We start from the raw sequence: 55952 nt of genomic DNA, 5'->3' as shown, positions 1-55952 counted from the left end.
TCACCTTCACCCCGTCCGCCCCCCTGGACGACCACGACCTCGCCGCCCTCCCGGCCCTCGCCGCCATCGAGCGCAAGGACGGCCGGATCACGCTCTCCGGCACCGACGAGACCGTCAACGCCGTCATCACCCTGCTCGCCCGCAACCGCATCACCGCCCACCAGCTCCGGGTCGTGGACGCGACCCTCGACGACGCGTTCCTGGACCTGACGAAGGAGGAAGCAGCATGAACACCGCCGTCCTGCGCACCGAGTTCCGGCTGTTCCGCCGCGAACCGGGCGCCGTCTTCTGGGTCTTCCTGTTCCCGACCCTGCTTCTGGTGATCCTCGGCTCGATCCCCTCCTTCCGGGAGGCCGACAAGTCCCTGGGCGGGCTGCGCCCGGTCGACGCGTACGTTCCCATCGCCGTCCTGATCGCCCTGATCATGTCCGGGGTGCAGACCCTGCCCCAGGCGCTCACCGGCCACCGGGAGCGGGGCATCCTGCGCCGGATGCGGCTCACGCCCGTACGGCCCTCCGCGCTGCTGTCCGCGCAGATGGTGGTGCAGGGCACGGTCGCGCTGGGTTCGGCACTGCTCGCGCTCCTCGTCGGCCGGCTCGCCTTCGACGTACGACTGCCCAAGCAGCCGGGCGGGTACCTGCTGGCGCTGCTGCTCGCGGCCGCGGCCGCCCTCGCCCTCGGCTCCGTCGTCTCGTCGCTGTCCCGCACCACGAAGATCGCGGGCGCGATCGGCTCGGCGGTGTTCTTCCCGATGTTGTTCTGCGCGGGCGTGTGGATCCCGGTGCGGGAGATGCCGCACGCCATGGCCCGGGTCGTCCAGTTGACCCCGTTCGGCGCGGCCGCCCGCGCCCTGGACCGGGCCGCCGCCGGACAGTGGCCCGGCTGGGAGCACCTGGGCGTGCTCGCCCTCTGGACGGTCCTGCTGACGGCGGGTGCCGCCCGCTGGTTCCGCTGGGAGTAGGCGGCCGGCCGTGCAGACTGAGGACATGACCGCGGAGGACAGCCAGATCGAACGGCGCTGGGAGCAACTGCACACCTGGGGGCCGTACGGGTTCCTCGGCATCAGCATCGTCCTCGGGGTCGTCTCCGCCGACCCCCACACCGCCCAGGCCAAGTGGGCCACCGCCTGGTCCCTGGTCGGCGCCGCGGTCGTACTCCAACTGTGGTGGCACGCCACCGGGTTCCGCCGCCCCGACCGCGGCCGTACGCCCTCCCCGGCCGGGACGGCGTACTACGTGGTCCGCTGGGCCCTCGCCTTCGTGCTTGCCTGGCTCAGCCCGTTCTTCGCGTTCTACGCGGCTACCGGCTACATGGACGCCGACGAGCTGCTGCCGCGCCGGTGGCGGCGGCTCGGGCTGCTGGCGAGCGCGGTCACCGTGGCCGGTGCGCAGACGGGCGGGATGCCGTTCCGAAACGTGCTGCAGTGGCTCCTCTTCGCCGTGCTGCTGGCCGCCAACTCCGCACTCCAGGTGGGGATCGCCCATCTCAACGACCAGGAGAAACAGCGGTCCCGCGAGCGCACCGAGACCATCGCCGCCCTGCGCCAGGCCCTGGACGAGAACGCGGCCCTGCACGGCCAGCTCCTGGTCCAGGCGCGGGAGGCCGGGGTCGCCGACGAGCGCCGCCGCCTCGCCGCCGAGATCCACGACACCATCGCCCAGGGGCTGGCCGGGATCATCGCCCAGCTCCAGGTCGTCACCAACACCCCCGATCCGGCGGTGGCCGAGGAGCACGTGGGCCGCGCCCTGGCGCTGGCCCGGCACAGCCTGGGGGAGGCCCGCCGCTCCGTGCACAACCTGGCCCCGGTCGCCCTGGAGCACGACGGGCTGCCCGAGGCGTTGCAGAAGACGGTCGCCGAATGGGGCGAACGGACCGCCATACGAGCCGAGTTCACCCTCACCGGCACCGCCGAGCAACTCCACGAGGAGGTCGCGGCCACCCTGCTGCGCATCGTCCAGGAGGCACTCTCCAACGCCGCCCGGCACGCGCACGCCACCCGCGTCGGCGTCACCCTCTCCTACCTGGGCGACGAGGTCATCCTGGACATCCGCGACGACGGCACCGGCTTCGACCTGTGTGCCGTACCCGCCCGCAGCCGGGCCGGCGGCTTCGGCCTGGACGGCATGCGGGCCCGCGCCGAACGCATCGCCGGCTCCCTCACCGTGGAGTCCGAACCGGGGCTCGGCACCGCCCTGTCGGCGCGCGTACCGTTGGTCCGCCATGACAACTGAGCCCCCGATCTCGCTGCTCGTCGTCGACGACCACCCCGTCGTCCGCGACGGCCTGCGCGGCATGTTCGAGTCCGCCCCCGGCTTCACGGTCCTCGGCGAGGCGGCGAACGGCGCCGAAGCTGTCACCCTCGCCGGTCGTCTCGACCCCGACGTGATCCTCATGGACCTCCGCATGCCGGGCGGCGGCGGAGTCGACGCCATCCGCGAACTCACCCGACGCGGCGCCCGCGCCCAGGTCCTGGTCCTCACCACCTACGACACCGACTCCGACACCCTCCCCGCGATCGAGGCGGGCGCGACCGGCTACCTGCTCAAGGACGCCCCCCGCGAGGAGCTCTTCACCGCCGTCCGCGCCGCCGCCCAGGGCCGTACCGTCCTCTCCCCGGCCGTCGCCTCCCGCCTCGTCTCCGCCGTCCGCGCACCCACTGCCCCCGCCAACGAGCCTCTCTCCACCCGCGAACGCGAAGTCCTGGCCCTCGTCGCCCGGGGCACCTCCAACCGCGAGATCGCCCGCGAACTCTTCATCAGCGAGGCCACGGTGAAGACCCACCTCACCCACCTGTACACCAAGCTGGGCGTCAACGACCGTGCGGCGGCGGTGGCTACGGGGTACCAGCGGGGGATTCTGGGCTAGCGCGGTGCATCTCCGGCGGTCGTACAGGAATGAGGTCGGATGATTTCCCTTGCCCATTTGACAGATCTCGCGCGGCGATTCGAGGGTGATCTTTCCTTACCCGTCGAACCACTTCGAGTGGGGGATCGGGAAATCGATGTCGACACCACCCCCGCCATCATGGGATGCATCAACCTCTCTCAGGACTCCACCTATCGAGAGAGCGTCGCGACCTCGACCGAGTCCGCCGTCAGGAAAGGTCGCATCCTCGCGGCGCAAGGCGCCGATATCGTCGACATCGGCGCCGAGTCAAGCAATCCCCGCACTGGGCAGGTCTCCGCGCAGGAACAGGTGGCCGCCCTGGTGCCGGTCGTGAAAGGGCTCGCCTCGGAAGGTATCGCCGTATCGATCGAGACCTACGAGCCCGCCGTCGCCCGGTCGTGCCTGGACGCGGGGGCGCTCCTGATCAATTACTCCGGCGGTCTGGCATCGGACGGTGAGATGTTCCCCATGCTGGCCGACCATGAAGCGACAGTTGTCCTGTGCCATGTAGAGGGGAAGAACTCCCGGGACGTGCGCGCCAAGGGCATCGACCAAGACCCCATCCCCAGGATGCTCGACTACTTCGAGAGACGTGTGGATCACGCTCGCTCGGCCGGGGTCGATCGAATCGTCATCGACCCCGGGATCGGCTTCTCTCACGACAGACACATATCCGCTGATGCCCGTGTTCACTATCAGGGCCGTGCCCTCTTGAACACGTTCCGGCTTCGACGGCTAGGTCTTCCCATCTGCCATGCCTTGCCGCATGCCTTCAGCCTCTTCGAGGATGAGTTCCGCACCGCCGAAGGCTTCTTCACGGTTCTGGCGCATCTGGGGGGAACGGGCGTCTACCGTACTCACGAAGTTCCTCGGATAAGGGCGGTACTGGCTGCTCTCCGAGCACTCGGCCCTCAATCCTTCGCGCCCAGGGCCTGACCAGGGGAGAGGTCGGCCCCGGCGACGGCGGTGACCGCGCCGCCGCCGATGAGACCACCGAAGGTGCGACGGGATGGCTCAGCCATGGCACGGGATATCTCAACGTTGCCTCAGCTAACCACTCTCAGGAAGAGCACCGCCCGCCCCGGGACCGTGATCACCGTCCCCGCCTCGTGCACCACCCCCGGCTCCGCGTCCTGTTCCTCCAGTGAGGTGTCCACGAGCACCTCGTAGCGCTCCGCCCATGGCGGGCCCGGCAGCAGGAACTCGGCGGGGCGGGCGCCGGCGTGCAGGACGGTCAGGAAGCTGTCGTCGAGGACGGGGGCGCCGCGTTCGTCGCGGCCGGGGATGTCCCGGCCGGAGAGGTACATGCCGAGGGTGGCGGCGGGCGCGTACCAGTCGCCCGCGGTCATCTCCTCACCGCGGGCCGTGAACCAGGCCAGGTCGCGCAGGCCGTCCGCCGAGTGCGCGCGGCCGGAGAAGAAGGCGCGGCGGCGCAGCACCGGGTGGCGGTGGCGGAGCCGGATGAGGCGGGAGGTGAGGTCGAACAGCGGTCGCCAGGCGGGGTCGTCCAGCAGGCTCCAGTCCAGCCAGCTGATCTCGTTGTCCTGGCAGTAGGCGTTGTTGTTGCCGCGCTGGGTGCGGCCCAGTTCGTCGCCGGCGACCAGCATCGGGACACCCGTCGAGAGGAGAAGAGTGGTGAGGAGGTTCCGCAACTGGCGTCGACGCAGGGCCCGTACGCCCTCGTCGGCCGTCTCGCCCTCCGCGCCGCAGTTCCAGGAGCGGTTGTCGCCGGAGCCGTCCCGGTTGTTCTCGCCGTTGGCCTCGTTGTGCTTGTGCTCGTACGACACCAGGTCGCGCAGGGTGTAACCGTCGTGCGCGGTGATGAAGTTGACGGAGGCGTAGGGGCGGCGGCCGCCCCAGGCGTAGAGGTCGCTGGAGCCGGACAGGCGGTAGCCGAGGTCGCGCACGTCCGGCAGGGCGCCGCGCCAGAAGTCGCGGACGGCGTCGCGGTAGCGGTCGTTCCACTCGGTCCACAGGGGCGGGAAGGCGCCGACCTGGTAGCCGCCGGAGCCCACGTCCCACGGCTCGGCGATCAGCTTCACCCGGCGCAGCACCGGGTCCTGGGCGATCACGGCGAGGAAGGGGGAGAGCATGTCGACGTCGTGCATCGAGCGGGCCAGCGCGGCCGCCAGGTCGAAGCGGAAGCCGTCCACGCCCATTTCCGTGACCCAGTAGCGGAGGGAGTCGGTGATGAGGCGCAGCACGTGCGGGCGGACCACGTGCAGGGTGTTGCCACAGCCGGTGTAGTCGGCGAAGCGGCGGGCGTCGTGGTCCTGGAGGCGGTAGTAGCCCCGGTTGTCGATGCCCTTCAGGGAGAGCGTCGGGCCCAGCTCGCCCGCCTCCGCCGTGTGGTTGTAGACCACGTCGAGGATGACCTCGATCCCGGCCGCGTGCAGCGCCCGCACCATCCGCTTGAACTCGCCGACCTGCTGGCCCGTCGTCCCGGAGGCGGCGTAGGCCGCGTGCGGGGCGAAGTAGCCGACGGAGTTGTAGCCCCAGTAGTTCTTCAGGCCGCGCCGCAGCAGGTGGTCCTCGTGCGCGAACTGGTGGACGGGGAGCAGCTCCACGGCCGTCACGCCCAGCTTGACCAGGTGCTCGATCGCGGCCGGGTGGGCCAGTCCGGCATAGGTGCCGCGCAGCTCCTGCGGTATCCCGGGATGCAGTCTGGTGAATCCCCGCACGTGCAGCTCGTAGATGACGGAGTCCGCCCACGGCGTCTTCGGGCGGTGGTCGTCGGACCAGTCGTCGTCATCGTGGACGACCACGCCCTTCGGAACGTACGGCGCCGAGTCGCGGTCGTCGCGGACGGTGTCGGCGACCTGTTGGTCCGGCCAGTCCCGCACATGCCCGTACACCTCGGACGGCAGCGCGAACTCGCCGTCCACCGCCCGGGCGTACGGGTCCAGGAGCAGCTTCGCCGGGTTCCAGCGGGCGCCGGTCCACGGGTCCCAGCGGCCGTCGACCCGGTAGCCGTACCGCTGCCCCGGCAGCACACCGGGGACGAACCCGTGCCAGATCTCGTGCGTGAGTTCGGTCAGCGGGATACGGGTCTCCCGCCCCTGCTCGTCGAAGATGCACAGCCGGACCGCCTCCGCGCCCGCCGCCCACAGCGCGAAGTTGGTGCCCGCCACCCCGTCCGGGCCCACCCGGAACCGGGCGCCGAGCGGTGTCGACGCCCCCGGCCACGCCGACGGGACGGGGAGCGGCGTCCCGTTCACCCCGGGGCCGTCCACCGCGGGGCCGTCGACCCTCGGGGCCCGCGCCCGTGCCCCCTGCTGCTCGGCTGCGCTCGTCACCTGTCGGCCCCTTATTCGTGTCCCGCGGCTCGCCGACCACCGGGGCGCACGCACCCGCGCCCGAGCAGCCGACGGCGCCCGGACTCCCGGTCCCGGGCACGGTCGGCGGCTCGCTACGGACGTGCCCGCGACGGCTCTCGCGGGCACGGCGGCTCCCCAGCTCGTCGTCCTTCCCTCTGTTCTGCCCAGTGCCGGCGTCGCACTCACGTTTCCCAGGGGCATGCCCGCTCGTTGAGCCGCATGTGAGGCATGCAAAAGGGCGCGCACGGCGCGCGGGGGCCGCGTTGGCGGCGGTACTGACATGGGCGGCACTGCTCGCGGGAGCCGCCGGCTGCTCCTCGGACGACACGGGCGGGCTCGGCCTCGACCACGTCCTCGGAGCCAAACCCCCGGCCCCCGAGGACGTCATCCGCATCTCCCCGGACGACGGCACCAAGGCCGTACGGCCCGGCGACCGGCTGACGGTACGGGTGCCCCACGGCCACCTGGAGTCCGTCAACGTCGTCAGGTCCCAGGACGCCCAGGACTCCCCGGTCCCCGGGCACATCGGCCCGGACGGCACGACCTGGCGGCCCGACGACCCGAAACTCGCGCTCGCCGCCAAGTACACGGTCGACGCGGTCGCCCGGGACGGCGAGGGCCACCGCTCCGCCCGCCACACCACCTTCACCACGCTCGTCCCCGACGAACGCTTCATCGGATACGTCTCCCCGGAGAACCGGGCCACCGTCGGCACCGGCATGATCGTCTCCCTCGCCTTCAGCCGCGAGATCGAGGACCGCGCCGCCGTCGAACGCGCCGTCCAGGTCACCGCCAAGCCCGCGGTCGAGATCCGCCCGCACTGGTTCGGCAAGAACCGCCTCGACTTCCGCCCCGAGCACTACTGGCAGCCCGGCACGGTCGTCACCGTCGGCCTCGGGCTCCGCGACGTCGAGGGCGCCCGCGGTGTCTACGGCCTCCAGTACAAGACGTTCACCTTCACCATCGGCCGCAGCCAGGTCTCCCTCGTGGACGCGGCCGCCCACACCATGCAGGTCCGCCGGGACGGCGCACTGCTCGCCACCGTGCCGATCACCGCGGGGGCGCCCGAGCACACCACCTACAACGGGAAGATGGTGGTGATGGAGATGCACGACGTGACCCGCATGAACAGCCGCACGGTCGGCTTCGGCGGCGAGTACGACATCCCCGACGTCCCGCACGCCCTCAAACTCACCGACTCGGGCACCTTCCTGCACGGCAACTACTGGGCGCCGGACGCCCCCGGCCACGTCAACGTCAGCCACGGCTGCGTGGGTCTGCGCGACGTGAAGGGCGGCAGCTCGGACACGCCCGCGGGCTGGTTCTACGACCGCAGCCTGATCGGGGACGTGGTCGAAGTCGTCAACAGTAAGGACAAAACGGTCTCTCCCGACAACGGCCTCGGAGGGTGGAACATGGGATGGAAGGAGTGGAAGGCGGGCAGCACGCTCAAGTAGCCAGGTGGGGGGCGGGCCGGTGGGGGGCGAGAAGTTGCGACGCAACGGTGACATTCGCCCAACACCAAGCTCAAAACCCTGCGGTTACTATGCGCCAGATGCGCGCGCCTGACGCGCCGGGGTGGGCCTGACCAGGCCCTGGGAGGGGAGAACCACTTTGAACGAGCGGCCGATATCGGGGGCGTCGGTTCGGGGGACGCGGCGGAAGCAGGGGATGGCGGTCGTCGCCGGCGTCCTGCTCATGGCCGTCACCGCCTGCGGTGGCGGCTCCTCCTCCGGCAAGGGGACGGACGAGGGCAACGCCAAGGCCAAGGACTCCACCACCCAGGCGAGCAAGCAGTCCGTGGCCACCGTCAGCATCAGCCCCAAGTCCGGTGCGACCGGCGTGGACACCAGCGGCGCGCTCAAGGTCAGCGCCGCCAAGGGCAAGCTGACCGACGTCGAGGTCAAGGACGCCAAGGGCAAGGAGATAGCCGGGGCGATCGCCGCCGACGGCGCCAGCTGGACGCCCTCGACGCACCTCGCCAACTCCACGAAGTACACGGTGCACGCGGTCGCGAAGGACGCCGAGGGCCGTGAGTCGGCGGAGGACTCCAGCTTCACGACGCTGACCCCGAAGAACACGTTCATCGGCTACTTCACGCCGGAGGACGGTTCCACGGTCGGCGTCGGTATGCCGTTCTCCGTCCACTTCACCCGGGGCATCACCGACCCGGCCGCGGTCGAGAAGGCGATCACCATCAAGACCGAGCCGGCGGTCGACGTCGAAGGCCACTGGTTCGGCAACGACCGCCTCGACTTCCGCCCCGAGAACTACTGGAAGTCCGGCACGAAGGTCACCGTCTCCCTCAACCTCAACGGCGTCGAGGGCCGTGACGGGGTGTACGGCGAGCAGGCCAAGACCGTGAAGTTCACGATCGGCCGTAACCAGGTGTCGATCGTCGACGCCAAGAAGCACACGATGAAGGTCATGCAGGACGGCAAGGTCGTGAAGACCCTCGCGGTCACGACCGGCAAGCCGGGCTACGACACGTGGAACGGCCAGATGGTCATCAGCGAGAAGCTGCGCGTGACACGCATGAACGGCGAGACGGTCGGCTACGGCGGCGAGTACGACATCAAGGACGTGCCGGACGCGATGCGGCTGACCACGTCGGGGACGTTCATCCACGGCAACTATTGGGGCGGCGACGCGTTCGGCAACTACAACGCGAGCCACGGGTGCGTCGGCCTCCGGGACATCCGGGGTGGGGGTGACCGGGGGTTGCCTGCTGCCTGGTTCTTCGATCACTCGATCGTCGGGGACGTGGTGACCGTGAAGCACTCCAATGACCAGACGGTTTCGCCTGACAACGGGCTCAACGGGTGGAACATGTCTTGGAAGGCGTGGACTGCGTAGTCGGTTGTCTGCGGGTGCGTGGGGGCTGGTCGCGCCCACGCGGCGGAGCCGCATATCGATACAGCCCCGCGCCCCTATCGGGGCGCTGATGAACCGGCGTTAACCTGCTGGGCATGACTGTGACCCTCGAAGTCTCCGAAGGCGTCGGCACTCTCCGCCTCGACCGTCCGCCGATGAACGCGCTCGACGTCGCCACCCAGGATCGGATCAAGGAGCTGGCGGGAGAGGCCGCCCGTCGTGAAGACGTTCGTGCCGTCGTCATCTATGGCGGCGAGAAGGTCTTCGCGGCGGGAGCCGACATCAAGGAAATGCAGAACATGGACCATGCCGCCATGGTTCTGCGCTCCCGTGACCTCCAGGACTCCTTCACCGCCGTCGCCCGGATTCCCAAGCCGGTCGTCGCCGCCGTCACCGGCTACGCGCTCGGCGGCGGTTGCGAGCTCGCCCTCTGCGCGGACTATCGCATCGCCGCCGACAACGCCAAGCTCGGGCAGCCCGAGATCCTGCTCGGGCTGATCCCGGGGGCCGGCGGTACCCAGCGGCTGCCCCGGCTGATCGGTCCGTCCAAGGCCAAGGACCTGATCTTCACTGGCCGTATGGTCAAGGCGGACGAGGCGCTCGCCATCGGCCTCGTCGACCGGGTCGTACCCGCTGCCGACGTCTACACCGAGGCGCACGCCTGGGCGGCGAAACTGGCGCAGGGTCCGGCGATCGCGCTGCGGGCCGCCAAGGAGGCGATCGACACCGGCGTCGAGACCGACCTGGAGACGGGGCTCGCCGTCGAACGGAACTGGTTCGCCGGGCTGTTCGCCACCGAGGACCGGGAGCGCGGGATGCGGAGCTTCGTGGAAGAGGGGCCGGGCAAGGCCAAGTTCCTGTGATCTTCGCCCTGCTGTGAATGCCCCCGAACCACTTGCAATTGACGCGGTGTCTGATTCCAGGTCCCCCGATGGGGCGGATTATGAGAGCCTTAAGGCAACCCTAAGTCCGCCTTGTCGAGGGGGTCTGGCGATTGCCCGGAGATGGGGCGTCTTCGCAGGTCGGACCGACTGTTGAGGCTTCCGTAATGCCTTCGGCATATGCCATTAGCCCGGCATCGGACGGAAGTTTCCCGGGGGCTTATTCCTCGGGAACGGCCCCGGAGGGCACTCTGGGCGGCCATGATGGGGGCATGGCGGGGCTGGAGGGCATCGAACAGCCGCGGGGACACAGTCGTGCGGCCGCGGCGCGCTGGTCGCCTGCGGTCGAGGACGAGCGGGCACTCAAGGCGATCGAGCTGTTCGGCAATCCCGTGGACGCGGAGGTTCCGCTGCCGTCCCGCCCCGAGTCCGCGGCCACCGCCCGCCGGCTCGCGCAGGTCGTCGTTCTCCGCCAGTGGCGGCTCAGCCCCAAGATGACGGAGGACGCGGTTTTACTCGTCTCGGAACTGGTGGGCAACGCCGTACGGCACACGGGTGCCCGGGTGTTCGGCCTGCGGATGCGCCGCCGCCCCGGGTGGATCCGGGTGGAGGTGCGCGATCCGTCGCGGGGGCTGCCCTGTCTGATGCCGGTTCAGGAGACGGACATCAGCGGCCGCGGCCTGTTCCTGGTGGACAAACTGTCGGACCGGTGGGGCGTGGACCTGCTGCCCCGGGGCAAGACGACGTGGTTCGAGATGCGGGTCGCTGACCGATAGAGGCCAGGCGAAGCGCACCCCATAGGGGCGCGGGGCTGTATCGATGTGCGGCTGCCGCCGCGTGGGCGCGACCAGCCCCCACCGACCCGCAGCGTACAAACGCAACCCTTATCGGGTCAATAGCGCACTTTCTTACCAATCCCGCCTTAAATGGTGCAGGTGACCCCCACCCACCGACGCGACCTCCTCCGCGCAGGCGCCGCCCTCACCGCCGGAGGCACCTTTGTCACCGGTTGCGGCGCCACCGGTACGGCCACCGCAGCACCGCCCGCCACCACCCCCATGTCACCGTCACCGTCGGCCTCCCCGAACCGGCTCCCTTTCCAGGTCACCCACGGCCCCCGCGCCGTCGCCGCCGTCGCCCTCACCTTCCACGGCCAGGGCGACCCCGCCCTCGCCACCCGGCTCCTCACCACCGCCGAGCAGCACGGCGCCCACCTCACGGTCCTGGCCGTCGGCAGCTGGCTCGACGCGTACCCCGCCCTGGCCCGCCGCATCCTCGACGGCGGCCATGACCTGGGCAACCACACCCAGCGGCACATCTCCATCAACGCCATGGCGGAGGCGGACGCCCGCAAGGAGATCACCGCCTGCGCGGAGCGGCTCAAGCGGCTCACCGGATCGATCGGAAGCTGGTTCCGCCCCTCCCGGGCGCCCACCGCCTCGCCGCTCGTCGCCCGGCTCGCGGCCGAAGCCGGCTACCCGCACGTGCTGTCGTACGACGTCGACTCGCTCGACTACACCCGGCCCGGTGCGCCGGCCATCACCCGCAAGGTGCTCGCGGAGGTCACGGGCGGCTCGGTGGTGAGCATGCACTTCGGGTATCCGGACACGGTCGCCGCCCTCCCCGCCGTCCTCCAAGAACTGCACCGCCGTGGACTGCGCGCGGTCACCACCACGGAGCTGCTCAGCTGATGCGAACCACGAACGCCGCCCGTCTGCTGTCCGCCGGTGCCGTCCTCGCCGCCCTGGCGCTGCTGCCCGCGTGCAGCGGCGGATCCGAGAGCCCCGCGGCACCGGCCACCGGCACCACCGCGGCCGTGCAGCCGCCGGCGAAGAAGGCGGAGCAGGCCGTCGAAGGGCTGCAGGGCATGCCCCCGGTCCTCGACCCGAAGGACGTGTACGCCGCCGACCGCCCCGGCAACCTCTCACCCGTGGTCAAGGGGTTCCCGTCGCTGGTCTACGTCCCGAACACCAACTCCGACACGGTCTCGGTCATCGACCCCAAGACGTACAAGGTGATCGGGACCATCCGGGTCGGCCGGCAGCCGCAGCACGTCGTGCCGTCCTGGGACCTGAAGACCCTGTGGGTCAACAACGACCTGGGCAACAGCCTCACCCCCATCGACCCGAGGACCGGCCGGGCCGGCAAGCCGGTCGCCGTGCACGACCCGTACAACCTGTACTTCACGCCCAACGGCAGGTACGCCATCGTGATGGCGTCCAACGACCGTCAGCTGGTCTTCCGGGACGCGCACACCATGAAGACCGTCAAGGCAGTCCCGGTCGGCTGCTACGGCGTCAACCACGCCGACTTCTCCCTCGACGGCCGGTACTTCATCGTCTCCTGCGAGTTCAGCGGCGAACTGCTCAAGGTGGACACGGAGAAGATGGAGGTGCTTCGCCACGAGAAACTGCCGTTCCACGGCGCCATGCCGCAGGACGTCAAGGTCTCGCCGGACGGCAAGCGGTTCTACGTCGCCGACATGATGGCCGACGGGCTGTGGATCCTGAACGGCGACACCTTCGCCAAGCCGACCTTCCTGCACACCGGCAAGGGCGCCCACGGGCTCTACGTCAGCCGGGACTCGCGCTTGATGTACATCTCCAACCGGGGCGAGGGCACCATCTCCGTCTTCGACTTCGCCCGGAACCGGCTGACGGCGAAGTGGCGGCTGCCGGGCGGCGGCAGCCCCGACATGGGCGGGGTGTCGGCGGACGGCAAGGTGCTGTGGCTGTCCGGCCGGTACAACTCCGAGGTGTACGCCATCGACACGGGCACCGGCACCGAACTGGCCCGCATCCGCGTCGGCAGCGGCCCGCACGGCCTCGCCGTCTACCCGCAGCCGGGCCGGTACTCGCTCGGTCACACCGGCATCTTCCGCTGACCGCGGGCCGGTCGGACACGCCGCCGATCGAGTGACGATCCCCGGCACGCCGTCGTCGAACCGACATCGTGCTGCCCATGATCACCACTCGTCTGCGGCGGCGTGCCGCTGCCGCCGTCCTGTCCCTCGCCGCCGTCCTCGCGACCACGGCCGCCGTACCGTCGACCGCGGCGCCCGCCGTCTCCGCGAAGGCCGCCGCGCCCGCCTGTCCCCAGTTCGAGGACAAGATCAAGGCGGCCGCCGACCGCCGCGTCGACGTCGACCGCATCACCCCGACCCCCGTCTGGCGCACCACCTGCGGCACCCTCTACCGCAGCGACAGCCGGGCGCCCTCGGTCATCTTCGCGGAGGGCTTCCTGCCCAAGGACGTGGTGAACGGGCAGTACGACGTGGAGCAGTACGTCCTGGTCAACCAGCCGTCGCCGTACGTCTCCACGACCTACGACCACGACCTGTACAAGACCTGGTACAAGTCCGGCTACAACTACTACATCGACGCGCCCGGCGGCGTCGACGTCAACAAGACCATCGGTGACACCCACAAGTGGGCCGACCAGGTCGAGGTCGCCTTCCCCGGCGGGATCCTGCGCCAGTACGTCATCGGGGTCTGCCCGGTCGACAAGAAGACCAAGACCGAGATCATGGACGACTGCCAGGACAACCCGAACTACGTGCCCTGGCACTGAGGTTCAGGCCCTGAGGTTCAGGCCTTGAGGAGCAGCGCCTCGGCGCCGACCGGCACATAGCCGGCCGCCTGGAACGCCCGCATGCTGCGGGCGTTCCCCGGGGCGACCTGCGCCCACAGGGGCTCAGTGGCGAGGTGCCGGGCGGCGGTGACGAGGGCCCTGCCCAGCCCCCGCTGCCGTACCCCTCGTCCACCTCCGCGGAGACCTCAAGGCGTCCCGCGACCCCTCGGCCGAGCGTCACCACCCCGCCCGCCACGGCCCAGGCGCGCACCTCGTCCCGGCGGGCCCGGGCGTAGGCGACCCGGGAGTGGTCGGGTCCGGTGAGCTCGGTCAGGGCGAGGTCGGGGCGGCCGGGCAGCGGGCCGGCCACCAGCAGCGCGTCGATCGTCTCCTGTTCACGGCCCGTGCGGTCCATCAGGGCGGTCAGGAAACGCGAGTTCATCGACGCGGCCAGCGCGTCGCTGGGGGTCGCGCGCAGGGTGTCGTACACCCACTCCGGGTCCTCGTCGACGAAGACGACCGAGTGGGCGGTGAAGGAGAGGACCCCGGCGTCCCGCGGGGACGGCTGCGGTACGACCGTCGTACGGCCGTCGGGCGGCGGGAAGACGCCACGGGCCGCCGCGTCCAGAATGTCCCGCAGGGTCTCTGCCACCGTGCTCCTCGACTCCTCGACTCCTTGAGTCTCCACCCACTGGAAGGCCCACACTCACACACATGATCGACGACGGCACCGGACTTTTCACCATCGGCGAGCTGGCGAAGGCCACCGGGCTGACCGTGCGCACCATCCGCTACTGGTCCGACGAGGGCGTGCTCACCCCGGTGACCCGGTCGCCGGGCGGCTACCGGCTGTACGACGCCGAGTCCTTCGCCCGCCTGGAGCTGATCCGCACCCTGCGCGAGCTGGGGCTCGGCCTCGGGCATGTGCGGGCGGTGCTCTCCGGCGAGCAGACCGTGTCCGAGGTCGCGGCCGCGCACGTGGCGGCGCTGGACGCGCAGATCCTCCCCCAGAGGGGGGACCCCCAGCTGAAGGTGACCCGTGCGGTGCTGTCGACGGTGGCGCGACGCGGTTCGAGTGCGGAGGAGATGACCCTGATGAACAAGCTGGCACGGCTGTCGGCAGCCGAACGGAAACGGATCACGGAGGAGTTCGTGGCGGAGCTGTTCCACGGGCTCGACGCCGTGGACCCGGACATCGAGGAGCGGATGCGCTCCATCGCGGTGGACCTGCCGGAGGAGCCCACCCCCGAGCAGGTGGACGCCTGGGTGGAGCTGGCGGAGATGGTCCAGAACCCGGAGTTCCGGGCGGAGATGCGGAAAGTCTTCGAGTTCAACGTGTCGGACCAGGACCGCAGTGCCGTCCGCGGGCGGTCCACGTGGTTTCCCATGCGGCTGGTGCAGCTGGGCGCGGAGGCCCGTGAGCGCGGCATCGCCCCAGAGTCGCCGGAGGCGGAGGCGGAGGCGATCGTGTGGGAGGTACTGGGGGGCGGCGACCTGACCGTCGTACTCGAACGCATGGAGTCGGCCTCCAGCGACCGGCTCGCCCGGTACCGGGAGTTGCTGTCCACGCTGAAGGGCGGGAGCCCCGCGGCCGCCCACCGTGAGGAGTTCGCCTGGGTGGTCGCCGCACTGCGTGCTCGCGCGGCCGGTTAATCTGACCTCCGTCAACAGGCAGTAAAGCGTACGAAGGGGCGGATCCGGTGGCGGACATCGAGGAAGCACGCAAGCAGTTCGAGCGGATCGATACGGACGGTGACGGCGTCATCACCGCGGCCGAGTTCAAGACCGCCCTGGCGCAGGGGGGCGACTGGAACGTGACCGACACGGTCGCGGAGGCCATCATCAAGACCCGGGACCTCAACGGTGACAAGGTCCTGTCGTTCGACGAGTTCTGGGCCTACCTGAGCAAGTAGGCGCCAGGAGTGCAGGGGGCCCGGATCACGGGCCCCCTTTCTCATGCCCGGGGGCCCGACGCGGATGCGGCGGCGGAGCCGTTCGTGGGGCGGTCGGTGGATCTGCGGTACTGGCCCGGTGCCGTGCCGTACTCCCGCTTGAAGGCCTTGGCGAAGGCGAACTCCGACGTGTAGCCGGTGCGTTCGGCGATCTGGCGCAGGGTGAGGGTGTCGTCGCGCAGGAGCCGGCCCGCCGTGGTCATGCGCCACCAGGTGAGATAGCCGAGCGGGGGTTCGCCGACCAGGGCGGTGAAACGGCGGGCGAAGGCCGCGCGGGACAGGCCGCCGGCGGCGCCGAGTTCCCCGACCGTCCAGGGGTGGGCCGGGTCGCCGTGGATCGCGCGCAGGGCCGCCGCCACCGCGGGGTCGGCGAGCGCGCCCGCCCAGCCGCCGTCCCGGCCGGCCTCGCGTTCGTCCTCCCACCAGGCGCGCAGGATGTACAGCAGCAGGGTGTCGAGCAGCGAGGTGACGATCGCGTCCGTACCCGGCTCCCGGTCCTCCAACTCCATCCCGATCAGTTCCACGGCCGCACGCAGCGAGCGATGGCGGCCGACCCGGGCGGGGATGTGCACGATCTCGGGGAGCTCGGCGAGCAGCCGGTGGGAGCGGGTGCGGTCGAGGCGGTAGGTGCCGCACAGGGTGACCGTGTCGGGGCAGCCCGGCGGTGTCTCCCTGACGGGGAGCGGGGTCCAGGTGCCGTCCGGCAGCAGCCGTACCTCCTCCAGGGGCACGCCGGGACCGCTGGAGAGTGCGTGTCGTCCGCCGTGGGCGAGGAACACCACGTCACCCGGGGCCAGCCGGACCGGCTCGCCCTGCTCCGGGACGAGCCAGGCCGTGCCCCGCAGCACCACATGGAATCCGGCCTCGTCCGCCGCCGCGAACCGCACGCCCCACGGCGCGTACTTGTCGCGGCGCGCGGAGTGCGGCCGGCCGGTGCGCATCGCGGCCACCGCGTCACTGAGAACGTCCATGACGCCAACGTACGGGAGGGCGACGGCCGGAAGACGTACGGACAGGAAAGCGAGCCGGGCGGACATGGAGCGTCTTGATCGTGCCGCCTAGCGTCGACGGCATGACAACGACAACATCCGCACGGACAGTGCTTTTCCATGAACTCGGCGGCCCGGATGTGCTGACCGTCGAAGACGTCGAGCTTCCCGCGCCCGGGCCCGGTGAGGTGCTCGTCCGGGTCGAGGCGCTCGGGCTCAACCGGGCCGAGGCGATGTTCCGCTCCGGGATCTACTACTACCGGCCGGACCTGCCGGGCTCCCGCAACGGCTACGAGGCCGCGGGCGTGGTCGAGACGGCCGGCGCCGGGGTCACGGACTTCGCGCCGGGCGACCTCGTGCTGACGGCCGCCAACTTCAACCTCAGTGCCCACGGGGTGTACGGCGACCGGGTACTGCTGCCCGAGAGCGCGGTGGTGTCACGCCCCGCCGGGCTGGACGCGGTGACGGCGGCGGCCGTGTGGCTCACGTACACGACGGCCTACGGCGCGCTCGTCCGGCGGGCCGGGATGGCGGCCGGGGACCAGGTGCTGATCACGGGCGCGTCGAGCGGGGCCGGTACCGCCGCGATCCAGGTCGCCCGGCGGGCCGGGGCGGTACCGATCGCCACCACCCGCACCGCCGACAAGCGGCGGCGGCTGCTCGACCTGGGCGCGGAGCACGTCATCGTCAGCGACCGGGAGGACGTGGTCGCCGAGGCCCGGCGGCTGACCGGCGGGCGGGGTGTGGACGTCGTCCTGGACGCGGTCGGCGGTGCGTTCTTCCGCGAGCTCGGCGGGGCCGTGGTCCGCGATGGTCGGATGATCAGCTACGGCTGGCTGTCGGAAGGGCCGATCGAGCTGCCCCGGGCCTGGCCGCTGACCGTCCACGGCTACAACAACTTCGTCGTGACCGGCACCGCGGACGAGCGCCGCCGTGCCGCCCACTACATCGGCTCCGGGCTGGCCGACGGATCGCTGCGGCCGGTGGTGGGCGAGGTCTTCGACGGCCTGGACCGCATCCGGGACGCGCACCGACTGATGGAGTCCAACACCCACACCGGCAAGATCGTCGTACGGATCTGAGGGCCGGAACCGGGGCCTCACCCGGTTGGCTCAACGGCGGAATAGGCCATGCACGGCCGAGGTTGTTGCCGCACAGCAGTGTATGCATGCAGGTGCATGGACTCTCGAAAGGCCTGTCATGAAGATCGGCATCATCGGCGCGGGCAACATCGGCGGCAACCTCACCCGGCGGCTGACCGCCCTCGGTCACGACGTGTCCGTGGCGAACTCGCGGGGCCCCGAGACGCTCGCCGAACTGGCCGGGGAGACGGGAGCGACGGCGGTACGGGCCGACGAGGCCGCGCGCGGCGCGGAGGTCGTGGTCGTCACGGTCCCGGTGAAGGCGGTCCCGAACCTGCCGTCCGGCCTCCTGGACGGCGCCGCGGAGAACGTCGCCGTGATCGACACCGGCAACTACTACCCGCGGGAGCGGGACGGCCGGATCGCCGGTATCGAGGACGAGGGCATCGCCGAGAGCCGCTGGACCGAGCGGCAGATCGGCCACCCCGTGATCAAGGCCTTCAACGGCACCTTCGCCCAGGACATCCTGGACCGCCACCTCCCCGCGGGGGACCCCGACCGCCAGGCCGTCCCGGTCTCCGGCGACGACGAGGCGGCCAAGCGGGTCGTCCGCGCCCTGATCGACGAACTCGGCTTCGACACGGTCGACAACGGCGGCATGGACGACTCCTGGCGCCAGCAGCCGGGCACCCCGGTCTACGGCCTGCGGGCGGATGCCGAGGGCGTCCGGAAGGCCCTGGCGGAGGCGTCCCCGGAGCGTCCGGAGGGCTTCCGCGGCTGACGGCACGCCCGGATCGATTCGCCGGCCCGGGCCGCCCTGATCCGCCCGAGGCGCCTGAGGGAGGGGCTCAGTCCTCCTTCGACGCCCAGGCCTTGAGGGCGGACTTGTCGGCGAAGTCGGCGACGTCCTTGTCGTGCGGGTCGCTGGTGTACTGGTGGAAACGCCAGTCGGCCTCGATGCGGGGGTGGCCGGCGCTGACGTAGTCGGCGATCCACAGGCCGTCGCCCGCGTACGAGGTCGTATCGACTGTGAGCCAGTAGTTGCGATTCGTATAGAGAATCACCTGATGGTTCGGCCGCAGTTCCTTCACCCTGCGGATGAAGGAGTCCTTCTCGGCGTTGCTCGCGTGGGTGCCGTCGCCGGTGGTCTCCCAGTCGACGGCGAGGATCTCGCCCGCCTTCTCGGGGGCGTGCTGGACGAAGTACTCGGCCTGGGCGGTGAGGTTGCCGGGCCAGAGGAAGTGGTAGAAGCCGACGACCAGTCCGGCGTCGCGTCCGGTCTTGGTCTGGGCGGCGAGTTTGGGGTTCACGTACGAATGCCCCTCCGTCGCCTTGATGAAGACGAAGGAGAGGCCGTCCGTGTCGTAGCCGGAGGACTGGTACGCGCTCACGTCGATTCCGTGCAGCATGGGGGAACTCCCTGGGTGCCAGTGGGGTGACACGAGTTGCAACTGCGTATGTCGTATTCCCCGCCGCGCCGTGAGGGATCCGCGTGGGCGCGTGAATTGTCAGTTCCGGGCCGCCACCTCGCTGAGCACGGCCGCCGACTTCGTCGACCAGTCGGAGGTGATGATGCTGGCATGGTCGGCGGCGAGCAGCGCCAGCCGGGCCGCGACCTCGGCGTCGGTCGGCGCGGTCGAGGAGATCGCCGGTGAGACGTTGTAGGCGTCCGTCATGATCAGGATGTAGTGGTTCGCGGAGTAGAACGACGTGTCGTAGCCGTTGTTCACGTACGTCGCCGCGTCCCCGTCGAAGAACACGAACCAGGGCTGGATCGAGGCGTCGTACCTGCTGGTCCGGGGATCCCCGTTCGCGGCGCCCAGTACGGCCGGGAAGGCCTCGGCCTGGGAGATGTTCCCGGCCGCGTACAGGTCCCGCAGGTGGTCCCCGTACTCCTGGTCCGTCCAGTAGTGGTCGAACGGGTTGGCCTCCTCCACCGTGCCGGGGATCAGCTCGAAGATGAACTTGCCCTTGAGCTGGTCACGGGTGGGCCAGGCGTTGGCCTTCGCGGCGGCGTCGAGTGTGGAGTACGACGAGCCGAGCAGGTCGGCCGGCTTGTAGACGCTGCTGCCCAGCTTCTGCGAGACGAGCGTGTCGAACGCGGTGGGCCCGAGGCCGATGGTCTGGTTGAACCCGACCTTCATCTCGACCTTGACGACGACGGGCGCGTGGTCCGGGTGCAGTTGCTCCCAGGCCGCCATGTTGTCGAGGCAGCTGCCGAGGTCCTGGCTGGTGGCCTGGCTGTACAGCTTGCTGGGGGTGTTGGCGTATTCGCAGTTGTTGTCGTCGCCCCACGGGTTGCTGTGGCTGACCCGCCACCGCTTGGTGATGCTGTCGACGTAGACGTCCAGTTCGAGCAGCGAGGCGCCGGAGTCCAGGGCCTGCGCCCAGTAGGTGTACTTGCTCTTGTCGTACGCGTTGTGCGTGCCGATGCTGGTGGTCTCGGAGAACTTCGCCGCGTTCAGGCCGGTGTCCGCGTGTGCGGCGGAGCCCGCCATCACGAACAGGGCCCCGGCACCCACGACCGCCGCCAGCCGTCTCAGTACACGCATGACCCAACTCCCTTGGGTTGATGGTGAGTTGGCCGCAGCGTAGAAGCAATCGGTTACTGATCGGTAGCCCCTGGGGGAACATCCGCCTCCGGAACTCGCTCAGGACCCAGGAGGCCGCACGTACGCTGGGCGCATGCCGAGGCCGGAGGAGGCGCTGGTGGCGATGGGGCCGGTGGCGGGGCGGCGGCCCGAGGGCCTGTTCGTGGGGCTGTGCACCCTGGACGTCATCCAGCTGGTGGACCATGTACCGGGGCCGGACGAGAAGCTGACGGCCCGTGACCAGGTGGCCGCCGCGGGCGGTCCGGCCACCGGCGCGGCGGTGGCCTTCGGCCGTCTGGGCGGCCTGCCCCGGCTGCTCACGGGCCTCGGCTCGCATCCGCTGGCACTGGGCGTCCGGGCGGACCTCGACGCGCTCGGCGTACGCGTCATGGACCTGGCCGCCGAGCGCATGGACCCGCCCGCGGTGTCCTCGGTCCTGGTGACCGAGTCGACCGGAGAACGTGCGGTCGCCTCGACCAACGCGACCGGGCACCGGCTGCGGGCCCCGGCCGGCCTGGAGGAGCTGGTGGTGTCGTGCGACATCGCCGAGTTCGACGGGCATCACATGGACCTGGCCGTCGAGGTGGCGCACGCCGCCCGCTCGGCCGGCCGCCGCACCGTCCTCGACGCGGGCAGCTGGAAGGACGGCACGGAGAGGCTGCTGCCGTCGACCGACGTCGCCGTGTGCTCGGCGGACTTCCGCCCGCCCGGTACCGCCACGCCCGCCGAGACCCTGGAGTTCCTCCAGGACCACGGGGTGACCTGGGCGGCGGTCACCGCCGGCGGGGCGCCGATCCTGTGGGCGGGCCCCGGCGGCGGTGGCCTCGTCGGCGTTCCCGAAACCCGTGTGGTGGACACGCTGGGCGCGGGTGACGTGCTGCACGGTGCCCTCGCCCATCACCTGAGCGGGCACGACCGCATCGACGGGCCGGCCTTCGCGGAAGCCCTGGCGCGGGCCGCGGCGGTGGCCTCCCGCGCGTGCGCCTCGTTCGGCACGCGCGCGTGGCTGACCGCGGACTGACCGGCGACGTGCCCCACATCCCCCTGCGACAGGAACGGGCCACGGCCGGTCACTCACCCCGCTTCACCGACGTCGTCATGAACCACGACGCGGAACTCGACCTGCGGACGGTGAGCGTCAGCACTGGGCGTGGGGGCGGCCGTGGGGGTAGGCGTGGGCAGGTAGGTGGGTGAGGCCGGAGGGGAACGGTGGGGCGGCGGCACCTCGGGGGCGCGGGAGCGGGCGTGGGTCGGGGGCGGGGTCGTCGCCGGGTGCGAGCCGCCGCCGCTCCCGTTCCCCGCGGAGTCGCGGAGATTGCCCGTCGCCTCGACCGCGGCGCCGCAGACGAGCAACGCCACGGCCAGTGCGGTCAGTCCGACGGAGGCGCGCAGTGACCGGGACGCCGTGGAACGCGAGTCGACGACCGTCATCAGTCCACGTACTCCTGGGCGACCTGGACGTACTCGAAGCCCTTGACGTCGGTGGCGATCTGCATCTGACCGGTCTTCGACGAGGCGATCAGGGTGTTGAGCAGTCCGGTGATCGCCCCGCTCAGCGCCGACTCGGTGTCCGAACCGTCGGCGATGAACAGCGCCTTGGTCGCCACCTGTTCCAGCACGTCGCGTTTCGCGCCGCCGAAGCCATAGGCGATCACGTGCGGGTGGCGCGGCCAGTCCCTGTCCACCAGCTCACGGAAGGGGTTCTGCCAGTTCGCGTCGGTCGGACCGCCGTCGGTCAGGAAGAAAACAGTCGGTCGCAGCACGCTGAAGTTCTGCATCCTCAGGTTGTCGACATCCTGTTCGATGCACTCCCGCACCCGGTCGAAGGTCTTGCCGTACTCCGTGCGCCCGCCGCAGAGCACCTCGGGCATGGCCGGTACCTGCTCCATGTCCGACATCGGGATCACCACGTGCACGTCGGTGGAGAAGGCGACCACGCAGACCCGGGCGAACTCCGAGACGCGGGGATTCGTCGCCAGGTTGTAGTGCAGACGGGAGAGGGTCGCGTTGAGCACCGCCTCGTGCGGCTTCATCGACGTGGACGCGTCGATCACCACGTAGGTGGGTAGGCAGAGTGACATTTTCGCACCTCGGAGCTAGTGGTTGGCGGCGATGACGAAGAGCAGGATCAGGGCTATGACGAGCACGACAACCCACCCGTCGTGCGAGAAGGGCTCGGGCTTCTTCCCGTCGGGCGTTGTCGGGGGCTCCGGCTCGGGTTTCTCCACGGCCGTGGCGGTGACGGCGGGGGGCGGCGGGGGCAGCTCGGTGCGCGTCGGACGTGGCACGGTCCTGAGATAGGGCCCGCCGTTCAGAGCCTGGTTCAGCTGGGCGGCCGAGGGCCGTCGCTCGCGGTCGGTCGCGAGCAGCATGTCGAGCAGTACTTCGGAGGCGGCCGGCTGGTTCTCCCAGGGGGACGCGGCGACGGTGTGGAAGGCGCGCGCGTCACGTTGGCCCGTCATGCATTTGGCGACGAGCAGTGCGAGCCGGTAGCGGTCGGTGTACCCGTCCGCGTCGGTGCCCGGCGGCGTGAGCGGGTCGGCCCAGTTCGGCTGGTGGATGTCAGGCATCTTCTTGGGCTGGCAGCCGTCGACGTCGATGAGGTAGACGGAACGCCGGTCCGGGCTCCAGAAGGCGTTGGAGAACGACCAGTCCGAGTAGACCAGGCCCAGGCTCTCCAGGATCGCGGCGAGTTCCGTCAGCTGGCGACAGGCGGCCAGCCTGCCCGCGAGGCCGAGGGGAGGCAGGCCGACGCCCCGGTTCGAGTCGTCGGACTTCGCCAGCCAGTCGATCTCCACGAAGCGGCGCTCGCCGAACGTGCCGCGCCGCAGCTCGGCACGGTACTGCTCGGGTGCCATCGGGATCACACAGCCGACAGCCGGGTTGCCGGGCTCGTGGATCCGGGCCGCGGGCCAGCAGGTCCCGGCGTACAGGACCGCACGATCCGCCTCCGGCAGCGTGCCCGGAGCCGAGATCAGCAGGTCGAGCCGTTGAGCGTCCTCCGGGTGCTGGTCCGGGCGGTAGAGCTTGGCCAGCCAGCCCGGATGGTTCGTCAGCGGCTTCACGGCGACGGCCTGGCCGTTGTGTTCGGAGATCGGCTCGGCCATCGGTCCGAGATCGCTGACGCTCACGGTCCGTGGCAACATCCAGCCCCGCGGATCGGCCGCCCGGCCGTCGCCGTCGCCGGCATTGTCATCGGCGCCGTCGATGAGACGGGGTTCTGTCATGCCCGGTCACCGTTCCAGACCACCACGGCGGTGCGGTCGTCGAGGCACTGCGGTGCGTCGAAGCCGACGTCGGCGGTGAACCGCGTGGCCGGGACCGGCGAGCGCCAGGCGTTCGCGAAGTACTCGTTGACGTTGCCCGCCGGGTCCGCCCACGCGTCGCCGATCCCGTCCGTGACCAGGGCCAGGGCGGCGTCGGGAGCCAGCGTGACGTAGTGGTCCCTGGCCAGTTGCGGCGTGTCCGGCAGTCGCCCGGCGACCTCGTTCGAGACCACCGCGGCCGTGCGGTCCTTGGCATCGCCGGCGGAGATCCGCCACAGCGGGACGCGCGGATCGAGTGTCCAGGCCGAACTGTCGCCGAGCCACGCGACCCAGGCCTCCGCGACGCCGTTCGCGTCCGGCTCGGCGAGCACCGCGGTGATCAGCACGGTGGCCATGTGCGAGGTGCCGACACCGCGTCCGGCCGCTTGTGCGGCGACCGATTCCGCGATCCGCCCGTACAGCTCCTTGGCATCGAGCCCGCCGAAGCCCACTGTCTCGATCTGCTCGCGCAGCAGGGTGACGGCCTGGCTGGAGGCCGTGGTGGCCCCGGCGTCGGACCAGGCCGCGCTGGACAGGCCGTCGGCCACGGCCACGATCGCGTACCGGCTGTCCCGGCTTCGCCCGATCCGGTAGGAGTCCTGCCGCGGCTCGGCGGGCAGGTCGCAGCGGTGACCGGGCCCGATGACGGAGGCCGCGCGGATGGCGAAGGCACCGACCGTGGCCTCGTCGGCGGCGATCCCGTTCTGTGCCGTGCGCTCCGGCAGCAGCCAGGGGTAGCCCTGGGCACGGGCGCCGTCGCCGAAGCGCGGAACGCTCAGATCGGTCGGCCGCTCGCGCAGGAACGGCCGGGCCCTCGGGGGCTGGTGCTGCGGGGGCTGGGGCTGGTGCTGCGGCGCCGCCGGTCCGGTGACGTAGCGGCAGATCGGAACCGTCGTAGGGGGCTGGGGTTCCTGTGCGAGCCGATCACGCTGCCGGGCGAGCGTCGCGGCGGACTCGGACCCCAGCACGGCCGCCGCGCCGACGACACCCACTGCCGCGAGGGCGAACACATCCACCAGCAGGCCGTACCGCCGATGCTCCGTGCCGACCTCGACGAAGGCCCCGATGACGACGGCCACCAGCAGTACCGCCCGCACCCGTCCGTCCATCAGGTCGTCCCGCCGGCTGTCGCCCCGGCTCACGGCCGTTCCTCCGCATCGCGGGAATCGGAATCGCGGGAATTCGGCCCGGAGGCAAAGTGCTGATTACCGTGCTGCACCGCGAATACCTCACCTGAATCGGTGGCGGAATTGACCTGGATCACGATGTCCGGCCTTTCTGGGATGCGCAGCGAAGCCAGGGCCATGACGTCCTGGGCGAGATCCGGGTTCCGGTCGAGCAGCTGGGACAGGGCCTCGGTCCAGTACTCCACCGCCCCGGCGTCGACCGCTCCCCTCGTGGCGGTCGACGGCCGGTTCAGCGCGACGGACAGCTCGTTGCGACGGCTGCCGCGTGCCTGGGCGAGGACGCCGCTCATCAGCCTCTTCGCCTCCTGCCAGAGATCCGTGCCCATGGCGGAGACCAGAGCGGTGGCGCCTCTCGCGGCCAGCTCGGTGAGTTCCTCGTTCATCGGCGGGTGTCAGCCTCGGTCGTTGTGGCGGATGTACTGGTGGCCCCGCTGGACGGCGAAGACCGTGCCGTTTCCCGTGGCCTCGACGAGCTGCTCCGCGGTCCGCGCCTCGGGTTCCGCAGGCCGTTCGCCGGAGCCGGGATCCCGGCCGGGATCGACGCGTGGCCCGACGGGGCTGCCGGGGTACCAGAGCCAGGCCCGCGCGGCGTACTCCTTGACCCGGACGTCGGCCGAGGTGAAGGCATCGGCTTCGAGCCCGTCGTAGCCGTGCCCGACCGTCTCCTCGTAGAAGTGGTGCGAGAGGATCGCGGCCACCGGGGTGCCGCCGGTACCGGCCAGGGTCGCGTGCCGCAGCGGGGCCGAGTCGAGCAGCCGGGCCAGCGCCTCGAAGGGGGCGCCGGAGACGGTGTGCTCCGGATCGAACAGGAGCTCCCCCGCGTGCACCGCGACCCGCACCCGCAGCCGGGTGTCCGGGCCGGCGTGCCGGTTGTGCTCGCGGATCCGTGAACTCAGCTCCGGGAGCAGTGGGAACAGCAGCCTGGCCTTGGGCAACGCGGCCGGGGCGACGAGCCGGCAGCCGTCGCCGGTGTCGACGTACCCGAAGTCCCGCAGGTCCAGGTCCGCGCCGGCGAGGGCGCCCGACAGCGCGGACCGCAGAACACTGCGGATCTCCTGCAGCGGCTGCTGGCCGCGCCCCGCGGAGCCCGCGATGTCGCAGGCCAGCAGGGCTCGGTATTCATACCTCGGATTCACAATCCCTCCGCGATCACGACGAGGTCCGGCAATTCGAAGATCGATTTGCCGGACCGGTTATCCGGTGCCGACCAGATGATTGACGAGACCGTAGAGGAGGGGTCCTCGGGTAGAACGGCTACTAATACGGCTTGTGCGGTTTCGGCCGAACGAGGAGAGAGGTGTGGCCGATGAACAACACACGGGTTCGCGGGGCCGCGGTCTACTGGCCGCCCGCCGGGCTGCTCGGCCAGGTCGACGAGGCCGACCGCGCGATCCTGCTGGGACTCGGCCACCGCGTGGTCTACCCGGCCGGTCAGATCACCATCCGCGAGGCCGACACCTCGGTCTTCGCGCTGCTCCTGCTCGGCGGCACGGTGAAGGTCACCGCGCACGCGCAGGACGGCCGTGAGGCGCTGCTGGCCGTGCGGATGGCCGGGGACCTGGTCGGGGAGCTCGCCGGGATCGACGGTCAGCCGCGCATCGGCACCGTGACCGCCTGCGGCAGGGTGCTGGCCCGCTACATCCTGCGCTCCGAACTACTGGAGTGCACGAACCGGCACCCCGCCATAGGACGCGCACTCAGCGCGAGCGTGGTGGCCAAGCTGCGCACGGCGACCGGCCGGATCGTCGACTTCACCGGCTGCGACGTGCTCGGGCGGCTGGCCAGGATCCTGCACCACCTGGCCGTCACCTACGGGCGTCCCGGCCGGAACGAAGCCCAACTCCCGCTTTCGCAGCCGGAGATGGCCACCCTGGTCGGCGCGGCCGAGTCGTCGATCCACAAGGCCCTGCGGGCGTTGCGGGAGTCGGGCGCGGTCGTGACCGGCTACCGCAGGATCACGATCCTCGACCTGGATCACCTCGCCCGGATCGCCGTCGCGGCCGGGTCCGCCGGATCGCCGGCGATCTCGCCGAACACGTAATAACGCCGGGTTCGCACGACGGATCGGCGCCAGCCTGACCGAGTGCCGGGACCCGGGCGTTGGAGAGGACGGGGGAAGCAGATGTCAGAGAACAACGGTGCTCCGGAGGATTCCGGGCGGATCCGGGCCGGCGACGTGTCCGGAACGATGGTCATAGGCAGCCACAACACCGTGAGCAGTCTGAGGATCACCGCCGAGTCCGGTTCGACCATCACCGTGCACGGGGGACGGCTGCCGGATCCGGTCAGGCGTCAGCCGATATCCCAGCTGCCGCGGTCCGCCGCCGAGCCGCTGATCGGACGGGCGCGGGATGTGCACCTACTGCGACAGGCGATCGACGCACGGCAGTTGGTGCAGGTCTGGGGCGCGTCAGGGGTCGGCAAGAGTGCGCTGCTGCGCCACCTCGCGTGCGAGATGCCGCGCGGACCCGAAGGCGTGGCCTATGTCGAGGCCGGCGGACGTACGGCTGATGACATCGCTCAGGCGATTTTCGACATCAGCTTCGACGCGCCGAACTACAAGCCTTCGTCGGAGGTGCTGAAGGAGCATCTGAAGACCCTGCGGCTGCGGATCTACCTGGACGACGCGGGACTCGACGAGAAGGACCTGCGCCGACTCCTCGACATGGCCGGGCAGTCCACGTTCGTCTTCACCTCGCAGCAGCGGTCCGCGGTCGACGGTGTGCACGCGATCCGCCTCGAAGGGCTGACGGCCTCGGCGGCGGCGGAACTGGTGGAGGCGCTGCTCTCCCGCGAGTTGCGGCCCGACGAGGCGCCGATCGTGGAAGCGCTGTGCGACGCGGTGGACGGCAACCCGCTCCGGCTGCGGCGCATCGCCCTGTCGGCCGCGACCGGCAAGGGCCTGCCGGGCATCGCCGATCTCCCCGAACTGCTTCCCGCGCTGCTGAACAGGCTCCGGCCGCAGGAGCGCGACCTGCTGTACCTGCTCGGTTCGCTGTCCGGCGCCGAGTTGGCCGCCCGGCATCTCAATGATCTGCTCGGCCTGCCGGACACCGACGCGCTCGCCGGCGGTCTGGTGCGACACGGCCTGCTGCTCGCCTCGGAGACCGGCTACAGCTGTCCGCCGGACGTCGCCGAGTGCGTGCTGACCATGCGGAGGACCGTCTTCCCCGCCGATCGGCTCTGCCGGACGCTCACCGCGTGGGTCGAGGCCGGGGACACCACTCCGGACGACGTCGCGGCACACTTCCAGGCCCTGGACGTCGCGGTGCTGCGAGCGGAGAAGACCGGACACGCGCAGCTGGGCGCGGCGCTGGCCCGTGCCGCCTCGCCGAAACTCGCACTGTCCCGGCAGTTCGACGCGTGGGGCAGCCTGCTCGGTGTCGGCTGGGCAGCGGCGAAGAGCGCGGGGGACGAGGAGGCTGAGGAGTACTTCCTGCGCGAGGCGCGCACCCGCCGGAAGGCGATCGGGCGGGTCGCGCAGACGACGGCCCTGGTGCTGGAGGCGGAGGTGCTGTGGCACGAACTCACCGCCCTGCACGCGCACTCGGCGGCCCACCAGGTCGCCGGCGCGGCGTCGGCCACCGCCCCGCCGATTGCCACACCGCCGGTCCCCGCACCGCTGGTCCACCCGGTCGCTCCGGCGCACGGCGCGGTCCACACGCAGGCCATCGCCCACTCGACCGTCTCCACGTCCACCGCTTCTGCTCCGGCGCACGTGGCGAGGCCGGTGGTCGACCTCTCCCACGCCTCCGCGCGGTCGCACGTCGCCGTCAACACGGCCGGCGCACACTCGGCCGCACCCGTTCCTCAGCGGATCGACCTCTCGCCGGCGCACTCTTCCGTCACCTCGTCGACGCCCGCTGGGAGCACCACGACGACCGCGGCGAGTACAGGCCACACGGGGGTCGCCGCCGGTGCGACAGTCGTCAAGAGCGGAGTATCGGGACTGGCCCTCGCCTGCACGCTCGGCCTCGCGGCCGTGCTGGGCGTGGGTGTCATGGTCTCCGCGAACGATCAGCCGAATCCGTCTCCGGCCGCCACCTCGAACCCCTTCAGTACGCCAAGCCCGATCGACGACACCTCCGACGACACCTCCGACGACACCTCCGGCGGTACCTCCGACGGCACCTCGCCCGGTGTCGATCCCGTGTGCGCGACCGTGATCCCCGAACTGTCGTCGGAGACCCAGCAGTTCAACACCGACGCGGCCATCGCGTCCGACGCGGTCGACTCGTACAACAGCGACATGGACGCCTACAACGCGGGCGAGACATCCTCCGCTCCCGACGACAGCACGTTGCTCTCGGAGGTCGGCGCCGTCATCAGCGACCTGGACTCCGTCGAGTCCACGCTGCAGGGGGCCGTCTCGCAAGCTCAGGACAGCTCGGTGGAGTCGGATCTCAACGCCATGCTGACCGCCACTCAGCAGATCCGGAGTCAGTACCAGTCGTACGAGAACGATCCGGGAGCTTCCGACGTCGACACGTCGAGCGAGGCCTCGGCGATGAACTCGGCGTCGGACAGCCTGCAGACCGACTGCGGCGCCTGACCTCCCCTGAGACCCACCGAAAGAAAGGCAGGCCATGCCCACGGAATCCGCACACGGCGACATCCAGACCGGGGACGTCTCCGGCACCTTCATCGTCGGAGACAACAACCGCGTGACGAACACGACGCGTCACCCTGAACGGCCGCAGCCGCAGCAGCAGATCTCGGCGGAGGACCAGGCAGCCGTCTTCGCGGTCGGGCACGGCACCATGAACGTCACCTACAACGCCGGAGCCGAGCCCGAGGCAGAACGCTGAGAAACGCCGCGTGCCCCGGCCGACGACCGGCCGGGGCACGCAGCCTGCGATCCGCTCAGTCCCTGGCGGCCAGCAACTCCAGGTCCTGAGCACTCAGCGTCGCCGTCTTCAGCAGTTCTCTGATCAGGTTGACGCTGAGTGTCGAGCCGACAGGTTCGCCGACCTCGTCGCGCAGCAGTCCGCGCACGCCCCGGCGGTGCAGCCGTTCGCGCACGTCCTCGACCGTGTTCGCGACCGACTTGTAGGTCCAGGACTTCGTCGCGTAAGGGGAGGCGTTGACCAGACGGGCGGTGTCCTCCCAGGCCAGCGGGAGCGGGAAGGCGTCGTGGCCCTCTAGGTAGCGCCGGGCGAGCGCGGTGAGCACCAGCCGCTCCTGCGGGGAGAGTTCGTAGACCGTCTCGGGATCCACGGTCTCCGCACCGCTGGTGGAGCGGGGGTGCCGGTCGTCCTCGTCCACGACGCGTACCTCCACCAGGTGGGAACGCCGCTTTGACGAGTTGATCACCAGCGGGGTGTACCCGGACTCGATGAGCCGCTTGTGGCCGGTGAGCATCAGCACGCCGTCGGGCAGTTCGACCGGCAGATTGCCGGTGTTGAGCAGCCACCAGTCGCCGTCCGTGCCCGTGCAGGTGAACACGCCGTGCCGACGGCTGACGGTCGGGTCGTCGACACCGACCGGGACATGCACGTCCTCGCGGTCGCGCCCGAACAGCAGCGTGTACCTGCGCGGCGGCACCGCATACCCGCCCTCCGGACCCAGGACGAAGATCGTCCCCGGCGGCGCCGCGGGCACCCTGTCGGAGGGACTGCCCGGCGGCAGCATCTGGGGTGGGAAGTTTCCGTACGCCATATCGCCTACCTCCGGCTCGGATCGCGTCAGTGTATGAGCGCACCCCGAGGACCGGTCCTCCCGCACCTGGGGCATGGCCGCTGTCAACTCGCGTTGCAGGGCCCTGACTTGTTGGATAGCCTGCCCGCCGTGAGCGCGAGCGGCCGGGGAACTGCTGATGGTGGATAGCACGATCGCCGAACCGCTCGGCCCGGACGATCCGCAGGAGATCGGCAGCTTCACCATCATCGGCCTGCTCGGCGTCGGAGGCATGGGCGAGGTCTACCTCGGGGCGTCCGACAAGGGCTATGCCGCCGTCAAGCGCGTCCGGCCGCGGTTGGTCTCCAGCGAGCGCTTCGAACGCGAGGTCGGCATCCTCTACCGGGTGCCGTCCGGGGTCGGGCCGCGGGTGCTGGCGAGCGACGGTACGGCGGAACGTCCCTGGTTCGCCGCCGAGTACGTACCCGGACTCACCGTGGACGAGGCGGTCCGGCTGCGCGGTCCGCTGCCCGCCGAGGCGCTGTGGCTGCTGCTGGCCGAGGCGGCCGGCCAACTGTCGGACGTGCACGCGTGCGGGATCGCGCACCGCGACGTCAAGCCCGGCAACGTCATGCTGGTGCGGGACGGCGTGAAACTCATCGACTTCGGCATCGCGCGCGCCGCGGACCAGGCGAGGCTCACCAAGAGCGGTGGCAGCTACGGAACGCAGGGATTCTCGGCACCGGAACAGCAGGCCGGGGACGAGGACGTGGGCGCGCCCGCGGATGTCTACTCGCTCGGGGCACTCCTGCTCTTCGCGGCTTCGGGGCGCACGCCCGGCGTCGTCGCCGACGTCGAGCCGCTGCGTGCCGTGGACGCCGGCCTCGCCGCTGTCGTCGAGTCCTGTCTCGCGGCCGGCCCCGGAGCCCGCCCCACCGCCGGCGAGGTGACGGAGGCGGCCCGCGCGCGCCTGCCCGTTCCGCCGCCCTCCTGGCCTTCGGAGGTCATGTCCCGCATCGCCTCGCGACGTGCCTTCGCCGCGACGCCCGTCGGCAAGCTGGACACCGTCCCGCCGCCGGACCCGGACGCGGAACCGGCGCCCGGGACCGTGCCTCCGTCCGCGGTGTTACCTCGCCCCTCACGCAAACGCCTGCTGCTGCTCTCGACCGCCGCAGTGATCGCCCTCGGCGCCGTCGCGGCGTTCGTACTCACCCCGTCCGATTCCCCGCGGCACGGCGCTGCGCAGCCGTCCGGCAGCGCGTCGGCCAGTATCGAGTCCGCGGCCGGGACGGCACACACCTCCTCCGCGAGCCCGAGCCGTTCGGCGTCGCCCACCGCCAGGTCCGCGCGCGCGACCCCGGACGTCCCGGCCGGCACGCACACGGCCGCCCCGCCGAGCGCGGCCGGCGGGAGTTCGCCCTCCGGCACCGTCGCGACCACCGCGTCCTCCGCACCCGCCGAACACCTCACCTCGTCGTCGATGAGCGGTGTCAACGGCAGCGACGACCCGGCACAGGTCAAGGGCTCCGAGGCGGACACCTCCTGGTTCGGCAACGACGCCGCTTGCTCCGCCTGGCTGGACGACAACGGCTCCGGCGAACTCGCAGGGGTGCTCAACACCTCCCTGAACCAGAGCTGCGGCGCCGAGCTCTACCGCAGCGACGGCATCGCGTACACGTTCCAGGCCAACTGGGGTGCTGCCAAGACGAGTTTCATCTCCGACGTCGGCCACACGATGTGGATCTGCGTCTGGAACGCGAGCGACCGATCCGACGAACAGTGCTCCGCACGTTTCGGCATGAACGGCGGCACCCCCGTCAAGCAATGAGGCAGAAGGCACGGCACGGCCTGTCAGCACTCGATGATGTTCACCGCCAGCCCGCCCCGGGCCGTCTCCTTGTACTTGACGCTCATGTCGGCGCCGGTGTCCTTCATGGTCTTGATGACCTTGTCCAGGGACACCTTGTGGGAGCCGTCGCCGCGCATGGCCATGCGGGCCGCGGTGACCGCCTTGACCGCGGCCATGCCGTTGCGCTCGATGCACGGGATCTGGACCAGGCCGCCGACCGGGTCGCAGGTGAGGCCGAGGTTGTGCTCCATGCCGATCTCGGCCGCGTTCTCGACCTGTTCCGGGGAGCCGCCGAGGACCTCGGCCAGCGCGCCCGCCGCCATCGAGCAGGCCGAGCCGACCTCGCCCTGGCAGCCGACCTCGGCGCCGGAGATGGACGCGTTCTCCTTGAAAAGCATGCCGATCGCGCCGGCGGCGAGGAGGAAGCGGACGACTCCGTCCTCGTCGGCGCCGGGGACGAAGTTGATGTAGTAGTGCAGGACGGCGGGGATGATGCCGGCCGCGCCGTTCGTGGGCGCGGTCACGACCCGGCCGCCGGCCGCGTTCTCCTCGTTCACGGCCATCGCGTAGAGCGTGATCCACTCCATCGCGTGCGCCAGCGGGTCGCCCTCGGCGCGCAGCTGGCGGGCGGTCACGGCGGCCCTCCGCTTCACCCGGAGCCCGCCCGGCAGGATGCCCTCACGGGACATGCCGCGGGACACGCACGCCCCCATCACCCGCCAGATGTCCAGCAGGCCCTCGCGGATCTCCGCCTCGGTGCGCCAGGCCCGCTCGTTCTCCAGCATCAGCGCGGAGATCGACAGACCCGTGTCCTTCGTCAGGCGCAGCAGCTCGTCGCCCGTGCGGAAGGGGTACTTCAGGACCGTGTCGTCCAGCACGATGCGGTCCGCGCCGACCGCGTCCTCGTCGACGACGAACCCGCCGCCCACCGAGTAGTACGTCTTGGAGAGCAGTTCGACGCCCTGCGCGTCGTACGCCCAGACGGTCATGCCGTTCGCGTGGTACGGGAGCGCCTTGCGGCGGTGGAGTTTCAGGTCGTTGTCGAAGGAGAACGCGATCTCGTGCTCGCCGAGGAGTGACAGGCGCTTCGTGGCCTTGATCGCCTCGATGCGGTCGTCCGCCGTCTCCACGTCCACCGTGCGCGGCGAGGCGCCCTCCAGGCCGAGCAGCACCGCCTTCGGGGTGCCGTGGCCGTGGCCGGTCGCGCCCAGGGAGCCGTACAGCTCGCAGCGTATCGAGGCGACGGACTCCAGCAGCCCCTCGTTGCGCAGCCGGCGGGCGAACATACGGGCCGCGCGCATCGGCCCGACGGTGTGGGAGCTCGACGGGCCGATGCCGATCGAGAACAGGTCGAAGACCGAGATGGCCACGGGAACTCCTCCAAAGAGGGTGGGGGCACACGTCGTCGGATGCCCCCACCAGGGAACTACTTGTTCAGACCGGGGTAAAGCGGGTGCTTGTCGGTCAGGGCCCCGACCCGGGCCTTCAGGGCCGCCGCGTCGTAGGACGGCTTCAGGGTCTCCGCGATCACGTCCGCGACCTCGGCGAAGTCCTCGGCCGTGAAGCCGCGGGTGGCCAGCGCCGGGGTGCCGATCCGCAGACCCGAGGTGACCATCGGCGGCCGCGGGTCGTTGGGGACGGCGTTGCGGTTGACCGTGATGCCGACCTCGTGGAGGCGGTCCTCGGCCTGCTGCCCGTCCAGCTCGGACGCGCGCAGGTCGACGAGGATCAGGTGGACGTCCGTACCGCCGGAGAGGACGTTCACGCCGGCCTCCCGGGCGTCGGCGGCGGTGAGCCGCTCCGCCAGGATCCGCGCGCCCTCCACCGTACGACGCTGGCGCTCCTTGAAGTCCTCCGAGGCGGCGACCTTGAAGGAGACCGCCTTCGCCGCGATCACGTGCTCCAGGGGACCGCCCTGGAAGCCCGGGAAGACGGACGAGTTCAGCTTCTTCGCGAAGTCCTTGCGGGCCAGGATGATGCCGCCGCGCGGGCCGCCGAGCGTCTTGTGGGTGGTGGAGGTGACCACGTCCGCGTAGGGGACCGGGTTCGGGTGCAGCCCCGCCGCGACCAGACCGGCGAAGTGGGCCATGTCGACCCACAGGTACGCCTCGACCTCGTCGGCGATCCGGCGGAACTCCGCGAAGTCCAGCTGGCGCGGGTACGCCGACCAGCCCGCGATGATCACCTTCGGCCGGTGCTCCTTGGCGAGCCGCTCCACCTCGGCCATGTCGACAAGGCCGGAGTCGTCCACGTGGTAGGCCACGACATTGAACTGCTTGCCGGAGAAGTTCAGCCGCATGCCGTGGGTCAGGTGGCCGCCGTGGGCGAGGTCCAGACCCAGGATGGTGTCGCCGGGCTGGGCCAGCGCGAACAGGGCCGCCTGGTTGGCGGAGGCACCGGAGTGCGGCTGCACGTTGGCGTACTCGGCGCCGAACAGCTCCTTCACCCGGTCGATGGCGATCTGCTCGGTGACGTCGACGTGCTCGCAGCCGCCGTAGTAGCGGCGGCCCGGGTAGCCCTCGGCGTACTTGTTGGTGAGGACCGAGCCCTGTGCCTCCATGACCGCGAGCGGAGCGAAGTTCTCCGAGGCGATCATCTCCAGGGTGGACTGCTGGCGCGCCAGCTCGGCGTCGACCGCGGCGGCTACCTCCGGGTCGAGCTCGTGCAGGGGCGTGTTCAGAACGGACATCTGTTTCTACGACTCCTAGGCCGGGGTCTGCGGCGGCTCTCAGCCGGCGGTGAAGGCGGTGTACTCGTCGGCGGAGAGCAGGTCGCCCGGCTCGTCCGTGACGCGAACCTTGAACAGCCAGCCGCCCTCGAAGGGGGCCGAGTTCACCAGGGACGGGTCCTCGACGACGTCCTCGTTGACCGCGGTGATCTCACCGGTGACCGGCGCGTACAGGTCGGACACCGACTTGGTCGACTCCAGCTCGCCGCAGGACTCGCCCGCGGTCACCGTGTCGCCGACCGCCGGGAGCTGGACGAAGACGACGTCACCGAGCGCGTTGGCCGCGTGCTCCGTGATACCGACCGTCGCCACGCCGTCCTCGGCGGCCGTCAGCCACTCGTGCTCCTTGCTGTAACGCAGCTGCTGGGGGTTGCTCATGGCTTGAATTCTCCTGTACGCGAGGAAGTGCTGGTGAAGGGGGGAAGGCTGGAGACGTGCGTGACCTGCGGGGATGTGCGCAGGGTCACGCCCAGTGGCTACTTCTGGCGCTTGTAGAACGGCAGCGACACGACCTCGTGCGGCTCGTGACTGCCCCGGATGTCCACGCCGACGCCCGCCGTGCCCGGCGCCGAGTGCGCCGCGTCGACGTACGCCATGGCGATCGGCCTGCCCAGGGTGGGGGAGGGGGCGCCCGAGGTGACCTCGCCGATCACCTCGCCGCCGGCGACCACCGGGTATCCGGCCCGGGGCACCCGGCGGCCGTCGGCGACCAGGCCGACGAGGACGCGCGGCGGGTTCTGCTCCGCACGGGCGGCGGCCTCGGCCAGCGCGGCGCGCCCCACGAAGTCGCCCTCCTTCTCGAACTTCACCACCCGGCCGAGCCCGGCGTCGAAGGGGGTGAGCTCGGTGGTCAGCTCATGCCCGTAGAGCGGCATGCCCGCCTCCAGGCGGAGGGTGTCCCGGCAGGACAGCCCGCAGGGCACCAGGCCCGCCGACGAACCCGCCTCGGTCAGCGCCTGCCACAGCTCCACCGCGTGCTCCGGCTTCACGAACAGCTCGAAGCCGTCCTCGCCGGTGTAGCCGGTGCGCGCGATCAGCGCCGGGACGCCGGCGACGGTGCCGGGCAGCCCGGCGTAGTACTTCAGACCGTCCAGGTCCGCGTCGGTGAGCGACTTGAGGATCCCGGGCGACTCGGGGCCCTGTACGGCGATCAGCGCGTACGCGTCACGGTCGTCGCGGACCTCGGCGTCGAACCCGGCGGAACGCTCCACGAGCGCGTCGAGGACGACCTGGGCGTTGGAGGCGTTGGCGACGACCAGGTACTCGGTCTCCGCCAGCCGGTAGACGATCAGGTCGTCCAGGATGCCGCCGTCGGCCCGGCAGATCATGGTGTAGCGGGCGCGGCCCACGCCGACGGAGGCGATGTTCCCCACCAGGGCGTGGTTCAGCAGGTCGGCCGCGCACGGGCCGGTCACGGTGATCTCGCCCATGTGGGAGAGGTCGAAGAGCCCGGCCCTGGTCCGTACCGCGACGTGCTCGTCGCGCTCGGAGCCGTAGCGCAGGGGCATGTCCCAGCCGGCGAAGTCGGTCATGGTCGCGCCGAGCGAGCGGTGCAGGGCATCGAGCGCGGTGCGGCGGGGTGCGGCGGAATCGGTACTGCTCATCGGTCGGTCGTCTCCCAGAGGTCCCGAGGGCATGACAGGCGAGGGCTGTCCTCCCCATCTGTCATCGGAACCTGAGAGGTTCGCCCTGACCACGGACGTGGTCACGGCTTGCACCTTGGGTGGAGCCACTGACACAGCGGCCCGCTTTTCAGATGTGCCTCGCCCGCGCGGTAACGGGGGCCTGAGAGATTCAAGGGAGGGACTTGCTCCTTCGGCGCCCCAGCGAAGACGACTGGGGACTCTCCCGCGCGGATTCAAGCGGCCGGTATGCAGTTGGCGCGGACATCATTGCACGCCGCCCGGCCGCATGGCAGGCCGGACTTGTCCCTCCCGCCGCCCTCTCTCTTTGTAGCCGGGCTGTTGCCGGACGTGCACGGAATCGCGAGACACCGTGCATTACCTTCTCTTTACATTAAGCGGGGAGAAACTTTCCTGAACCCCCAGGGAGGACGGTCACGGTGACAAGGACCACGGCATACGCGACGACGACGGGCATCGCCCTGCCCCAGCAGCCGACGGCCCCGGCCCGCGAGCGGTGCGGTAAGCGACCCGCACCGGTCGTCCGCGACCTGCGCGACCGCGCCGGGCACAGCCCGCACGGCCTGCTCTTCGGCCCCCGCGACCTGGTGGTGGTCACCGGGCTGCCCGGCAGCGGCAAGTCCACCCTGATGCACCGCACCGTCCAGGGCATCCGCATCGACTCCCAGGACACCCGCGACCGCTGGGACGCCCGCCTGACCCGCCTCCTGCCCTACGCCGTCTACCGCCCGCTGGTCCGCCTCGCCCACTACGCCGGGCTGCGCCGGGCCCTCGGCACCGGCGAGGGCGTCGTCGTGCACGACTGCGGCACCCAGGCCTGGGTGCGCGACTGGCTGGCCCGGGAGGCCCGCCGCCGCGGCGGCACCCTGCACCTGCTCCTCCTGGACGTCACCGCCGGCACGGCACTGGACGGCCAGCGCGAGCGCGGCCGCGGCGTCTCCCGGTACGCCTTCCTGCGCCACCGCCGGGCGGCCGGCCGGCTGCTGCGCGCGGCGGAGAAGGGGAAACTGCCCGAGGGTGTCGGCTCGGCGGTGCTCCTCGACCGGGACGCGGCGGACGTACTGCGCCGGATCGCCTTCGCGGACGCCGAATCCACGGGTGGCTTTGTCGGTGCCACCCGCTAGCCTTTCCAGCCTCAGCAGTGGTTCCCAGCAGGCGGTAGGCAGATGGACTTCCCGGCGGACATTCCCGCGGACTTCCCGGCACAGGCGCACCCCCACCCGCACGGCGGGTGGCCCGGCAACGAACTGGAGGAGGTCCTGTCGGCCTCCCTAGGCGTGCCCGCGGCGGCGGGCCGGCTCATCGAGGTACTGGGCCGGAGTTTCCTCTGGATCCCGCTGCCGGAGGGCGGCGGCCCGCGCAGCGGCCCGCTGGACCTGCCCACCACGCAGATCGAGGGCCAGGTGTACGTGCCGGTCTTCAGCTCCGAGGAGCAGTTCCGTCTGGTGGCCGGCTCCCATCTGTCGTACACGATCGCCCCCGCCGTCGAGTTCGCCCGCGGCCTGCCCCCGCAGGTCGGCATCGCCGTGAACCCCGGGGGAGTGGTCGGTGTCCCGCTGCCGCCGGAGGCGGTCGCCCAGCTCTGCCGGGCCGGCCGCACCGAACTGGACGGCCCCGCCTCGGGCGGCCGGGTCCGCCTCTTCGAACCGGACTGGCAGGAAGACCCGATGGACTTCCTGGCCGCGGCGTCGGCGGAGTTCGCGGCGATCGGCGTGGTCGCCACGGCCCGCCGCTGCCTGGCCGCGGTCGAGACGGCGGACCCGGTGATGTTCGTGGGGGTCGAACTCTCCCAGTGGGAGGGCGACTTGCGCGCCGCGCCCCTGGAGGCGCTGGGCAAGGCCCTGGGCCAGGCCCCGGTGAAGTGGCCGGTGAACCTGGTCCTCCTGGACGTGGCGGACGACCCGGTGGGCCACTGGATGCGCGAGAACGTCCGCCCCTTCTATCAGTACGGCCACTGAAGCCCCCTTCCTGCGCAGCCGCCCCAGGGGCAGCCGGCCCAGGGGCGCGGGGAACTGCGCGACCAGCCACCAACGACCCGCACCCGCCGACGGACAATCGGCGCCACCCCCCTTGGCGCTTAAGCTGTCTCCAAACGCGGGGCGACCTCCATACGCGGGGCACCAGATGAAGGGGCGGTAACACGTGAGCGCCAGCGGCACCGCGGCGACCGGACAGGTCGAGCACATGCTGCGCCAGGTAACCCCCGGGCGCTACGACGCCTACGAGGCACTCCTCCGCGCCCTCGCCACGCCCTCCTCCGGCCAGATCTGGATGCTGCTCTGGCACGGCCAGGCCGGCTCCCCCGACGCCCAGTACGGGAACATGGAGGTCGACGGCCACGGCTACGCCCCCTGCGTGACCTCGGCCCAGGAACTCTCCGCGAGCGGCTGGAACCGCTCGTACGAAGTGGTCGACGGCATCGACGTGGCCCGCACCCTCTACCCCGACCACTTCGGCCTCTGGCTCAACCCGCACGCCCCGGGCGGCGGCGTCGGCATCCCCTGGCTGGACCTGCGCCGCATCGCCACCGGCCTGGACCGCCAGCCGGCCGGCCCGCTGCGGCTCGCCGAACCGTCCATCGAGATCCCGCAGTTCTACGCGCTGCTCGCGCAGAACGCCCACCGCACCCCCGCGGTCCGCTCGCTGCGCCGCGCCTGGGTGCAGCCGGCCCTCGGGGCGCCGTATCTCGCGATCGGCCTGGACGTGTACGACACCTCGCCGCCGGCCGTGGACTCGGTGCGGGCGATGATGCAGCAGTCGATCGGGGCGGTGCCGGACGGGCTGCCGGTGTCGACGGTGGCGATGACCGACGAGTACGACCCGGTCGTGATGTGGATGCGGGCGACGGCACGGCCGTTCTACGACCGCGAGGCGCACGCCCAGGCACCCGTCCAGGCCCCGGCGGCCGGCTACGGCTATCCGGGCCCCGGGGCCTACTGAGTGTGCTCTGTCACCCACGTCGGCCCCGTCGGCCGCGCCGTTCCGGAGCGGCGCGGCGGTGGGTGATGGACGGTTGACTCTCCGGGTCTGATCTTCGCGCGTAGATAAGGGTGAACTGCCGTGGTTCGCAGCCTTTGAGGGGTTCTGTTCCGTCCGCCCTCTGTGGCCAGCCGTCCGGATACCGGAAACCCTCATCGTCATCACGGTTGCGCATACTTTCTCCATCAGGCCTGGCGCGTGATCACCGGGGCATTGAAGACTCGCCTCTCAGACGCGAAGTCGGCGATCCTGCGAGCCGGTACGCAGTACCAGTCGAAGGGTCTTGTGGGCGGTCGGGCCGTAACCATTGGCGGCCACCGCACAACATGCAAGCGAACCAAGCCGCCCACCGCGGCGGACAAAAGCCGGTCACCGCCGGTGAGAGGGGTCAGGTCACTGTGACCGCACCGATCGAGACCACCGAGGCACAGCCGGAGGCTGTGCTGGAGGGTGCCGGTAAGGGGCAGATCGAGGGTCGTTCCCTCGGCCAGATCGCCTGGTCCCGGTTCAAGAGGGACAGGGTCGCCGTCGCGGGCGGCATCGTTGTCGTCCTGCTGATCGTCGTCGCGATCCTCGCCCGTCCCATCCAGGCCCTGTTCGGTCTCGACCCCAACGCCTTCCACCAGGACCTGATCGACGCCAACACCTCGCTGCCCAACGGCGGCTGGGGCGGCATGAGCCTGAGCCACCCGCTGGGCGTGGACCCGAAGTTCGGCCGCGACATCGCCACCCGCATCCTCGAAGGCTCCTGGGTGTCGCTGGTGGTGGCCTTCGGCTCGACCATCCTGTCCAACGTGATCGGCGCGATCATGGGTGTCGTCGCCGGTTACTACGGCGGCCGCGTGGACTCGGTCATCAGCCGGCTGATGGACACCTTCCTCGCCTTCCCCCTCCTGCTGTTCGCGATCGCCATCTCCGCCACCCTGCAGGGCGGCGCGTTCGGTCTGAACGGACTGCCGCTGCACCTGAGCGTGCTCATCTTCGTCATCGGCTTCTTCAACTGGCCCTACCTGGGCCGGATCGTGCGCGGCCAGACGCTCGCCCTCCGGGAGCGCGAGTTCGTCGACGCCTCCCGCGGCATGGGTGCCAAGGGCCCGTACATCCTGTTCCGCGAGCTGATGCCCAACCTGGTCGGCCCGATCATCGTCTACTCGACGCTGCTGATCCCGACCAACATCCTCTTCGAGGCGTCCCTCAGCTTCCTCGGCGTCGGCATCCAGCCCCCGCAGGCGTCCTGGGGCGGCATGCTCCGCGAAGCGGTGACGTACTACCAGGTCGATCCCGAGTACATGATCGTGCCCGGCCTTGCAATCTTCGTGACCGTGCTGGCGTTCAACCTGCTCGGTGACGGTCTCCGCGACGCTCTCGACCCACGCAGCCGCTGACGCCTGCTGTCACCCGAGAGCCCGAAAAGTTTCCGACAATGGAGGGGATCCCGCCCATCATGCGAAGGTCAGCGCTGGCCGCGATCGCGGCCATCGGCTCCGCCACCCTGCTGGTTGCAGGGTGCAGCAAGGCCGATGACAACAAGGACGGCAACAGCGGCGGCAGCTCCGCCGCGGCCAACGCCGCTACCAAGGGTGTCGTCAACGCGTCCGACAAGAAGGGCGGGACGGTCACCTACGAGCTGTCCGACGTCCCGGACTCGTTCGACCCCGGTAACACGTACTACGCGTACATGTACAACTTCAGCCGGCTCTACGCCCGCCCGCTGATGACGTTCGAGCCGGGCCCCGGTTCCAAGGGCAACACCCTGGTCCCGGACCTCGCCGCGAGCAAGGGCGTCCCGAGCGACGGCGGCAAGACCTGGACGTACAAGCTGCGCTCGGGCCTGAAGTACCAGGACGGCACGGCGATCACGTCCAAGGACGTCAAGTACGCCGTCGAGCGCTCCAACTTCGCGCGTGACGTGCTCTCCCTCGGCCCGAACTACTTCCAGCAGTTCCTGGTCGGCGGCGACAAGTACAAGGGTCCCTACAAGGACAAGAGCGCCAAGGGCCTCTCGTCCATCGAGACCCCGGACGACACCACGATCGTCTTCCACCTGAAGCAGGCCTTCCAGGAGTTCGACTACCTGGTCTCGGCCCCGCAGACGGCCCCGGTCCCGCAGGCCAAGGACACCGGCGTCGACTACGTCAAGAACATCGTGTCCTCGGGCTCGTACCAGTTCCAGAGCTACCAGGACGGCAAGCAGGCCGTGCTGGTCCGCAACAAGAACTGGGACGCGAAGACCGACCCGCTGCGCAAGCAGCTGCCGGACAAGATCGTCGTCAACCTGAAGGTGAACGCCGAGACGATCGACAAGGACGTCCTGGCCGGCGACGCGATCGACCTCGGCGGCACGGGTGTCCAGGCCGCCACGCAGGCCCAGGTGCTCACCGACTCCGCCAAGAAGGCCAACACGGACAACACCTACGGTGGCCGTCTGGTCTACATGGCGATCAACACCAAGCTGAAGCCGTTCGACAACGTCGCCTGCCGCAAGGCCGTCGAGTACGCGATCGACAAGGTCTCGGTGCAGACCGCCGAGGGCGGCCCGATCCGCGGTGACGTCGCCACCACGGTGCTGCCGCCGGACATCCCGGGCTACACCAAGGCGGACGTCTACGCCTCCACCGGCAACAAGGGTGACGCGGCCAAGGCCAAGGCGCAGCTGAAGGCCTGCGGCAAGACGTCGATCAACACCAACATCACGGCCCGCTCGGACCGTCCGCAGGAGATCGACGCCGCCACGGCGATCATCAACTCGCTGAAGGCCGTCGGCATCAACGCCACCCTCAAGCAGTACCCGTCGGGCAAGTACTTCACCGACTACGCGGGTGTCCCGAACTTCGCCAACAAGCAGAACGTCGGCCTGATGATGATGCAGTGGGGTGCCGACTGGCCCTCCGGCTACGGCTTCCTGCAGCAGATCCTGAACGGCCAGGCGATCAGCCAGTCCGGTAACACCAACCTGTCGCAGTACGACAACAAGTCGGTCAACACCCTGCTGGCCAAGGCGATCGGTACGCAGGACGACACCGAGCGCAACAGCATCTACACGCAGATCGACAAGCAGACCATGGACGACGCTGCCCTCGTGCCGTTGACCTACTTCAAGGTCCTGCTGGCCCGCCCGACCACCTTCACCAACCTGGTCTCCACGGCGGCCTTCAGCGGCCAGTACGACTACCTCAACATCGGCGTCGCGTCGAAGTAGCAGCCCCGGAAGGCAGGTGAAGGCATTGGTGCCCGCGGGCCGGAAGGCCCGCGGGCACCAGCGCCGATCCCCGTGATCTCGTACATCCTCCGTCGGACGCTCGCAGCGGTGATCCTGCTGCTGGTCGTCTCCGCGGTCACCTTCGCGATCTTCTTCGTGCTCCCACGTCTGGCCGGGCAGACCGCCGACCAGCTGGCGCAGCAGTACATCGGCAAGAGCCCGTCGAAGGCGGACATCGTCGCGGTCAAGCACAACCTCGGTCTGGACCAGCCCGTCTACGTCCAGTACTGGCACTTCATCAAGGGGATCGTCTCCGGCGCCACCTATGATCTGGGCCCCACCACGGTGCACTGCGACGCACCGTGTTTCGGCTACTCCTTCAAGACCCACCAGGCCGTCTGGCCGCAGCTCACCTCCCGGATGCCGGTGACCCTGTCGCTGGCCCTCGGTGCCGCGGTCCTGTGGCTGGTCTCGGGTGTCGCGATCGGCGTGGTCTCCGCGCTGAAGCCGCGCTCCTTCTTCGACCGCACCTTCATGGGTGTGGCCCTCGCCGGTGTCTCGCTGCCCATGTTCTTCACGGGCAACCTGGCGATCCTGCTCTTCACCTACCAGTGGCCGATCTTCGGCCGCACCTACGTCCCGTTGACAGAGAACCCGGCGCAGTGGGCCAACACCCTCATCCCCGCCTGGTGCTCGCTCGCTCTCCTCTATTCGGCCATCTACGCGCGGCTCACCCGCTCGGGCATGCTGGAGACGATGAACGAGGACTACATCCGCACGGCCCGCGCCAAGGGCCTGCGCGAGCGCAAGGTCGTCGTCCGGCACGGACTGCGCGCCGCGCTCACCCCGATCATCACCGTCTTCGGCATGGACCTTGGTCTGCTGCTCGGCGGCGCGGTGATCACCGAGACCGTGTTCTCGCTGCACGGCATCGGCCAGTACGCGGTGCAGGCCATCGACGACAACGACCTGCCCCCGATCCTCGGCGTGACCCTGCTGGCCGCCTTCTTCGTCGTGATCGCAAATCTCCTGGTGGACCTGCTCTACGCGGCCGCCGACCCGCGGGTGAGGCTCTCGTGACCGAACTCTCCAAGACCGGCGCCGCCGTGGGCGAGCCCACGCCGGCCAGCCCGTCCGACGCCTTCCTCGAAGTCCGCGACCTCAAGGTGCACTTCCCGACGGACGACGGCATCGTCAAGTCCGTCGACGGCCTCAGCTTCTCGCTGGAGAAGGGCAAGACCCTCTCCATCGTCGGCGAGTCCGGCTCCGGCAAGTCCGTCACCTCGCTGGCCATCATGGGCCTGCACCGGCTGGGCGCCCGCGGCAAGAACGTGCAGATGTCCGGCGAGATCTGGCTCGGCGGCAAGGAGCTGGTGAGCGCGTCCCCGGACGAGGTGCGCCGGCTGCGCGGCCGCGAGATGGCGATGATCTTCCAGGACCCGCTGTCCGCGATGCACCCGTACTACAAGGTCGGCGACCAGATCGTCGAGGCGTACCGGGTCCACCACAACGTCAGCAAGAAGGTCGCCCGCACCCGTGCCATCGAGATGCTCGACCGGGTCGGCATCCCCGAGCCCGCCAAGCGTGTCGACGGCTACCCGCACGAGTTCTCCGGCGGTATGCGCCAGCGTGCCATGATCGCCATGGCCCTGGTCAACAACCCCGAGCTGCTCATCGCGGACGAGCCGACCACCGCCCTCGACGTCACCGTCCAGGCGCAGATCCTCGACCTGATCCGCGACCTCCAGAAGGAGTTCGGCTCCGCGGTCATCCTCATCACCCACGACCTGGGTGTGGTGGCCGAGATCGCCGACGACGTCCTGGTGATGTACGGCGGCCGGTGCGTGGAGCGCGGCCCGGTCGACGAGATCTTCGAGAAGCCGCAGCACCCCTACACCTGGGGTCTGCTGGGTTCGATGCCGCGCATCGACCGGGAGACCTCCGACCGGCTCATTCCGGTCAAGGGCCAGCCGCCGAGCCTCATCAACGTCCCCTCGGGCTGCGCGTTCCATCCGCGCTGCCCGTACGCGGACCTTCCCAAGGGGAACGTCACCCGCACGGTCCGTCCCGAGCTGCAGCAGGTCGACGGCGGCCACTGGTCCGCCTGCCACCTCTCGCCCGAGGACCGTACGCGGATCTGGACCGAAGAGATTGCGCCGAAGCTGTGAGCGACACGAACAAGACCGGTGACACCGTCATCCCGCAGCAGGCGGCACCGTCCGGCGATCGTGAAGTGCTGCTGAAGGTCGAGGGCCTGGAGAAGCACTTCCCGATCAAGAAGGGCATCCTGCAGCGGCAGGTCGGCGCGGTGAAGGCCGTCGACGGCATCGACTTCGAGGTGCGCAAGGGCGAGACCCTGGGCGTGGTCGGCGAGTCGGGCTGCGGCAAGTCGACCATGGGCCGGGTCATCACCCGCCTCCAGGACCCGACCGGCGGCAAGGTCACCTTCGAGGGGCAGGACATCACGCACCTGTCCACCGCGAAGATGCGTCCGCTGCGCCGCGACATCCAGATGATCTTCCAGGACCCGTACGGCTCCCTGAACCCCCGGCACACCATCGGCTCCATCGTCTCCGCGCCGTTCCGGCTGCAGGGCGTCGAGCCCGAGGGCGGGGTCAAGAAGGAGGTCCAGCGCCTCCTGGAGCTGGTGGGCCTGAGCCCCGAGCACTACAACCGCTACCCGCACGAGTTCTCCGGCGGTCAGCGCCAGCGCATCGGCATCGCCCGTGCGCTCGCCCTGAAGCCGAAGCTGGTGGTGGCCGACGAGCCCGTCTCCGCCCTGGACGTCTCGATCCAGGCGCAGGTCGTCAACCTCATGGACGACCTCCAGGAGGAGCTGGGCCTGACCTACGTCATCATCGCCCACGACCTCTCCGTCGTCCGGCACGTCTCGGACCGGGTCGCGGTGATGTACCTGGGCAAGATCGTCGAACTCGCCGACAGCACCAAGCTGTACGAGTCGCCGATGCACCCGTACACCAAGGCGCTGATGTCGGCGGTGCCGGTCCCGGACCCGAAGCGCCGCGGGCAGAAGAGCGAGCGCATCCTGCTCCGTGGTGACGTGCCGTCGCCGATCGCGCCGCCGTCCGGCTGCCGCTTCCACACGCGGTGCTGGAAGGCGACGGAGATCTGCCGGACGACGGAGCCGCCGCTCCTCGAACTCCGCCCGGGGCAGCGGGTGGCCTGCCACCACCCGGAGAACTTCGCCGACCAGGCCCCGCAGGACACGGTCCTGCTGACCGCGGCGAAGGAGGCCTCGGAGCTGGTGGGCGAGGCGGTCCTGGAGGAGTCGGCCGAGCCGGCGAAGCCGGCGGCCGAAGCCGCGGAAGCGGAGCCGGAGCCCGCGGCTGAGCCCGAGGCTGAGGCCGCGGAGCCTGAGGCGTCGGCTGAGCCCGAGGCTGAGGCCGCGGAGCCTGAGGCGTCGGCTGAGCCCGAGGCTGAGGCCGCGGAGCCTGAGGCGTCGGCTGAGCCTGAGGCTGAGGCCGCGGAGCCTGAGGCGTCGGCTGAGCCTGAGGCTGAGGCCGCGGAGCCTGAGGCGTCGGCTGAGCCTGAGGCTGAGGCCGCGGAGCCTGAGGCGTCGGCTGAGCCTGAGGCTGAGGCCGCGGAGCCGGAGGCGCCGGCTGAGCCCGAGGCTGAGGCCGCGGAGCCCGAGGCGCCGGCTGAGCCTGAGGCTGAGGCCGCGGAGCCTGAGGCGCCGGCTGAGCCTGAGGCTGAGGCCGCGGAGCCCGAGGCGCCGGCCGAGTCGGAGTCGGAGCCGGACCCGGACCCGGAGCCGGAGTCGGACGCCCCGGCGGAGGAGCCGGAGGCCCCGGCGGAGGAGCCGGAGGCCGCTGCCGAATCCCTGGCGGAGCCGTCGGCCGACTCCACAGGCGAGGCACAGAAGTCACAGGAGCCAACCGGCAAGTAGCCCATGACACGACTTTGCAAAGTCATGTACATGCCTTAACGGGAGAGCGCAGAGTCGACCGTGTCCGTCCACTGACCGGCACGCTCGAAAGGGACGACTCATGCGCCTCTCCCGTTCGGCACGTCTGGCGGCCGTCGCAACCGCGGCGGCCGCCTCCTTCGTCATAGCCGCCGCCCCCGCCCCCACCCCGGGCGCCGACGGCATCGGCGACCCCTACTTCCCGCAGCTCGGCAACGGCGGCTTCGACGCCCGCCACTACGACCTCGACGTGGCCTACGCCCCGGACACCGGCCGCCTGGACGGCCGTACCACCCTCACCGCCCGCGCCACCCAGAACCTCTCCGCCTTCGACCTCGACCTGCAGAAGCTGGAGGTCACGAAGGTCGAAGTGAACGGCAGACGCGCCCAGTTCACCCGCACCGGCGACGAGATCACCGTCACCCCGCGGGACACGCTGGCCAAGGGCCGTGACTTCACCGTCTCCGTCACCTACGGCGGGATACCCGAGCCCCTCAACGGCCCCATCGTCTTCGGCTCCGACTACGGCTGGATGAAGACCACCGACGGCGTCTTCGTCGCCTGCGAGCCCAACGCCGCCTCCACCTGGTTCCCGTCCAGCGACCACCCCTCCGACAAGGCCAGCTACGACATCCGGATCAAGGCGCCCGAGGGCCTGACCGGGGTCTCCAACGGCCGGCTGGTCTCGACGTACGACAAGGGCGGCTCGACGTACACGCACTGGCGCGAGTCGAAGCCGATGGCGACCTACCTCGCCACCGCCACCATCGGGAAGTTCGACGTGCAGACCGGGAAGACCCCCTCCGGCATCCCGATCTACGTCGCCATCGACCCGGTCCTCGCGAACAGCAACAACGTCGACGTGTACGCCGTCACCGCCGCCGCCACCGACTACTGGTCGCAGGTCTTCGGGCCGTACCCCTTCGAGGAGACCGGGGCCATCGTCGACGACATGCCGGAGGCCGGGTTCTCGCTGGAGGTGCAGAGCAAGCCGGCCTACTCGGCGGTGCGCAACGAGTCGACGATCGTGCACGAGCTGGCCCACCAGTGGTTCGGCGACTCGGTGAGCGTGGCGCAGTGGAAGGACATCTGGCTCAACGAGGGCTTCGCCACCTACGCCCAGTGGCTGTGGGCGGAGCACCAGGGCACCAAGTCCGCCCACGACTCGTTCCTCACCGCCTACAACGCCCGGGCCGCCGACAACCCCTTCTGGCAGATCACCGTCGCCGACCCGCAGCGCGACACCATGTTCGCCTCGGCCGTCTACCAGCGCGGCGCGATGACCCTGCAGATGCTGCGTGAACGCATCGGCGACACGGCGTTCTTCAAGCTGCTCCCGGCCTGGACGAAGCTGCACCGCTACGGCAACGCCGACACCGCCGACTTCATCCGCCTCGCCGAGAAGACCAGCGGGCAGCAACTGGACGACCTGTTCCAGACCTGGCTGTTCACCACAGGAAAACCCACCCTGTAGGCCTGGGTTTGTAAGGTTCATGTGCCCTGACAGGACACAATGTCAGGGTGCAGCTCCAGCAACTCTTCTCTCCCTCCGTCCAGCACACGCTCGACGTCATCGGCATCTTCGTGTTCGCCATCTCCGGCGCGCTGCTGGCCGTCCGCAAGAACTTCGACGTCTTCGGCATCGGAGTGATGGCCGAGGTCACCGCGCTGGGCGGGGGGATCTTCCGGGACGTGATCATCGGGGCGGTACCCCCGGCCGCCTTCACGGACCTGGGGTACTTCATCACCCCGCTGATCGCCGCCCTGGTGGTGTTCTTCCTGCACCCGCACGTCGAGCGGATCCAGTCGGCGGTGCTGGTCTTCGACGCGGCCGGCCTCGGCCTGTTCGCCGTCAGCGGCACGACGAAGGCGTACTCCTACGGCCTCAACCTCACCGCCTCCGCCGCCCTGGGCCTGGCCACCGCGGTCGGCGGCGGTGTGCTCCGGGACGTGCTCGCCAACGAGGTTCCCTCGCTGCTGCGCTGGGACCGCGACCTGTACGCGGTCCCGGCGATCGTCGGGGCGACGACGGTGGTGCTGTGCATCCGCTACGACGCGCTGAACCCGTTCACCAGCGGGCTCGCGGTCGTCACCGCTTTCGTACTGCGCCTGCTCGCGATGCGCTACCACTGGCGAGCGCCGCGTGCGTGGAACCGGCGCTCGACGGTTCGAGAGGAGTAGTCCCGGCCCGGACGTGGCTCTGGCCCATGTTGACCGTGAGCCACTCGAAGACCGTCGGCACCTGGGGCCGCCACAGCGCCATGTTGTGGCCGCCCGCGCTGCGCGGCAGGTACACCACGTGCACGGTGGTCGGAGCCTTGGCGATCTGTTCGAGCGCGACTCCGGCCTGGTAGCCGTCACCGGACTCGCCGGAGATGTAGAGGGCGATCCGGGGCGGGGCGGCCGCCTTGCGCAGCAGCAGGTAGGGGTTGTTCTGCTCGCGCAGGGCCACGCTCTGCGCCGCGAGCGAGTTGCGTTCGCCGATCGGGTCGTTGTAGCCGGACAGGCTGATGGCGGCCCGGTAGCGGTCCGGATGGGCGACCGCCAGCTTGACCGCGCAGTGCGCGCCCGCCGAGTAGCCGGCCACGGCCCAGTTCGCGGGGGCGGCCGCGGCGCGGAAGTTGTCGGTCACCATCTTCGGCACGTCGATGCTGAGCCAGCTGTCCGCGTTGACCGTGCCCGGGATGTTGGCGCAGCCGGTGTCCACGCCGGCCAGCAGGTTGGTGCGCGGCGCGACCAGGATGAAGGGCGCGACCTTGCCGCTCCTCATCAGCGGCTCCAGCTGCTCGGTCACCTTCAGCGAACCGAACCAGGCCTTGGCCGAGCCGGGGTAGCCGGGCAGCAGCTCCACGACCGGGAAGCGGTGGTTGCGGTACTTCGCTTCGTGGTACTGGGGCGGCAGCCAGACGTAGACCTCGGCGTTGACGCCCGAGACCCGGCCCTTGAGCTGGGTGACCTCGACCCCGCCGGCCGCGCGCATACCCGGTCCGTCGGCCGCCGTGAAGGTCTGCTTCACCTTGGGCAGCCGTTTCAGCGCTATGCCGCCGGTACCGTCCTGGCCGAGGTTGGCGGCCTGCTGGACGTGGTTGCCGGTACCGAGGAGGTCGGCCCAGTTGTCGTACAGGTTGTTCTCGTTGTTGACCAGCACGAAGATCAGCGTCACCGCCGTGGCCTGCGCGAACAGCAGCATCAGGACCCGGGCAGCGGCCAGCACGGCCTTGGGCCCCCGCATCCTCGACCACAGGACGAGCGGCAGTATGAGGGCGACCACGGACAGGACGATGGTCGTGTAGAGGAACGGAGTCCCGGTGAGGCTCATGTCCCCATAGAGGGGAATCAAGGGTCCCGGGTTACGGACGTGTCCGGACACTTACCTAGAAATTGCCGGAACCTCACTCGACGGAGGGATCCCTTACCGGTCGGACCGCTGGTGTGTGGATCACAAAAGCTACCGCTTAGTAATCAACTCTTGTACTGTTCAGGCATGCCTGAAGCAGCATCCACGCGGGCCGTGATCGGTGACAGCGAGTTCGACCGCGACACCGCGGTCACCCGGCGCGCTCCCGGCGTCTACGACATCGACCTCTCGGCCGGCTGGACCATCATCAACGCCGTGAACGGCGGCTATCTCCTTGCCGTGCTCGGCCGGGCGCTCGCGGACACGCTGCCGCACCCGGACCCGTTCACCGTCTCCGCGCACTACCTGACCGCGTCCCAGCCGGGCCCCGCCGTGATCCGCACGGACACCGTCCGTACCGGCCGCACCCTCTCCACCGGCCAGGCCTCGCTCTTCCAGTACGACGACGAAGGCCACGAGGTCGAACGCATCCGCGTCCTCGCCTCCTACGGCGACCTCAGCGCCCTCCCCGACGACGTTCGTACGACGGCGACCCCGCCCGCGTTCCCGCCGATGGAGCACTGCTTCGGCCCCGAGGACGGTCCCGCCCCGGTCGACGGCAGCTCCGCCATCACCGAGCGCCTGATGCTCAAGCTGGACCCCGCCACCCTCGGCTGGGCCCTCGGCGCCCCCTCCGGCAAGGGTGAGATGCGCTCCTGGTTCGGCCTCGCGGACGGCCGTGACGCCGACCCGCTCTCCCTCCTGCTGGCGGTGGACGCGCTGCCGCCCACCGCGTTCGAGATCGGCCTCAAGGGCTGGGTTCCCACGGTCGAGCTGACCGTCCACGTCCGCCACCGCCCCGCCCCGGGCCCGCTGCGCGTCTCCATCACCACCCGCAACCTGGCCGGCGGCTTCCTGGAGGAGGACGCCGAGGTCTGGGACACCGCGGACCGCCTGGTCGCCCAGTCCCGCCAGCTGGCCCGGGTCCGGCTCGGCTGAACCCGGCCCGCGCGTCCCGGTTTCGACGGCGGGAACCCCGTTCTGTCACGGGCGTGTACCAGGGAGTAGGCGACCCCTCGGAGCGAACTGCCAGGTCAGCGCTGCTTCTTGGGGATCGCTTTACCTCTTTGACAGGCGGTGAACAGTGGGGGCCCAAGAATGCCTTAAGCGCCGTTGATTGAGTGCCACTCCTCAGGACTCCCTCATCCTCAATGGAGTTGTCTCTCATGAAGCGTGTACGTCTCGTCCCCGCCGTGGCTCTGCTCGCGCTGTCCCCGCTGCTGCTGACCGCGTGCGGCGGTTCGGGCGACTCGTCGTCGTCCGGCAGCGGCAACTCCGGCCAGCAGAGCTGTCAGCAGCCGACCGGCAACGCTTCGGGCCGGCCGAGCGGCGCCCCGACCGGCAACGCCTCGGGCGCTCCGAGCGGCGCTCCGAGCGGCGCCCCCACCGGTGCTCCGACCGGCAACGCCTCGGGCATGCCCAGCGGCGGCCCCGGCGCCGGCGGCCAGGGCGGCCCCGGCGGCGGCATGGGCGGCTGCGGCGGCGGCCAGGGCGGCCCCGGTGCCGGCGGCGCGGCGCCCAGCGGAGCGCCGACCGCGCAGTCGACGAAGAGCTGACCGCACGGCTCGTACGACAGGGGCGGCGCGTCCGGCAAACGGACGCGCCGCCCTTTCGTGCTGCCGCCGGACGCGCCCCAAAGGGGCGCGGGGCCGTATCCGATATGCGGCTGCCGCCGCGTGGGCGCGACCAGCCGCGACGGCGCCGCAGCCGACTGACGGCATATCGCGGCGCTTCCAGCGGAGCGCTCAGTCCAGCCAGTGCTGCCGGCCGAGGCTGATCAGCCGCATCTGGCGGGTGGCGACCTGGGCGACGCGCTGCCGCTCCGCCTCCGAGGGCTCCGGGGACTCCAGGGTCTCCAGGAACAGGGAGGCGGTGATGAGCATCTGGTCCACGTAGAGGTGGGCGAGCATCAGCAGGTCGTCCTCGTTCCATCCCGCGGCCTCGGGGTCCTTGGCCAGCTCGGCCCTGACCTCCTCGGCGAACCGGGCGAGTTGGTCCCGGATCGCCTCCCGCACCGGCTGCACCCCGCCGTGCCGCTCCCGGGCGATGAACCGGACGTGTGCCGGGTGCGCGGCCACATGGTCGGCGATCAGTCGCACGGCCCGGGTGATGCGCTCCGCGCCGGCCGTGGCGACCGTCGTACGGACCATCGGGTGCAGGCTGCCGAGCGCCTCGTCGACGAGGGCGACGCCGAGGTCGGCGGTGGAGCGGAAGTGCCGGTAGAAGGCGGTCGGGGCGACGCCCACGGCCCGGGTGACCTCGCGCAGTCCCAGGCTGCTCAGGCTCTGCTCCTCCAGCAGGGCGAGCGCCGCGTCCAGGAAGGCCTGGCGGGTCTTCTGCTTCTGGGCCTGTCGGATGCCGAGGGTGTGACTCATGTCATCCAGTTAACAACTGTTCTCCGGAATTGAAAAGCCGGGCGAGTTGCTAGACTCAAAGTCAGTGAACAAGTGTTACTACAACCGTTCACCCAAATGTAACGGAGGGGGATCGACCCCATGCTGTTCCTCGTCGCCGCACTCATGCTGCTCGGCGTGGTGCTGGGCACCGTGGCCCACGCGCCGCTCGACGTCACCGCGGGACTGGCCGCCGTGATCGTCGTCTGGCTGGCCGTCTTCGCACTCCGCGAGCGCCTCGCCCGCCGCCGCCACACCTCGGCCAACTGACCTTCCGCCCCCGCTCACTTCAGGAGCTGAGCATGATGCAACTCACCGCCCCCGCCACCCCCCGCACCCAGACCCGCACCCGTGACGCCGACGGTATGGCCGTGGCGTCCTTCATCCTCGGCCTCCTCGGCCTCCTGGTCCTGAACCTGTTCCTGGGCCCGGTCGCGATCATCCTGGCCCTGGTCTCCCTGTGGCGCGGCACGGCCCGCAAGGGCCGCGCATACCTGGGCCTGACCCTGGGCGTGGCCGACCTCGCGGTCCTGGCGATCGCCATGGCGGCCTCGAACACGGTCTCCTGGAGCCTGTAGACCTGATCTTTGAAGCGCCGTCCAGGACAGCGCCCCTTCAGGGGCGCGGGGAACTGCGCGACCAGCCACCGACGACCTGCACCCGCAAACGGCGATCGACCCCTACGGCGCTGGGCGACCCGCACCCCGCCCCCCGTAGAATCGACCCCACCATGGCCTACCTCGACCACGCCGCCACCACCCCGATGCTCCCGGAGGCAGCCGCGGCCCTCACCGCGCAGCTCGGCGTCACCGGCAACGCGTCCTCCCTGCACGCCTCCGGCCGCAAGGCCCGCCGCACGGTCGAGGAATCCAGGGAGACCCTCGCGGAAGCACTCGGCGCCCGCCCCAGCGAGGTCGTCCTCACCTCCGGCGGCACCGAGGCCGACAACCTCGCGGTCAAGGGCCTCTACTGGTCCCGCCGCGACGCCGACCCGGCCCGCACCCGGATCCTCGCCAGCCCCGTCGAACACCACGCGGTCCTGGACGCCGTCCACTGGCTCGGCGAACACGAGGGCGCCACGGTGGAGTACCTCCCCGTCGACACCTACGGCCGGGTCCACCCCGAGGCGCTGCGCGAGGCGATCGACCGCAACCCCGACGACGTGGCGCTCGCCACCGTCATGTGGGCCAACAACGAGATCGGCACGGTCCTGCCGATCCGCGAACTCGCCGCCGTCGCGAACGAGTTCGGCATCCCGCTGCACGCCGACGCGGTCCAGGCCTTCGGCCAGATCCCCGTGGACTTCGGCTCCTCCGGCCTCGCCGCGATGACCGTCTCCGGCCACAAGGTCGGCGGCCCGTACGGCATCGGCGCCCTGCTCCTCGGCCGTGAGTACACCCCCGTACCGGTCCTGCACGGCGGCGGCCAGGAGCGGCACGTCCGCTCCGGCACCCTCGACGTCCCGGCGATCGCCTCCTTCGCGGTCGCCTCCCGCCTCGCCGCCGAGCGCCGCGAGTGGTTCGCCCGCGAGATCGGCATCCTGCGCGACGCGCTCATCGACGCCGTCCGTACGGCCGTACCGGACGCGATCCTCGGCGGCGACCCGGTGGACCGCCTCCCGGCCAACGCGCACTTCACCTTCCCCGGCTGCGAGGGCGACTCGCTGCTCCTGCTGCTCGACGCCCAGGGCATCGAGTGCTCGACGGGCTCCGCGTGCACGGCCGGGGTCGCCCAGCCGAGCCACGTCCTGCTGGCCACCGGCACCGACCCCGACCTGGCCCGCGGCACCCTGCGCTTCTCCCTCGGCCACACCTCCACCCAGGCCGATGTCGAGGCGGTCGCGAAGGCGATCGGCCCGGTGGTGGAGCGGGCGCGGGCGGCCGGACTCAGCTGACCGGACCGGCCGTTCCGGAGCGCCCCCGCGACACGCGGAATTCGCGCCGACTCGGCTCCAAAGAAGGTGAGTTGGGGGTTTTGCCTCCAGGGATCTCACAGTGCGTGGCCATGGCCCGCCTCAGGTCGGTCCCTAAGTTCTCCTGACATGACAGACAACGCCTCTGCCTCCGGGCAGACCCCCGAGCCCGGCTCCGTCGACTCCGTCTCCGCCCAGTCGGGTCGTCACCGCACGGACAACACCATGAAGCGGCGGCGCGTGCTGATCGGCGGCGCCACCATCGCCGCGGCCGGCGGGCTGATGGCCGCGGGCCTCGCCTCCGCCGACACCACCACCTCGGAGACCGACTCCGACGCCTCCACCACCGTCACCAGCGACGCCTCCTCCGGCGTCTGCACCCTCACCTCGGAGGTCACCGAGGGCCCGTACTGGCTGGCCGGTGCGCTCGTCCGCGAGGACATCCGCGAGGACCGGGAGGGCGTCGAGGTCCAGTACACCTTCACCGTCGTCGACCAGGCCAACGACTGTGCCCCGCTGGAGAACGCGCTGGTCGAGATCTGGCACGCGGACGCCCTCGGCGAGTACTCCGGCTACGTCGGCAAGAACGGCCACACCGAGACCGACGACAGCACCTTCCTGCGGGGCGGTCAGACGACCGACTCCAATGGCCAGGTGAGCATCACCTCGATCTGGCCCGGCCACTACGTCTCCCGGGCCGTGCACGTCCACATGCGGGTGCACACCGACGTGACGCTGACCGACGACTCGTACACGGGCGGCTCGATCGTCCACACCGGGCAGCTCTTCTTCGACGCGGACATCAACTCCGAGATCCAGGCGACCTCGCCGTACTCCGACAACACCACCACGGAGACCCAGCTCGACGACGACACGATCTACGACGACGGCGGCGCCTCCTCCGGCCTGCTGACCCTGACCGCACTGGGTGACAGCGTCTCCGACGGGTACGCGGCGACGCTCACCGTGGGTGTCAGCTCCTCCTGAGGCCGACGGGCCCGGAGCACCTGACACCGCAGGCCCGGTGGCCGACCCGTCACGGCCACCGGGCCGGCCGCTCACCCGAGTTCGCGGACCAGCGCCCGGAGATCCTCGTCGGTGGCGAGGCGGTTCTCCCGGGACATCACCTGCTGTACCTGATCCAGCAGTTGGTCCAGGGCGGCCGACGGCAGCTCGATGCCGAGGGCTGCCGTCCGGTCGGCCAGGGTGTAGGGGCCGCTGTCCGGGGTGAAGGGGATCCGGCGCTCGTTGCCGACCAGGGAGGGCTCCACGCAGTTGTGGAGCAGCGGGTCGACCGCGGTCTCCTGGGTGATGAAGTCCAGGCCGCCCCAGCAGAAGGCGTCCGGGCCGGTCATCGGGTGGTTCCGGGCGGTCTGACAGCCGGTCAGTTCGGCGCCGTGCCGGGCGAGTTCGGTGAGGGTCTCGGTGCGGATGCCGGTGCGGACGCCGTAGACGGCCTCGAAGGCCATTGCGGTGGCGGCGAGATCGGCGTTGCCGGGGCCGCCGCAGTAGCCGTTGACCGACAGTTCGACGGCGCCGGCGCCGGCCCGGACGGCGGCGACCGCGCAGCCGACGGCCAGTCCGAAGGTGTTGTGCGGGTGCAGGCCCACCGCCACGTCCGGCGCCAACTCCCTGGTCCGGCGCACGAGATGGCCGTACGCCTCGGGGCTCAGCGCG

General features: G+C 70.5%; 55 protein-coding genes, 1 pseudogene and 2 riboswitches (2 of these 58 cut by a window edge). Of the genes and pseudogenes, 37 read left to right on the top strand and 19 right to left on the bottom strand.

What is annotated here, in order from left to right; genetic code table 11:
- The 5 genes in view from SSP29_RS01865 to SSP29_RS01845 are tightly spaced (at most 39 nt apart) and all read left to right on the top strand, a layout consistent with a single transcriptional unit that may run on beyond the window.
- Positions 1 to 230, top strand: partial view of an ABC transporter ATP-binding protein gene (locus SSP29_RS01865; RefSeq protein ID WP_167449837.1) — the 3' portion only. It extends 679 nt beyond the left edge of the window; the window shows 230 of its 909 coding nt (coding positions 680-909); its start codon lies off the left edge, out of view; its stop codon occupies positions 228 to 230.
- Positions 227 to 961 (top strand): ABC transporter permease, encoded by a 735-nt coding sequence (locus SSP29_RS01860; RefSeq protein WP_089098670.1) that lies wholly within the window; start codon positions 227 to 229, stop codon positions 959 to 961. Before SSP29_RS01865 ends, SSP29_RS01860 begins: the two co-directional genes overlap by 4 nt.
- Positions 962 to 986: 25 nt before the next feature.
- The gene (locus tag SSP29_RS01855; protein WP_089098669.1) at positions 987 to 2231 is read left to right on the top strand and encodes a sensor histidine kinase; all 1245 of its coding nucleotides are present in this window, start codon (positions 987 to 989) and stop codon (positions 2229 to 2231) included.
- Positions 2221 to 2865, top strand: a complete 645-nt coding sequence (locus tag SSP29_RS01850; protein ID WP_089098668.1) for a response regulator — start codon at positions 2221 to 2223, stop codon at positions 2863 to 2865. The genes SSP29_RS01855 and SSP29_RS01850 overlap by 11 nt, the downstream gene beginning before the upstream one ends.
- A 39-nt stretch (positions 2866 to 2904) precedes the next feature.
- Positions 2905 to 3822, top strand: a complete 918-nt coding sequence (locus SSP29_RS01845; RefSeq protein ID WP_089098667.1) for a dihydropteroate synthase — start codon at positions 2905 to 2907, stop codon at positions 3820 to 3822.
- A gap of 110 nt (positions 3823 to 3932) precedes the next feature.
- Here SSP29_RS01845 and glgX read toward each other — a convergent pair whose 3' ends face one another.
- Entirely contained in the window at positions 3933 to 6182 is a 2250-nt protein-coding gene (gene glgX, locus SSP29_RS01840; RefSeq protein WP_438363770.1) for a glycogen debranching protein GlgX, read from the bottom strand.
- A 242-nt stretch (positions 6183 to 6424) separates the two neighbouring features.
- Between glgX and SSP29_RS01835 the strand changes: the two genes are divergently transcribed.
- The 7 genes from SSP29_RS01835 (at position 6425) to SSP29_RS01805 (ending at position 13528) form a co-directional block, all read left to right on the top strand.
- The gene (locus SSP29_RS01835; protein ID WP_089098666.1) at positions 6425 to 7660 is read left to right on the top strand and encodes a L,D-transpeptidase; all 1236 of its coding nucleotides are present in this window, start codon (positions 6425 to 6427) and stop codon (positions 7658 to 7660) included.
- Between the two features lie 214 nt (positions 7661 to 7874).
- Entirely contained in the window at positions 7875 to 9059 is a 1185-nt protein-coding gene (locus SSP29_RS01830) for a L,D-transpeptidase (RefSeq protein WP_089098665.1), read from the top strand.
- A gap of 113 nt (positions 9060 to 9172) precedes the next feature.
- Entirely contained in the window at positions 9173 to 9940 is a 768-nt protein-coding gene (locus SSP29_RS01825) for an enoyl-CoA hydratase/isomerase family protein (protein ID WP_089098664.1), read from the top strand.
- A 290-nt stretch (positions 9941 to 10230) separates the two neighbouring features.
- Entirely contained in the window at positions 10231 to 10734 is a 504-nt protein-coding gene (locus SSP29_RS01820) for an ATP-binding protein (RefSeq protein WP_089098663.1), read from the top strand.
- A 150-nt stretch (positions 10735 to 10884) separates the two neighbouring features.
- Positions 10885 to 11649: a polysaccharide deacetylase family protein gene (locus SSP29_RS01815; RefSeq protein ID WP_089098662.1), complete on the top strand. Its 765-nt coding sequence runs from the start codon at positions 10885 to 10887 to the stop codon at positions 11647 to 11649.
- A complete protein-coding gene (locus SSP29_RS01810; protein ID WP_089098661.1) occupies positions 11649 to 12842 on the top strand; it encodes a YncE family protein in 1194 nt (397 codons plus the stop codon). Before SSP29_RS01815 ends, SSP29_RS01810 begins: the two co-directional genes overlap by 1 nt.
- 77 nt (positions 12843 to 12919) lie before the next feature.
- The gene (locus SSP29_RS01805; protein ID WP_089099761.1) at positions 12920 to 13528 is read left to right on the top strand and encodes an ADP-ribosyltransferase; all 609 of its coding nucleotides are present in this window, start codon (positions 12920 to 12922) and stop codon (positions 13526 to 13528) included.
- A gap of 17 nt (positions 13529 to 13545) precedes the next feature.
- Here the strand turns inward: SSP29_RS01805 and SSP29_RS01800 are convergent.
- Positions 13546 to 14180, bottom strand: a pseudogene (locus SSP29_RS01800) (GNAT family N-acetyltransferase).
- Positions 14181 to 14242: 62 nt separating this feature from the next.
- On the opposite strand from SSP29_RS01800, the gene SSP29_RS01795 reads away from it, so the two are divergent.
- Together SSP29_RS01795 and SSP29_RS01790 are read left to right on the top strand one after the other, a co-directional pair.
- A complete protein-coding gene (locus SSP29_RS01795; RefSeq protein WP_089098660.1) occupies positions 14243 to 15181 on the top strand; it encodes a helix-turn-helix domain-containing protein in 939 nt (312 codons plus the stop codon).
- Between the two features lie 47 nt (positions 15182 to 15228).
- Positions 15229 to 15441, top strand: coding sequence for an EF-hand domain-containing protein (locus SSP29_RS01790; RefSeq protein ID WP_089098659.1), 213 nt, complete (start codon positions 15229 to 15231; stop codon positions 15439 to 15441).
- 41 nt (positions 15442 to 15482) lie between these two features.
- Here SSP29_RS01790 and SSP29_RS01785 read toward each other — a convergent pair whose 3' ends face one another.
- Positions 15483 to 16451: an AraC family transcriptional regulator gene (locus SSP29_RS01785; protein WP_089099760.1), complete on the bottom strand. Its 969-nt coding sequence runs from the start codon at positions 16449 to 16451 to the stop codon at positions 15483 to 15485.
- A 101-nt stretch (positions 16452 to 16552) separates the two neighbouring features.
- On the opposite strand from SSP29_RS01785, the gene SSP29_RS01780 reads away from it, so the two are divergent.
- Positions 16553 to 17551, top strand: coding sequence for a zinc-dependent alcohol dehydrogenase family protein (locus tag SSP29_RS01780; RefSeq protein ID WP_089098658.1), 999 nt, complete (start codon positions 16553 to 16555; stop codon positions 17549 to 17551).
- An 82-nt stretch (positions 17552 to 17633) separates the two neighbouring features.
- Complete coding sequence (locus tag SSP29_RS01775) at positions 17634 to 18332, top strand: NADPH-dependent F420 reductase (RefSeq protein ID WP_089098657.1); 699 nt, start codon at positions 17634 to 17636, stop codon at positions 18330 to 18332.
- 67 nt (positions 18333 to 18399) lie between these two features.
- Here the strand turns inward: SSP29_RS01775 and SSP29_RS01770 are convergent, their stop codons facing one another.
- Both SSP29_RS01770 and SSP29_RS01765 read right to left on the bottom strand, forming a co-directional pair.
- Positions 18400 to 18960: a glycoside hydrolase family 25 protein gene (locus SSP29_RS01770; protein WP_089098656.1), complete on the bottom strand. Its 561-nt coding sequence runs from the start codon at positions 18958 to 18960 to the stop codon at positions 18400 to 18402.
- A 99-nt stretch (positions 18961 to 19059) separates the two neighbouring features.
- Positions 19060 to 20103 (bottom strand): phosphatidylinositol-specific phospholipase C domain-containing protein, encoded by a 1044-nt coding sequence (locus SSP29_RS01765; RefSeq protein ID WP_150133381.1) that lies wholly within the window; start codon positions 20101 to 20103, stop codon positions 19060 to 19062.
- 133 nt (positions 20104 to 20236) lie between these two features.
- On the opposite strand from SSP29_RS01765, the gene SSP29_RS01760 reads away from it, so the two are divergent.
- Positions 20237 to 21163 (top strand): PfkB family carbohydrate kinase, encoded by a 927-nt coding sequence (locus SSP29_RS01760; RefSeq protein WP_150133380.1) that lies wholly within the window; start codon positions 20237 to 20239, stop codon positions 21161 to 21163.
- Between the two features lie 53 nt (positions 21164 to 21216).
- Here the strand turns inward: SSP29_RS01760 and SSP29_RS01755 are convergent, their stop codons facing one another.
- From SSP29_RS01755 to SSP29_RS01730, 6 genes are read right to left on the bottom strand one after another with little or no spacing between them, the layout of a single operon-like run.
- Entirely contained in the window at positions 21217 to 21573 is a 357-nt protein-coding gene (locus tag SSP29_RS01755; protein WP_089098655.1) for a hypothetical protein, read from the bottom strand.
- Positions 21573 to 22223 carry a vWA domain-containing protein gene (locus SSP29_RS01750; RefSeq protein ID WP_089098654.1) on the bottom strand — a complete coding sequence of 217 codons (651 nt, stop codon included), beginning with the start codon at positions 22221 to 22223 and terminating at the stop codon, positions 21573 to 21575. Before SSP29_RS01750 ends, SSP29_RS01755 begins: the two co-directional genes overlap by 1 nt.
- Positions 22224 to 22238: 15 nt before the next feature.
- Entirely contained in the window at positions 22239 to 23369 is a 1131-nt protein-coding gene (locus tag SSP29_RS01745) for a hypothetical protein (protein ID WP_089098653.1), read from the bottom strand.
- Positions 23366 to 24589 (bottom strand): protein phosphatase 2C domain-containing protein, encoded by a 1224-nt coding sequence (locus SSP29_RS01740; RefSeq protein ID WP_089098652.1) that lies wholly within the window; start codon positions 24587 to 24589, stop codon positions 23366 to 23368. Before SSP29_RS01740 ends, SSP29_RS01745 begins: the two co-directional genes overlap by 4 nt.
- A complete protein-coding gene (locus SSP29_RS01735; RefSeq protein ID WP_089098651.1) occupies positions 24586 to 25017 on the bottom strand; it encodes a hypothetical protein in 432 nt (143 codons plus the stop codon). Before SSP29_RS01735 ends, SSP29_RS01740 begins: the two co-directional genes overlap by 4 nt.
- 9 nt (positions 25018 to 25026) lie before the next feature.
- Positions 25027 to 25770 (bottom strand): hypothetical protein, encoded by a 744-nt coding sequence (locus SSP29_RS01730; protein ID WP_089098650.1) that lies wholly within the window; start codon positions 25768 to 25770, stop codon positions 25027 to 25029.
- A gap of 170 nt (positions 25771 to 25940) precedes the next feature.
- On the opposite strand from SSP29_RS01730, the gene SSP29_RS01725 reads away from it, so the two are divergent.
- From SSP29_RS01725 to SSP29_RS01715, 3 genes are all read left to right on the top strand, one after another.
- Positions 25941 to 26675 (top strand): Crp/Fnr family transcriptional regulator, encoded by a 735-nt coding sequence (locus tag SSP29_RS01725; RefSeq protein ID WP_150133379.1) that lies wholly within the window; start codon positions 25941 to 25943, stop codon positions 26673 to 26675.
- A gap of 81 nt (positions 26676 to 26756) precedes the next feature.
- A complete protein-coding gene (locus tag SSP29_RS01720; RefSeq protein WP_089098648.1) occupies positions 26757 to 29186 on the top strand; it encodes an ATP-binding protein in 2430 nt (809 codons plus the stop codon).
- 34 nt (positions 29187 to 29220) lie between these two features.
- Positions 29221 to 29442, top strand: coding sequence for a hypothetical protein (locus tag SSP29_RS01715; protein ID WP_089098647.1), 222 nt, complete (start codon positions 29221 to 29223; stop codon positions 29440 to 29442).
- Between the two features lie 55 nt (positions 29443 to 29497).
- Here the strand turns inward: SSP29_RS01715 and SSP29_RS01710 are convergent, their stop codons facing one another.
- Positions 29498 to 30292: an FHA domain-containing protein gene (locus SSP29_RS01710; RefSeq protein WP_150133378.1), complete on the bottom strand. Its 795-nt coding sequence runs from the start codon at positions 30290 to 30292 to the stop codon at positions 29498 to 29500.
- A 157-nt stretch (positions 30293 to 30449) separates the two neighbouring features.
- Between SSP29_RS01710 and SSP29_RS01705 the strand changes: the two genes are divergently transcribed.
- A complete protein-coding gene (locus SSP29_RS01705; protein ID WP_089098646.1) occupies positions 30450 to 32078 on the top strand; it encodes a serine/threonine-protein kinase in 1629 nt (542 codons plus the stop codon).
- A gap of 23 nt (positions 32079 to 32101) precedes the next feature.
- Here SSP29_RS01705 and SSP29_RS01700 read toward each other — a convergent pair whose 3' ends face one another.
- The 4 genes from SSP29_RS01700 to gcvT all read right to left on the bottom strand — a co-directional run bounded on the left by SSP29_RS01700 (position 32102) and on the right by gcvT (position 36431).
- Positions 32102 to 33469, bottom strand: a complete 1368-nt coding sequence (locus SSP29_RS01700; RefSeq protein ID WP_089098645.1) for an L-serine ammonia-lyase — start codon at positions 33467 to 33469, stop codon at positions 32102 to 32104.
- 56 nt (positions 33470 to 33525) lie between these two features.
- Positions 33526 to 34788 carry a serine hydroxymethyltransferase gene (glyA, locus tag SSP29_RS01695; RefSeq protein ID WP_089098644.1) on the bottom strand — a complete coding sequence of 421 codons (1263 nt, stop codon included), beginning with the start codon at positions 34786 to 34788 and terminating at the stop codon, positions 33526 to 33528.
- Between the two features lie 39 nt (positions 34789 to 34827).
- Positions 34828 to 35205 carry a glycine cleavage system protein GcvH gene (gene gcvH / locus SSP29_RS01690; protein WP_089098643.1) on the bottom strand — a complete coding sequence of 126 codons (378 nt, stop codon included), beginning with the start codon at positions 35203 to 35205 and terminating at the stop codon, positions 34828 to 34830.
- Between the two features lie 98 nt (positions 35206 to 35303).
- Complete coding sequence (gene gcvT / locus SSP29_RS01685; RefSeq protein WP_089098642.1) at positions 35304 to 36431, bottom strand: glycine cleavage system aminomethyltransferase GcvT; 1128 nt, start codon at positions 36429 to 36431, stop codon at positions 35304 to 35306.
- 48 nt (positions 36432 to 36479) lie between these two features.
- Positions 36480 to 36589: riboswitch (glycine riboswitch) on the bottom strand.
- Positions 36590 to 36688: riboswitch (glycine riboswitch) on the bottom strand.
- A 201-nt stretch (positions 36689 to 36889) separates the two neighbouring features.
- Here gcvT and SSP29_RS01680 point away from each other — a divergent pair.
- From SSP29_RS01680 to SSP29_RS01635, 10 genes are all read left to right on the top strand, one after another.
- Positions 36890 to 37594 carry an AAA family ATPase gene (locus SSP29_RS01680; protein ID WP_089098641.1) on the top strand — a complete coding sequence of 235 codons (705 nt, stop codon included), beginning with the start codon at positions 36890 to 36892 and terminating at the stop codon, positions 37592 to 37594.
- Between the two features lie 42 nt (positions 37595 to 37636).
- On the top strand, positions 37637 to 38428 hold the full coding sequence (locus SSP29_RS01675; RefSeq protein ID WP_089098640.1) for an enhanced serine sensitivity protein SseB: 792 nt from the start codon (positions 37637 to 37639) through the stop codon (positions 38426 to 38428).
- A gap of 184 nt (positions 38429 to 38612) precedes the next feature.
- Positions 38613 to 39410 (top strand): enhanced serine sensitivity protein SseB C-terminal domain-containing protein, encoded by a 798-nt coding sequence (locus SSP29_RS01670; protein WP_089098639.1) that lies wholly within the window; start codon positions 38613 to 38615, stop codon positions 39408 to 39410.
- A gap of 437 nt (positions 39411 to 39847) precedes the next feature.
- On the top strand, positions 39848 to 40834 hold the full coding sequence (locus tag SSP29_RS01665; RefSeq protein WP_089098638.1) for an ABC transporter permease: 987 nt from the start codon (positions 39848 to 39850) through the stop codon (positions 40832 to 40834).
- A gap of 59 nt (positions 40835 to 40893) precedes the next feature.
- Positions 40894 to 42648: an ABC transporter substrate-binding protein gene (locus SSP29_RS01660; RefSeq protein WP_245882995.1), complete on the top strand. Its 1755-nt coding sequence runs from the start codon at positions 40894 to 40896 to the stop codon at positions 42646 to 42648.
- 72 nt (positions 42649 to 42720) lie between these two features.
- Positions 42721 to 43728 carry an ABC transporter permease gene (locus SSP29_RS01655; RefSeq protein WP_089098636.1) on the top strand — a complete coding sequence of 336 codons (1008 nt, stop codon included), beginning with the start codon at positions 42721 to 42723 and terminating at the stop codon, positions 43726 to 43728.
- Complete coding sequence (locus SSP29_RS01650; RefSeq protein WP_089098635.1) at positions 43725 to 44816, top strand: ABC transporter ATP-binding protein; 1092 nt, start codon at positions 43725 to 43727, stop codon at positions 44814 to 44816. The genes SSP29_RS01655 and SSP29_RS01650 overlap by 4 nt, the downstream gene beginning before the upstream one ends.
- Complete coding sequence (locus tag SSP29_RS01645) at positions 44813 to 46555, top strand: ABC transporter ATP-binding protein (protein ID WP_089098634.1); 1743 nt, start codon at positions 44813 to 44815, stop codon at positions 46553 to 46555. The genes SSP29_RS01650 and SSP29_RS01645 overlap by 4 nt, the downstream gene beginning before the upstream one ends.
- 100 nt (positions 46556 to 46655) lie before the next feature.
- Positions 46656 to 48047: a M1 family metallopeptidase gene (locus tag SSP29_RS01640; protein ID WP_089098633.1), complete on the top strand. Its 1392-nt coding sequence runs from the start codon at positions 46656 to 46658 to the stop codon at positions 48045 to 48047.
- Positions 48048 to 48094: 47 nt separating this feature from the next.
- Positions 48095 to 48754: a trimeric intracellular cation channel family protein gene (locus SSP29_RS01635; protein WP_089098632.1), complete on the top strand. Its 660-nt coding sequence runs from the start codon at positions 48095 to 48097 to the stop codon at positions 48752 to 48754.
- Here the strand turns inward: SSP29_RS01635 and SSP29_RS01630 are convergent.
- Complete coding sequence (locus SSP29_RS01630) at positions 48663 to 49892, bottom strand: alpha/beta hydrolase (RefSeq protein ID WP_089098631.1); 1230 nt, start codon at positions 49890 to 49892, stop codon at positions 48663 to 48665. The two genes, SSP29_RS01635 and SSP29_RS01630, sit on opposite strands and share 92 nt — an antisense overlap.
- Before the next feature lie 165 nt (positions 49893 to 50057).
- Here SSP29_RS01630 and SSP29_RS01625 point away from each other — a divergent pair, with 165 nt between their 5' ends.
- Together SSP29_RS01625 and SSP29_RS01620 are read left to right on the top strand one after the other, a co-directional pair.
- On the top strand, positions 50058 to 50909 hold the full coding sequence (locus tag SSP29_RS01625) for a thioesterase family protein (protein ID WP_089098630.1): 852 nt from the start codon (positions 50058 to 50060) through the stop codon (positions 50907 to 50909).
- Positions 50910 to 51136: 227 nt separating this feature from the next.
- On the top strand, positions 51137 to 51526 hold the full coding sequence (locus SSP29_RS01620) for a hypothetical protein (protein WP_150133373.1): 390 nt from the start codon (positions 51137 to 51139) through the stop codon (positions 51524 to 51526).
- 189 nt (positions 51527 to 51715) lie between these two features.
- Here the strand turns inward: SSP29_RS01620 and SSP29_RS01615 are convergent, their stop codons facing one another.
- Positions 51716 to 52345: a TetR family transcriptional regulator gene (locus SSP29_RS01615; RefSeq protein ID WP_089098628.1), complete on the bottom strand. Its 630-nt coding sequence runs from the start codon at positions 52343 to 52345 to the stop codon at positions 51716 to 51718.
- Between the two features lie 120 nt (positions 52346 to 52465).
- Between SSP29_RS01615 and SSP29_RS58320 the strand changes: the two genes are divergently transcribed.
- The 4 genes from SSP29_RS58320 (at position 52466) to SSP29_RS01595 (ending at position 55262) form a co-directional block, all read left to right on the top strand.
- Entirely contained in the window at positions 52466 to 52633 is a 168-nt protein-coding gene (locus SSP29_RS58320; protein ID WP_089098627.1) for a hypothetical protein, read from the top strand.
- Positions 52634 to 52668: 35 nt separating this feature from the next.
- Positions 52669 to 52941: a DUF4190 domain-containing protein gene (locus SSP29_RS01605; protein ID WP_089099756.1), complete on the top strand. Its 273-nt coding sequence runs from the start codon at positions 52669 to 52671 to the stop codon at positions 52939 to 52941.
- 152 nt (positions 52942 to 53093) lie between these two features.
- Entirely contained in the window at positions 53094 to 54257 is a 1164-nt protein-coding gene (locus tag SSP29_RS01600) for a cysteine desulfurase family protein (RefSeq protein WP_089098626.1), read from the top strand.
- Positions 54258 to 54404: 147 nt separating this feature from the next.
- Complete coding sequence (locus tag SSP29_RS01595) at positions 54405 to 55262, top strand: intradiol ring-cleavage dioxygenase (protein WP_150133371.1); 858 nt, start codon at positions 54405 to 54407, stop codon at positions 55260 to 55262.
- Positions 55263 to 55333: 71 nt separating this feature from the next.
- Here the strand turns inward: SSP29_RS01595 and SSP29_RS01590 are convergent, their stop codons facing one another.
- On the bottom strand, positions 55334 to 55952 hold the end of the coding sequence (locus tag SSP29_RS01590; RefSeq protein ID WP_167449836.1) for a hydroxymethylglutaryl-CoA lyase-like TIM-barrel protein. It continues 707 nt past the right edge of the window; the window shows 619 of its 1326 coding nt (coding positions 708-1326); its start codon lies off the right edge, out of view — the gene reads right to left on this strand; its stop codon occupies positions 55334 to 55336.

It is taken from the genome of Streptomyces hyaluromycini, assembly GCF_002217755.1.
Taxonomy (GTDB): Bacteria; Actinomycetota; Actinomycetes; order Streptomycetales; family Streptomycetaceae; genus Streptomyces; species Streptomyces hyaluromycini.
This window is presented reverse-complemented; position numbering and strand designations above follow the sequence as displayed.

What these genes read in the sequence shown, in the direction of transcription:
- SSP29_RS01735 (WP_089098651.1), bottom strand. Translation starts at nt 25,017, where the DNA reads ATGAACGAGGAACTCACCGAGCTGGCCGCGAGAGGCGCCACCGCTCTG.
- SSP29_RS01775 (WP_089098657.1), top strand. Translation starts at nt 17,634, where the DNA reads ATGCATGCAGGTGCATGGACTCTCGAAAGGCCTGTCATGAAGATCGGC.
- SSP29_RS01845 (WP_089098667.1), top strand. Translation starts at nt 2,905, where the DNA reads ATGATTTCCCTTGCCCATTTGACAGATCTCGCGCGGCGATTCGAGGGT.
- SSP29_RS01820 (WP_089098663.1), top strand. Translation starts at nt 10,231, where the DNA reads ATGGCGGGGCTGGAGGGCATCGAACAGCCGCGGGGACACAGTCGTGCG.
- SSP29_RS01640 (WP_089098633.1), top strand. Translation starts at nt 46,656, where the DNA reads ATGCGCCTCTCCCGTTCGGCACGTCTGGCGGCCGTCGCAACCGCGGCG.
- SSP29_RS01770 (WP_089098656.1), bottom strand. Translation starts at nt 18,960, where the DNA reads ATGCTGCACGGAATCGACGTGAGCGCGTACCAGTCCTCCGGCTACGAC.
- SSP29_RS01795 (WP_089098660.1), top strand. Translation starts at nt 14,243, where the DNA reads ATGATCGACGACGGCACCGGACTTTTCACCATCGGCGAGCTGGCGAAG.
- SSP29_RS01755 (WP_089098655.1), bottom strand. Translation starts at nt 21,573, where the DNA reads ATGACGGTCGTCGACTCGCGTTCCACGGCGTCCCGGTCACTGCGCGCC.
- SSP29_RS01785 (WP_089099760.1), bottom strand. Translation starts at nt 16,451, where the DNA reads ATGGACGTTCTCAGTGACGCGGTGGCCGCGATGCGCACCGGCCGGCCG.
- SSP29_RS01815 (WP_089098662.1), top strand. Translation starts at nt 10,885, where the DNA reads ATGGTGCAGGTGACCCCCACCCACCGACGCGACCTCCTCCGCGCAGGC.
- SSP29_RS01855 (WP_089098669.1), top strand. Translation starts at nt 987, where the DNA reads ATGACCGCGGAGGACAGCCAGATCGAACGGCGCTGGGAGCAACTGCAC.
- SSP29_RS01780 (WP_089098658.1), top strand. Translation starts at nt 16,553, where the DNA reads ATGACAACGACAACATCCGCACGGACAGTGCTTTTCCATGAACTCGGC.
- SSP29_RS01720 (WP_089098648.1), top strand. Translation starts at nt 26,757, where the DNA reads ATGTCAGAGAACAACGGTGCTCCGGAGGATTCCGGGCGGATCCGGGCC.
- gcvH (WP_089098643.1), bottom strand. Translation starts at nt 35,205, where the DNA reads ATGAGCAACCCCCAGCAGCTGCGTTACAGCAAGGAGCACGAGTGGCTG.
- SSP29_RS01615 (WP_089098628.1), bottom strand. Translation starts at nt 52,345, where the DNA reads ATGAGTCACACCCTCGGCATCCGACAGGCCCAGAAGCAGAAGACCCGC.
- SSP29_RS01675 (WP_089098640.1), top strand. Translation starts at nt 37,637, where the DNA reads ATGGACTTCCCGGCGGACATTCCCGCGGACTTCCCGGCACAGGCGCAC.
- SSP29_RS01600 (WP_089098626.1), top strand. Translation starts at nt 53,094, where the DNA reads ATGGCCTACCTCGACCACGCCGCCACCACCCCGATGCTCCCGGAGGCA.
- SSP29_RS01625 (WP_089098630.1), top strand. Translation starts at nt 50,058, where the DNA reads ATGCCTGAAGCAGCATCCACGCGGGCCGTGATCGGTGACAGCGAGTTC.
- SSP29_RS01710 (WP_150133378.1), bottom strand. Translation starts at nt 30,292, where the DNA reads ATGGCGTACGGAAACTTCCCACCCCAGATGCTGCCGCCGGGCAGTCCC.
- SSP29_RS01765 (WP_150133381.1), bottom strand. Translation starts at nt 20,103, where the DNA reads ATGCGTGTACTGAGACGGCTGGCGGCGGTCGTGGGTGCCGGGGCCCTG.
- SSP29_RS58320 (WP_089098627.1), top strand. Translation starts at nt 52,466, where the DNA reads ATGCTGTTCCTCGTCGCCGCACTCATGCTGCTCGGCGTGGTGCTGGGC.
- SSP29_RS01745 (WP_089098653.1), bottom strand. Translation starts at nt 23,369, where the DNA reads ATGACAGAACCCCGTCTCATCGACGGCGCCGATGACAATGCCGGCGAC.
- SSP29_RS01830 (WP_089098665.1), top strand. Translation starts at nt 7,875, where the DNA reads ATGGCGGTCGTCGCCGGCGTCCTGCTCATGGCCGTCACCGCCTGCGGT.
- SSP29_RS01750 (WP_089098654.1), bottom strand. Translation starts at nt 22,223, where the DNA reads ATGTCACTCTGCCTACCCACCTACGTGGTGATCGACGCGTCCACGTCG.
- SSP29_RS01705 (WP_089098646.1), top strand. Translation starts at nt 30,450, where the DNA reads ATGGTGGATAGCACGATCGCCGAACCGCTCGGCCCGGACGATCCGCAG.
- SSP29_RS01620 (WP_150133373.1), top strand. Translation starts at nt 51,137, where the DNA reads ATGAAGCGTGTACGTCTCGTCCCCGCCGTGGCTCTGCTCGCGCTGTCC.
- SSP29_RS01825 (WP_089098664.1), top strand. Translation starts at nt 9,173, where the DNA reads ATGACTGTGACCCTCGAAGTCTCCGAAGGCGTCGGCACTCTCCGCCTC.
- SSP29_RS01715 (WP_089098647.1), top strand. Translation starts at nt 29,221, where the DNA reads ATGCCCACGGAATCCGCACACGGCGACATCCAGACCGGGGACGTCTCC.
- SSP29_RS01725 (WP_150133379.1), top strand. Translation starts at nt 25,941, where the DNA reads ATGAACAACACACGGGTTCGCGGGGCCGCGGTCTACTGGCCGCCCGCC.
- gcvT (WP_089098642.1), bottom strand. Translation starts at nt 36,431, where the DNA reads ATGAGCAGTACCGATTCCGCCGCACCCCGCCGCACCGCGCTCGATGCC.
- glyA (WP_089098644.1), bottom strand. Translation starts at nt 34,788, where the DNA reads ATGTCCGTTCTGAACACGCCCCTGCACGAGCTCGACCCGGAGGTAGCC.
- SSP29_RS01660 (WP_245882995.1), top strand. Translation starts at nt 40,894, where the DNA reads ATGCGAAGGTCAGCGCTGGCCGCGATCGCGGCCATCGGCTCCGCCACC.
- SSP29_RS01595 (WP_150133371.1), top strand. Translation starts at nt 54,405, where the DNA reads ATGACAGACAACGCCTCTGCCTCCGGGCAGACCCCCGAGCCCGGCTCC.
- SSP29_RS01630 (WP_089098631.1), bottom strand. Translation starts at nt 49,892, where the DNA reads ATGAGCCTCACCGGGACTCCGTTCCTCTACACGACCATCGTCCTGTCC.
- SSP29_RS01860 (WP_089098670.1), top strand. Translation starts at nt 227, where the DNA reads ATGAACACCGCCGTCCTGCGCACCGAGTTCCGGCTGTTCCGCCGCGAA.
- SSP29_RS01805 (WP_089099761.1), top strand. Translation starts at nt 12,920, where the DNA reads ATGATCACCACTCGTCTGCGGCGGCGTGCCGCTGCCGCCGTCCTGTCC.
- SSP29_RS01760 (WP_150133380.1), top strand. Translation starts at nt 20,237, where the DNA reads ATGCCGAGGCCGGAGGAGGCGCTGGTGGCGATGGGGCCGGTGGCGGGG.
- SSP29_RS01605 (WP_089099756.1), top strand. Translation starts at nt 52,669, where the DNA reads ATGCAACTCACCGCCCCCGCCACCCCCCGCACCCAGACCCGCACCCGT.
- SSP29_RS01810 (WP_089098661.1), top strand. Translation starts at nt 11,649, where the DNA reads ATGCGAACCACGAACGCCGCCCGTCTGCTGTCCGCCGGTGCCGTCCTC.
- SSP29_RS01850 (WP_089098668.1), top strand. Translation starts at nt 2,221, where the DNA reads ATGACAACTGAGCCCCCGATCTCGCTGCTCGTCGTCGACGACCACCCC.